General features: G+C 64.6%; 51 protein-coding genes, 1 tRNA gene and 1 riboswitch (2 of these 53 only partly in view). Of the genes, 24 read left to right on the forward strand and 28 right to left on the reverse strand.

Annotated features, from left to right (window positions below):
• On the reverse strand, nt 1–368 hold the start of the coding sequence (tcuC, locus tag CUJ90_RS13745; RefSeq protein ID WP_114163035.1) for an MFS transporter. It extends 934 nt beyond the left edge of the window; 368 of the gene's 1,302 nt are visible here — the first part of the coding sequence; its start codon is at nt 366–368; the stop codon falls past the left edge of the window.
• A 304-nt stretch (nt 369–672) separates the two neighbouring features.
• Between tcuC and CUJ90_RS13750 the strand changes: the two genes are divergently transcribed.
• The gene (locus CUJ90_RS13750; RefSeq protein WP_073427144.1) at nt 673–1,197 is read left to right on the forward strand and encodes a GNAT family N-acetyltransferase; all 525 of its coding nucleotides are present in this window, start codon (nt 673–675) and stop codon (nt 1,195–1,197) included.
• 298 nt (nt 1,198–1,495) lie between these two features.
• Nucleotides 1,496–2,686, forward strand: a complete 1,191-nt coding sequence (locus CUJ90_RS32370) for a hypothetical protein (RefSeq protein ID WP_152035351.1) — start codon at nt 1,496–1,498, stop codon at nt 2,684–2,686.
• A 75-nt stretch (nt 2,687–2,761) separates the two neighbouring features.
• Here the strand turns inward: CUJ90_RS32370 and CUJ90_RS13755 are convergent, their stop codons facing one another.
• From CUJ90_RS13755 to CUJ90_RS13765, 3 genes are all read right to left on the reverse strand, one after another.
• On the reverse strand, nt 2,762–3,475 hold the full coding sequence (locus CUJ90_RS13755; RefSeq protein ID WP_114163036.1) for a DUF2968 domain-containing protein: 714 nt from the start codon (nt 3,473–3,475) through the stop codon (nt 2,762–2,764).
• Between the two features lie 530 nt (nt 3,476–4,005).
• Nucleotides 4,006–5,439 (reverse strand): gamma-glutamyl-gamma-aminobutyrate hydrolase family protein, encoded by a 1,434-nt coding sequence (locus CUJ90_RS13760; RefSeq protein WP_374710276.1) that lies wholly within the window; start codon nt 5,437–5,439, stop codon nt 4,006–4,008.
• A 307-nt stretch (nt 5,440–5,746) separates the two neighbouring features.
• Nucleotides 5,747–7,504 (reverse strand): cation:proton antiporter, encoded by a 1,758-nt coding sequence (locus tag CUJ90_RS13765; RefSeq protein WP_114163038.1) that lies wholly within the window; start codon nt 7,502–7,504, stop codon nt 5,747–5,749.
• Nucleotides 7,505–7,711: 207 nt separating this feature from the next.
• Here CUJ90_RS13765 and CUJ90_RS13770 point away from each other — a divergent pair, with 207 nt between their 5' ends.
• The 10 genes from CUJ90_RS13770 to guaD all read left to right on the forward strand — a co-directional run bounded on the left by CUJ90_RS13770 (nt 7,712) and on the right by guaD (nt 20,715).
• Nucleotides 7,712–8,398 carry a DUF2848 domain-containing protein gene (locus tag CUJ90_RS13770; RefSeq protein ID WP_114163563.1) on the forward strand — a complete coding sequence of 229 codons (687 nt, stop codon included), beginning with the start codon at nt 7,712–7,714 and terminating at the stop codon, nt 8,396–8,398.
• 11 nt (nt 8,399–8,409) lie between these two features.
• Nucleotides 8,410–9,762: an MFS transporter gene (locus tag CUJ90_RS13775; protein ID WP_114163564.1), complete on the forward strand. Its 1,353-nt coding sequence runs from the start codon at nt 8,410–8,412 to the stop codon at nt 9,760–9,762.
• Nucleotides 9,763–9,917: 155 nt separating this feature from the next.
• Nucleotides 9,918–10,598, forward strand: coding sequence for a GntR family transcriptional regulator (locus CUJ90_RS13780; RefSeq protein WP_114163039.1), 681 nt, complete (start codon nt 9,918–9,920; stop codon nt 10,596–10,598).
• A gap of 64 nt (nt 10,599–10,662) precedes the next feature.
• Complete coding sequence (locus CUJ90_RS13785; protein ID WP_114163040.1) at nt 10,663–12,042, forward strand: amidase; 1,380 nt, start codon at nt 10,663–10,665, stop codon at nt 12,040–12,042.
• Nucleotides 12,043–12,165: 123 nt separating this feature from the next.
• Complete coding sequence (locus tag CUJ90_RS13790; RefSeq protein WP_114163041.1) at nt 12,166–12,675, forward strand: disulfide bond formation protein B; 510 nt, start codon at nt 12,166–12,168, stop codon at nt 12,673–12,675.
• A gap of 336 nt (nt 12,676–13,011) precedes the next feature.
• A complete protein-coding gene (gene xdhA / locus CUJ90_RS13795) occupies nt 13,012–14,568 on the forward strand; it encodes a xanthine dehydrogenase small subunit (protein WP_208645221.1) in 1,557 nt (518 codons plus the stop codon).
• Entirely contained in the window at nt 14,568–17,024 is a 2,457-nt protein-coding gene (xdhB, locus tag CUJ90_RS13800) for a xanthine dehydrogenase molybdopterin binding subunit (RefSeq protein ID WP_114163043.1), read from the forward strand. Before xdhA ends, xdhB begins: the two co-directional genes overlap by 1 nt.
• Before the next feature lie 97 nt (nt 17,025–17,121).
• Nucleotides 17,122–18,138 carry a xanthine dehydrogenase accessory protein XdhC gene (gene xdhC, locus CUJ90_RS13805; protein ID WP_114163044.1) on the forward strand — a complete coding sequence of 339 codons (1,017 nt, stop codon included), beginning with the start codon at nt 17,122–17,124 and terminating at the stop codon, nt 18,136–18,138.
• Between the two features lie 23 nt (nt 18,139–18,161).
• Complete coding sequence (locus tag CUJ90_RS13810; protein WP_073427132.1) at nt 18,162–19,214, forward strand: adenosine deaminase; 1,053 nt, start codon at nt 18,162–18,164, stop codon at nt 19,212–19,214.
• 103 nt (nt 19,215–19,317) lie between these two features.
• A complete protein-coding gene (gene guaD / locus CUJ90_RS13815; protein ID WP_114163045.1) occupies nt 19,318–20,715 on the forward strand; it encodes a guanine deaminase in 1,398 nt (465 codons plus the stop codon).
• A gap of 80 nt (nt 20,716–20,795) precedes the next feature.
• Here the strand turns inward: guaD and CUJ90_RS13820 are convergent, their stop codons facing one another.
• On the reverse strand, nt 20,796–22,055 hold the full coding sequence (locus CUJ90_RS13820) for an NAD(P)/FAD-dependent oxidoreductase (RefSeq protein ID WP_208645222.1): 1,260 nt from the start codon (nt 22,053–22,055) through the stop codon (nt 20,796–20,798).
• 91 nt (nt 22,056–22,146) lie between these two features.
• Here CUJ90_RS13820 and CUJ90_RS13825 point away from each other — a divergent pair, with 91 nt between their 5' ends.
• Nucleotides 22,147–22,875, forward strand: a complete 729-nt coding sequence (locus CUJ90_RS13825; protein WP_114163046.1) for a class I SAM-dependent methyltransferase — start codon at nt 22,147–22,149, stop codon at nt 22,873–22,875.
• 69 nt (nt 22,876–22,944) lie between these two features.
• Here the strand turns inward: CUJ90_RS13825 and CUJ90_RS13830 are convergent, their stop codons facing one another.
• From CUJ90_RS13830 to CUJ90_RS13915, 18 genes are read right to left on the reverse strand one after another with little or no spacing between them, the layout of a single operon-like run.
• The gene (locus CUJ90_RS13830; RefSeq protein WP_114163047.1) at nt 22,945–23,388 is read right to left on the reverse strand and encodes an excinuclease ABC subunit A; all 444 of its coding nucleotides are present in this window, start codon (nt 23,386–23,388) and stop codon (nt 22,945–22,947) included.
• A 51-nt stretch (nt 23,389–23,439) separates the two neighbouring features.
• Nucleotides 23,440–23,919, reverse strand: a complete 480-nt coding sequence (locus tag CUJ90_RS13835; RefSeq protein ID WP_114163048.1) for a signal peptidase — start codon at nt 23,917–23,919, stop codon at nt 23,440–23,442.
• A 34-nt stretch (nt 23,920–23,953) separates the two neighbouring features.
• Nucleotides 23,954–25,207: a beta-ketoacyl-[acyl-carrier-protein] synthase family protein gene (locus CUJ90_RS13840; protein ID WP_114163049.1), complete on the reverse strand. Its 1,254-nt coding sequence runs from the start codon at nt 25,205–25,207 to the stop codon at nt 23,954–23,956.
• A complete protein-coding gene (locus CUJ90_RS13845) occupies nt 25,204–26,430 on the reverse strand; it encodes a beta-ketoacyl-ACP synthase (RefSeq protein ID WP_114163050.1) in 1,227 nt (408 codons plus the stop codon). The genes CUJ90_RS13840 and CUJ90_RS13845 overlap by 4 nt, the downstream gene beginning before the upstream one ends.
• Nucleotides 26,430–27,155 carry a 3-ketoacyl-ACP reductase FabG2 gene (locus tag CUJ90_RS13850; RefSeq protein WP_073427125.1) on the reverse strand — a complete coding sequence of 242 codons (726 nt, stop codon included), beginning with the start codon at nt 27,153–27,155 and terminating at the stop codon, nt 26,430–26,432. The genes CUJ90_RS13845 and CUJ90_RS13850 overlap by 1 nt, the downstream gene beginning before the upstream one ends.
• Nucleotides 27,152–27,637 (reverse strand): hotdog family protein, encoded by a 486-nt coding sequence (locus tag CUJ90_RS13855; RefSeq protein ID WP_114163566.1) that lies wholly within the window; start codon nt 27,635–27,637, stop codon nt 27,152–27,154. The genes CUJ90_RS13850 and CUJ90_RS13855 overlap by 4 nt, the downstream gene beginning before the upstream one ends.
• Before the next feature lie 22 nt (nt 27,638–27,659).
• On the reverse strand, nt 27,660–28,844 hold the full coding sequence (locus CUJ90_RS13860; protein ID WP_114163051.1) for a beta-ketoacyl-[acyl-carrier-protein] synthase family protein: 1,185 nt from the start codon (nt 28,842–28,844) through the stop codon (nt 27,660–27,662).
• Nucleotides 28,841–31,333, reverse strand: a complete 2,493-nt coding sequence (locus CUJ90_RS13865; protein WP_114163052.1) for an MMPL family transporter — start codon at nt 31,331–31,333, stop codon at nt 28,841–28,843. The genes CUJ90_RS13860 and CUJ90_RS13865 overlap by 4 nt, the downstream gene beginning before the upstream one ends.
• The gene (locus CUJ90_RS13870; RefSeq protein ID WP_114163053.1) at nt 31,333–32,040 is read right to left on the reverse strand and encodes a LolA family protein; all 708 of its coding nucleotides are present in this window, start codon (nt 32,038–32,040) and stop codon (nt 31,333–31,335) included. The genes CUJ90_RS13865 and CUJ90_RS13870 overlap by 1 nt, the downstream gene beginning before the upstream one ends.
• Nucleotides 32,028–32,459 carry an acyl-CoA thioesterase gene (locus tag CUJ90_RS13875; RefSeq protein ID WP_114163054.1) on the reverse strand — a complete coding sequence of 144 codons (432 nt, stop codon included), beginning with the start codon at nt 32,457–32,459 and terminating at the stop codon, nt 32,028–32,030. Before CUJ90_RS13875 ends, CUJ90_RS13870 begins: the two co-directional genes overlap by 13 nt.
• Complete coding sequence (locus tag CUJ90_RS13880) at nt 32,456–34,057, reverse strand: HAL/PAL/TAL family ammonia-lyase (protein ID WP_114163055.1); 1,602 nt, start codon at nt 34,055–34,057, stop codon at nt 32,456–32,458. The genes CUJ90_RS13875 and CUJ90_RS13880 overlap by 4 nt, the downstream gene beginning before the upstream one ends.
• Nucleotides 34,044–35,825 carry a glycosyltransferase family 2 protein gene (locus CUJ90_RS13885; protein WP_114163056.1) on the reverse strand — a complete coding sequence of 594 codons (1,782 nt, stop codon included), beginning with the start codon at nt 35,823–35,825 and terminating at the stop codon, nt 34,044–34,046. Before CUJ90_RS13885 ends, CUJ90_RS13880 begins: the two co-directional genes overlap by 14 nt.
• A complete protein-coding gene (locus tag CUJ90_RS13890) occupies nt 35,825–37,690 on the reverse strand; it encodes an ApeI family dehydratase (RefSeq protein ID WP_114163057.1) in 1,866 nt (621 codons plus the stop codon). The genes CUJ90_RS13885 and CUJ90_RS13890 overlap by 1 nt, the downstream gene beginning before the upstream one ends.
• A complete protein-coding gene (locus tag CUJ90_RS13895; RefSeq protein ID WP_073427117.1) occupies nt 37,687–38,349 on the reverse strand; it encodes a COG4648 family protein in 663 nt (220 codons plus the stop codon). Before CUJ90_RS13895 ends, CUJ90_RS13890 begins: the two co-directional genes overlap by 4 nt.
• Nucleotides 38,349–38,600: an acyl carrier protein gene (locus CUJ90_RS13900; RefSeq protein WP_073427116.1), complete on the reverse strand. Its 252-nt coding sequence runs from the start codon at nt 38,598–38,600 to the stop codon at nt 38,349–38,351. Before CUJ90_RS13900 ends, CUJ90_RS13895 begins: the two co-directional genes overlap by 1 nt.
• 3 nt (nt 38,601–38,603) lie before the next feature.
• Nucleotides 38,604–38,903 (reverse strand): phosphopantetheine-binding protein, encoded by a 300-nt coding sequence (locus CUJ90_RS13905; protein ID WP_073427236.1) that lies wholly within the window; start codon nt 38,901–38,903, stop codon nt 38,604–38,606.
• Complete coding sequence (locus CUJ90_RS13910; protein ID WP_114163058.1) at nt 38,878–39,672, reverse strand: lysophospholipid acyltransferase family protein; 795 nt, start codon at nt 39,670–39,672, stop codon at nt 38,878–38,880. Before CUJ90_RS13910 ends, CUJ90_RS13905 begins: the two co-directional genes overlap by 26 nt.
• Nucleotides 39,656–40,414: a beta-ketoacyl synthase chain length factor gene (locus CUJ90_RS13915; RefSeq protein WP_114163059.1), complete on the reverse strand. Its 759-nt coding sequence runs from the start codon at nt 40,412–40,414 to the stop codon at nt 39,656–39,658. The genes CUJ90_RS13910 and CUJ90_RS13915 overlap by 17 nt, the downstream gene beginning before the upstream one ends.
• Before the next feature lie 590 nt (nt 40,415–41,004).
• A riboswitch (yybP-ykoY riboswitch) is annotated at nt 41,005–41,170 on the forward strand.
• Nucleotides 41,171–41,228: 58 nt separating this feature from the next.
• Here CUJ90_RS13915 and CUJ90_RS13920 point away from each other — a divergent pair.
• Nucleotides 41,229–41,801 (forward strand): TMEM165/GDT1 family protein, encoded by a 573-nt coding sequence (locus CUJ90_RS13920; RefSeq protein WP_114163567.1) that lies wholly within the window; start codon nt 41,229–41,231, stop codon nt 41,799–41,801.
• A 170-nt stretch (nt 41,802–41,971) separates the two neighbouring features.
• Here the strand turns inward: CUJ90_RS13920 and CUJ90_RS13925 are convergent, their stop codons facing one another.
• Nucleotides 41,972–42,670, reverse strand: a complete 699-nt coding sequence (locus tag CUJ90_RS13925) for a DUF4136 domain-containing protein (RefSeq protein WP_114163060.1) — start codon at nt 42,668–42,670, stop codon at nt 41,972–41,974.
• Between the two features lie 246 nt (nt 42,671–42,916).
• On the opposite strand from CUJ90_RS13925, the gene pepN reads away from it, so the two are divergent.
• The 5 genes from pepN (at nt 42,917) to CUJ90_RS13955 (ending at nt 47,904) form a co-directional block, all read left to right on the forward strand.
• Entirely contained in the window at nt 42,917–45,622 is a 2,706-nt protein-coding gene (gene pepN / locus CUJ90_RS13930; RefSeq protein ID WP_114163061.1) for an aminopeptidase N, read from the forward strand.
• 258 nt (nt 45,623–45,880) lie between these two features.
• A complete protein-coding gene (locus CUJ90_RS13940) occupies nt 45,881–46,162 on the forward strand; it encodes a type II toxin-antitoxin system RelE/ParE family toxin (RefSeq protein WP_114163062.1) in 282 nt (93 codons plus the stop codon).
• Nucleotides 46,163–46,178: 16 nt separating this feature from the next.
• The gene (locus CUJ90_RS13945; protein WP_114163063.1) at nt 46,179–46,634 is read left to right on the forward strand and encodes a HigA family addiction module antitoxin; all 456 of its coding nucleotides are present in this window, start codon (nt 46,179–46,181) and stop codon (nt 46,632–46,634) included.
• A gap of 122 nt (nt 46,635–46,756) precedes the next feature.
• The gene (locus tag CUJ90_RS13950) at nt 46,757–47,773 is read left to right on the forward strand and encodes a class 1 fructose-bisphosphatase (protein ID WP_073427108.1); all 1,017 of its coding nucleotides are present in this window, start codon (nt 46,757–46,759) and stop codon (nt 47,771–47,773) included.
• 55 nt (nt 47,774–47,828) lie between these two features.
• Nucleotides 47,829–47,904, forward strand: a tRNA-Thr gene (locus CUJ90_RS13955).
• Between the two features lie 166 nt (nt 47,905–48,070).
• Here CUJ90_RS13955 and CUJ90_RS13960 read toward each other — a convergent pair.
• Nucleotides 48,071–49,246 carry an acyltransferase family protein gene (locus tag CUJ90_RS13960; RefSeq protein WP_114163064.1) on the reverse strand — a complete coding sequence of 392 codons (1,176 nt, stop codon included), beginning with the start codon at nt 49,244–49,246 and terminating at the stop codon, nt 48,071–48,073.
• A 270-nt stretch (nt 49,247–49,516) separates the two neighbouring features.
• Nucleotides 49,517–49,717: a hypothetical protein gene (locus CUJ90_RS13965; protein WP_114163065.1), complete on the reverse strand. Its 201-nt coding sequence runs from the start codon at nt 49,715–49,717 to the stop codon at nt 49,517–49,519.
• A 339-nt stretch (nt 49,718–50,056) separates the two neighbouring features.
• Here CUJ90_RS13965 and CUJ90_RS13970 point away from each other — a divergent pair, with 339 nt between their 5' ends.
• The 3 genes from CUJ90_RS13970 (at nt 50,057) to CUJ90_RS13975 (ending at nt 52,545) form a co-directional block, all read left to right on the forward strand.
• Nucleotides 50,057–51,172: an aldo/keto reductase gene (locus CUJ90_RS13970; protein ID WP_073427095.1), complete on the forward strand. Its 1,116-nt coding sequence runs from the start codon at nt 50,057–50,059 to the stop codon at nt 51,170–51,172.
• 359 nt (nt 51,173–51,531) lie between these two features.
• Entirely contained in the window at nt 51,532–51,681 is a 150-nt protein-coding gene (locus tag CUJ90_RS32845) for a hypothetical protein (RefSeq protein ID WP_028200145.1), read from the forward strand.
• Between the two features lie 267 nt (nt 51,682–51,948).
• Complete coding sequence (locus CUJ90_RS13975; RefSeq protein ID WP_114163066.1) at nt 51,949–52,545, forward strand: chorismate mutase; 597 nt, start codon at nt 51,949–51,951, stop codon at nt 52,543–52,545.
• A gap of 103 nt (nt 52,546–52,648) precedes the next feature.
• Here CUJ90_RS13975 and CUJ90_RS13980 read toward each other — a convergent pair whose 3' ends face one another.
• The gene (locus CUJ90_RS13980) at nt 52,649–53,800 is read right to left on the reverse strand and encodes an exonuclease domain-containing protein (RefSeq protein WP_114163067.1); all 1,152 of its coding nucleotides are present in this window, start codon (nt 53,798–53,800) and stop codon (nt 52,649–52,651) included.
• Nucleotides 53,801–54,145: 345 nt separating this feature from the next.
• Complete coding sequence (locus CUJ90_RS13985; protein ID WP_064268598.1) at nt 54,146–54,349, reverse strand: cold-shock protein; 204 nt, start codon at nt 54,347–54,349, stop codon at nt 54,146–54,148.
• A 428-nt stretch (nt 54,350–54,777) separates the two neighbouring features.
• Here CUJ90_RS13985 and CUJ90_RS13990 point away from each other — a divergent pair, with 428 nt between their 5' ends.
• The gene (locus tag CUJ90_RS13990; RefSeq protein WP_114163068.1) at nt 54,778–55,002 is read left to right on the forward strand and encodes a hypothetical protein; all 225 of its coding nucleotides are present in this window, start codon (nt 54,778–54,780) and stop codon (nt 55,000–55,002) included.
• Nucleotides 55,003–55,531: 529 nt separating this feature from the next.
• Nucleotides 55,532–56,432: the 5' portion of a porin gene (locus CUJ90_RS13995; protein WP_114163069.1), read on the forward strand. It continues 245 nt past the right edge of the window; the window shows 901 of its 1,146 coding nt (coding positions 1–901); its start codon is at nt 55,532–55,534; the stop codon falls past the right edge of the window.

Raw genomic sequence — 56,432 nt, forward strand, 5'->3', positions numbered from 1 at the left:
AGCACGAGCACCGGCGCGAGCACGCCGATCGTCGCGTAGCCTGGGATCGCCGCGACCGTGAGCGTGCCGAGCGCCATCAGGGCGAGCGTGAGGATCAGGCCCTTGCGCCGGCCGTGATGGTCGATGTAGGCGCCGAGGACGATCGCGCCGAGCGGCCGCATCAGGAAGCCCGCGCCGAACACCGACAGCGACAGCATCAGCGAGGCGAATTCGTTGCCGCTCGGAAAGTAGGTCTTGGCGATCGCGGAGGCGTAATAGCCATAGACCATGAAATCGTACATCTCAAGAAAGTTGCCGCTGACGACGCGGAACACTGTCTTGAACTTGGATTCTTGCGATGAGGAAGCGGCGTGTGACGCAGTAGACATGACACTCTCTAATGGGCCCTTCGCCATGCGTGCGCGCGGCGATCAGGCAGTTGGTACGATCCATGGGATTCGGCAAGCGGATGCCACGCGCGGATAGAAGAGCGGACGCGCCGGGGGCGCTGCATTTTCTTATTCAAATCATTTGCGTGGTATCAGGGTAAACGTTGTGAATCACGCGAAACCCTGTCCGCATAATGTTAGCGTTGATTGCGCTGTGGCGTAATGCATACAGTTTCATTACCGAACAGCGCCGTCGTAACCTCGCGGTAAACTTTGCAGCCAGCACTTTCGTCGAGCACTACCGATGCAAACCACCCGCGCTCTTTCGCTGCGCCCCGCGACCCTCGCGGACTGCGCGCTCATTGCATCGATCCACAGCACCAGTTGGCAGGCCACCTATCGCGGCCTGCTGCCGGACGCCTTCCTCGACGGCGAAGTCACGCGGGAGCGCGCCGCCTATTGGGAAGCCCGACTGAGCGCACCGGGCGGCGAGCGCCGCGCCGTACTGATCGCCGAGTTGGCGGGCGAGCCGATCGGCTTCGTCTGCGTCGAACGACAACCGGACTCCGCGTGGGGCGTGCTGCTGGACAACCTGCATGCGTTGCCCGCGTACCAGGGCATCGGTGCGGGCAAGCTGTTGATGCGCGCCGCCGAGGATTGGGCTCGCGCGCAAGGCGAGGCGCAGTTATATCTGTATGTGCTGGAAGGCAATACGTCGGCGATCGGCTTCTACGAGCGGCAAGGCTGGCAGTTCGTCGGCGCGGAGCCGGATCATATGGGCGGCGTGGATATTACCGCCTTGCGCTATGTGTACCGGCTGGATCGATAAAACAGGCGCGCGCGTCGTTTGATCGTCGGCCAGACGATCGCGGGCGAAGGTCGATCCGCATTGCTTTTCGGAACAGTCCGATCGTTTGTTCGGCGGCCTCTTGGCATCATCTTCGCCACTCCGATGGCTTCACAGTAAAACGCCCACGCGCCCACGTGCTCCCCGGAGCGCGGCATTTCCCTGCAACGTCGACCCGCCCGCACACGCCAGGCGTTTCGCTCGCATCGTCCTGAAGCCTGAGTCCCTAGACCTGCGTCCGCTGATCGGCGGGCTACTTTAAAGGCGCTGGAACAGACCGATGCTCACCATTCCGCTCACCCCAATCGTAGGCGCCATGGCGCTGCCGTGCCTGCGCCCGCTTGGCCACTTGCCGGCGTCTTTCGGTCACGACTGGACGCTGCTGCCGCCGGTCCGCAGTTTGCGTGCGGAACTCAAGGCACTCTACGCAGCGATGCTGCGTACCTTCTGCATGAGCGAAGAGACCATCCGCTCGCTATGCAAATGGGTGCCGCTGGAACGGCGTGCGGCTGCCGCGACAGTATTCGATGCGCCGTCCAACCACTTCCCGCCCATTACCGCTGAAGGGCAGCCCTTCGAGCGAATCAGGATGCCTGCATTCGAGCCGGAATCGCATGGATCGTCGGTACATTGGAGCGCAATAGCGGGTGGTGCCTGCGCACTCGGCGGCGCTGCGATGCTTGCATGGATTACTGTCGGTCAGTTGGACCCTCGTCCGACACTTGGGGACAGTATTTTCGGCAGTTCGTTGACGGTCGATCGCGGCTCACCGTCGGCTGTTGATCGCAGGGCTGACGCAGCAGCGACTCAGCAGGCGGCCGCGAACGGCGAAGCAAATCGGCGAGCGCCGGGTGGACAATCGGCGCATGTGAGCGCAGGTGCCTCACCAACGGTTGCAACTGCGAACGCAACCGGATCTTTCAAGGAATCCGCAGTCGCGACCGCGTCGGAGGCCGACACACCTCGTCCAACGGGTCCGGTTCCGTCGCGTCATGCCGAAAAGACTTCTCCCGATGCAATCACGGCTCGTGTCGCAACCGCCGCCACCGTCTCATCCGTGCAGGCCCCAGAGGGCAGGGCCGTCTCACAGCGCCGCGGCAAGCTTCGCGAGAAGGCTGCCGGCCTGCACGGCAAGAGCTACCGTCAAAACAGCCATAACGGCACGGTAAAGCGGCTTCCGTATCAGCCGGCACTGAACGATGACATCCCGCCTATCGCGGCTCCCTCGACTACGCAATACACGTTCGCGAAACCATCGGCGGCGGGATCTTATTCGCCACTGGAGCCATCGCGGCTTGGCGTCGACGAATACACGTCCGTGGCGATGTCCGCCGGCACGCACCTTCACGACATCGCGCGGTCGCCGCGCGCAGCTTCCACAAGTCATCCGTCTGGAACGAATGGAACGGAATGGATGAATCACATGTCGCAGCGCCGTGTAACCGAAGTCCCGGATCAATTCGCCAGGTAAGCGCAACGCCGTTTCGAACACGCGGCGCAAAAAAAAGCCCGGCCATGCATGGCCGGGCTTTTTACCTTCATACCCTTACTTCTGGCCTGGCAGGCCAAGTTCCGTTTGCCGCTGCAGTTGCATCACTTCGTTCTGCACTTGACGCAGTTGCGCCTGCGCCCTTTCCTTTTCCGCGTGCAATGCGGCCGCTTCGCCTTGAGTCTGCCGCTGGTAGTCGTTGACCTTGGCCTGCTGCGTGCGCGCGACGTCGAGATCCGCTTGCAAGCGCTTCGCGCGCTCCGCCGACAACGCGATGATGTCCTCGATGTAAGCCTTTTGGGCCTGCAACTGTGTGCGACGAATCTCGACCTCCGCGAGTTGCGCCGTCTGCTGGACGAAGCCCGTATAGATCGCCTCCGCTCGGCCCGCGTTCTCCGACTTGATCACGCGCCAGAAATGTTTGTCCTGAAATAATGCGACGTAGTACGCCATCTCCCGCGGATAGAAGAACAGGCTCGCGCCGTAACTACCGTTATATGTGGTGCGCAGTTCGCTCAGCTTCGCGTCGTGAATCATCTGCATCAGTTCGGCGACGTTGCCTTGCGCGTCCGCGGCGGCAGGCGTGCCGGAGGCCGCGCTGCGCAGCGCGGCGGCCACCGGCTCCGGTGTCAACGTGTTCATGGCCGGTCGCGTGCCGACCAGAGGGGCGGACTCGTCGCTTTGCGCTGCCAGCACAAAACCGCCATGCTGCAACAGCGCACACGAGGTCGCGAGCAGCATGGCGCGCCGTACAATCAAGGGGTACTTCATACGTGCATGCTCCATGCAAATCCAAATCAGCCTAGGATTATCGCGCGGATTAGTCGTTAAGCGAAGCGTTCAGATGTTGCGCGCACAGACTTTAAATCGAGATAAATCGCCGGCGAATGGATTGGCCAAATAACTCGGGTAATCGCGGAATAAAAAATTTCAGATAGGACCGAAACGCAACGATCCGCCTTTTGTGGGCTGCGGTCGGATCACGTTAATTTGACGTAAATCCAACGATATGCGGGTTTGCAATAGGGAGATAGATTGCTTGTCGTTAAATTCGCGTGCCGTCGATCTTGGTTCATCAACAACTCGCATTCCTCGCCGCCTTAAAAGCGACCGGTAATCAAGCGGCGGACAAAAGCATTGCTGCATCGACAAGCCAAGACTCGGTGAGACTGCGGAGCGTGGACCGAAAGACAACGACCGGGAAACCAACGCGAGGCGCGCCGCCAAATCCAACAGCAACGCGCCCCCGACAACTCCACCTCGCGGGACGCGCTTTTGACCACGCGCGAATCTCAACAGCGTCAAAACCGCGTTTCGCGCGCCACCCGCAGAAAGGTATCGAGCAATGGCGTGCAGTCGAGCAGTTCCTCGCCACCCGCGCGATGGAACTCCGGGTGCCACTGCACGCCCATCACGAACGGCGCCCGCCGATAGCGCACGGCCTCGATGATGCCGTCCGAAGCCGACACCGCTTCAATGTTGAGATCGCGGCCCAGCGTCTTGACCGCCTGATGGTGAATCGAGTTGACGATCGCATCGCGCCGGCCCGGAAACATATTCACCAGCGTGGAGCCGTCCGGGAAGTGAATCCCGTGCCGATGCTGATCATAGTTCTCGTTGACGTGCGCACCCGCGGTCGGCACATCGGTAGCGATGTCCTGATACAAGGTCCCGCCAAACGCCACGTTGATCAGTTGACAGCCGCGGCATACACCCAACACCGGCTTACCCGACTCGATGAACTCGTGCAGCAGTTCCAGCTCGTACATGTCGCGCACACGGTCGCCCGGCCATTCGTGACTGGTTGCCGCTTCCGCGTAGGACTGCGGCGAGACGTCCGCGCCGCCTTGCAGCAACAGGCCGTCGAGATGCTTTGCGTAATCGCGCAAACGGATATTGCTCGGGTGCAGCATGCCCTGATGACCGACCGTCGGAATCATGAACACCAGCACGTCGCGCGACATCACCCAATGCGCGATCGATTCCTCCAGGTACTGCAGCGTCTTGCCGCGCAAGCCCCTCGCCCCCGGCTCCGGATGAAAGATGCGCGCCGACACGCCGATGCGCAGCGTGCGCTGCGTGATCCGCTGACCGGCGCGATCGAACAACTGCCGCGCGCGCGCCGCGATGATGCGGCCGAACACCGTCCACGCCGAATCGTTCTGCTTCAGATAGCGCGGAGGCGACGGCGGCAATGCGTTCGGCGGCGGCGGGTTGGACGCGCTGAAGTCGGGCGCGGCGCCGAAACCGGGCGGCGGCGAGCCGGCCGGGCGCCCGCTGGATGCCGCTGCCTGACCTGAAGCGGCGGTATCGCCGGCGGAGGTAACCAGTTCGCCGTCGATCGCTTCGCTGCTCGCGGGCGGCATGGGTGGCGGCGTCACGGGACGGGTGCCGACACGCTGCGCGTCACGCTCGTGAGCCGCCGCTTCCTGCTTCGCGGTGGATGCCGCCGCTGAACTGCGTGCCTCTTCGGCGTCGCGTTGCCGCGCCGTTTGCGAATCGGTGGGTGTGACGGCCGACGCGCTTTCAGGGTCGTCGGTGGATGACCGGACGGCGGCTCCCTCAGTTGCCGCAGATGTGGTGGAAGCACCGCTAGCGCTCGCCGGCGAACCTTCCGGCAACACGCTGGAGCGCGGCGCGCCGGCGCTGGAGTCCGCACCCGCGGCTGACGCCGCGGCGCGTGAAACCCCGCCCGCTGAAGGACTCGCGCCCTTGCCCGCCGTCCCCGAATACACCTGCGGCGTCACCGCATCCTTGATCGGAGATTGCGTGGAATCTTCATGCGAGGGAGGCAGCGAGGCTGCCGGCTCATTCGGCGCGATGTCGGATTTCTGTGCGCCCGGCGTGGCCGGCGACGCCGAAGGCGACGGTGGGCTGCCAGGCTCGCCGGCATTTTCAGGTTTGTTTTCGCTCATGACAGTCAGACAGGCGCCTTGCACGCGAACGAATGAATATGCCCTGATTATCCGCCAGCGGACCAAGCCCCGCAAACCCACACACAATTGGTCACATTGTTGCGGCGGGCAATGCACGCCATCCGACTCAAGGATCGGGCTGTTCGTCGAACGTTTCGCGCAGCGCGATCTGCATCGCCGCGTGGATTTTCACGCACCAGCGCCACACGAGCGCAAGCAGCAGCGCGGCGCAACCGAGCACCGCGATGAGCAGGCCGGTCGGCGGCAGGATGCCGCTCGAGAGCGCCGCGACCAGCAGGAACACGCCGACCATCGAGACCACCGGCACCAGGTCGGAGATCGCGTAACGGATCGCACGCGTGAAGCGCCCCGCGATCGCCGGCTGCACGCTGACCTCGGCGAGCAGCAGCGCGAGCGACTTGGTCTTGCGATAGACGGCCACCAGAAACGGCATCGATATGACCAGCGCAATGCTCCACAAGACCACGCGCTGCATGGGCTCGGCCGTCAGCCAGCGCGCGAGCAAGCCGCCGGTGTAAGGCGCGCTATACGACACGATCAGAAAAATCGCGGCGACCAAAGCCAGGTTCACGGCGATCTGCAAAATGATTCGCCGCGTCATGCTGAACAACGTCGGTTCACCGGTTCCAGTGCTCAGGCTGCGCACCCACTGGCCGTACATGCCGAATACGTTGGCGAGCGTGCGCGGCATCGCGTGACCCAGCCGCTGCGTCAGCGGGTCCGCAGCCCGGATCAGATACGGCGTAAACAGCGTGGTCAACGCCGATACCGCGACCGCGATCGGATAGAGAAACGCGCTCGTCACTTTCAGCGTCAAGCCGAGCGACGCGATGATGAACGAGAACTCGCCGATCTGCGAGACGGTCATGCCGACCCGCATCGCCGTGCGTCCGTCCTTGCCGGCGAGAAAGGTGCCGAGCCCGCACGAGACGATCTTGCCGGCGATCACCGCCACCGTGATCACCGCGATCGGCCACGCGTAGTCGACCAGCACCGCCGGGTCCAGCATCAAGCCGATCGTCACGAAGAAAATCGCGGAAAACGCGTCGCGCAGCGGCGCAATCAGATGCTCGATGCGGTGCAGATGGCGCGACTCCGCCATGATCGCGCCGATCAGAAAAGCGCCGAGCGCGATGCTGTAGTCGAGCTTCACCACCAGCAGACAGAAGCCAAAGCAGAAGCCGAGCACCGACACCAGCAGCATCTCGTCGCTCCTCGCGCGCGCCACATAGTTCAGCGCGCGCGGCACGACCAGAATGCCGACCACCAGCGACACCGTCATGAAGAGCAGCAGCTTGCCGAGCGTGACCACTGCGATACCCGCGCTCAGTTGACCGGTCTGCGCGATGCCGGACAGCAGCACGAGCATCGCGATGGCGAGAATGTCCTCGACGATGAGAATCCCGAACACCAGTTGCGCGAAGCTCTCGCGCTTCAGACCCAGTTCGGAAAGCGCCTTGACGATGATCGTGGTCGACGAGATCGCGAGGATCGCGCCGAGGAACAGCGAATCCATCGGACTCCAGCCGAACGCGCTGCCGATCTCGTAGCCGAGCCACAGCATCAGCACGATTTCGGAGAGCGCCGCGACGATCGCCGTCGCGCCGACCTTGAACAGCTTGCGCAGGCTGAATTCCAGCCCCAGCGAAAACATCAGGAACACCACGCCGAGTTCGCCGAGGGTCTGAATGGTCTGCTCGTCGTGGATCAACTGGAACGGCGGCGTGTACGGCCCGATGATCACGCCCGCGGCGATGTAACCCAGCACCACCGGCTGCTTCAGGCGATGGAACAGCACGGTGACGACGCCGGCCAGCGCCATCACGACCGCCAGATCCTGAATGAAGCCGATGCCGTGGTGCATGAATGCGTTCCTTACAGAAAGTAATCTTGAAAACGCAGTGTAGCAAACGCCCGCCTGGCGCCGAATCGCGGAAAGCGCCGAAGGGCGCGGGATTGCCGCCTGCTCTTGAACTCCCGACGATGCCGCGCAGCAGAATGTTTTTGACACGCTGGACGCCTGTGAAATATCACCATAATATTTGGCGAATATTTTTAGGGGAGTCGAATGATGCGGCAGGTGTCCTTCAATGTTGTGGAGCGTTCCGGCGACAGTCGCGCCGAAACGGTGGAAGTGAATCGCTTGACCATCGCCGGTTGGGCCGGGCGCGACCAGGCCGCGATCGAGCATCACATCGCGGAACTGGCCGCGCTTGGCGTAAAGCGTCCCTCCACTACGCCGTGCTTCTACCGCCTCGGCGCGGAGCTGCTGACGCAGGCCGAACTCGTCGACGTGGTCGGCGTGAAGTCCAGCGGCGAAGCGGAATGCGTGCTGGTGCAATCGAAGGCGGGCTTGCTCGTCACCGTCGGCTCCGACCACACCGACCGCGAAGTCGAAGCCTATGGCGTGACCGTCTCCAAGCAGGTGTGTCCGAAACCGGTCGCGCGCGACGCCTGGCGTTTCGACGACCTCGCCGGCCACTGGGATCGACTGGAATTGCGCGCCTACGCGGTGACGAACGGCGAGCGGCGCGTCTATCAGCAAGGCAGCATCGCCACGCTGCTGCCCGCCGCCGACTTGCTCGAGCGCGCGCCGCTCGCACCCGGCGCCGCGATGTTCTGCGGCACGCTGGCCGTGCAAGGCGGCATCGTCGGCATGGCCGACGGCGACGCGCTCGAACTCGAATTGCACGATCCCGTCCTGAACCGCACACTGCGCCACGCCTATCGCGTGCGAGCGCTTCCTATCGTCGAATGAGGCATCCGTTCATGACTCAACCTTCGCTCTCCGCCACCGCCGACGCGTCGTCAGACGCATTGCTCGAAGCCGCCGCCCTGCGCAAGATCACCTGGCGCATCATACCGTTCCTGTTTCTCGTCTACGTGCTGTCGTATCTGGACCGCGTCAACATCGGTTACGCGAAGCTGCAGTTCACCGGCGACCTCGGCCTTTCCAACGCGGCCTACGGACTCGGCGCGGGGATCTTTTTCTTCGGCTATTTCGTGTTCGAAGTGCCGAGCAATCTGCTGTTGAAGAAGTTCGGCGCGCGCGCCACCATCGCCCGCATCACGATGCTATGGGGACTGCTGTCCTGCCTGATGATGTTCGTGCGCTCGGAAACGATGTTCTACGTACTGCGCTTTTTTCTCGGCGTCGCCGAAGCCGGCCTGGTGCCGGGCGTGGTGCTCTATCTGACCTTCTGGTTTCCGTCGGACCGCCGCGCGCGGATGGTCGCCGTATTCATGGCGGCGATTCCGGTGGCGGGCATCATCGGCGCGCCGTTGTCGGGCTTTCTGATGTCGGCGCTGCACGACGCGCACGGCTTGCGCGGCTGGCAGTGGATGTTCCTGATCGAAGGCATTCCGTCGATCCTCACCGGCTTCTGGGCGTTGGCCGTGCTGCGCAACACGCCCGCCGAAGCCGCCTGGCTCAGCGCCGACGAAAAGCGCGTGATCCTGAGCCGGCTCTCGCGTGACAACAGTTCGGCCGCGGCGGCCGGCGCGGAGCACAGTCTCGCGGTGGCGTTGCGCTCGGGCCGCTTCTGGCTGCTCACGCTGATCTACTTTTGCCTCGTCACCGGCAACGCGGGCTTTTCGTTCTGGCTGCCGCAGATCGTCAAGGACCTCGGCGTGACCAACCTCGTCACCAATGGCTTCGTCACCGCGATTCCCTATCTGGCCGCGGGCATCGGCATGATCCTGATCGGCCGCTCGTCGGACGTGACCGGCGAACGGCGCTGGCATTACGCGGTGTGCTGCTTCATCGGCGCGGCGGGCTTGCTCGGCAGCGCCTCGGTGACGAACTCGATCCCGCTCGCCGTGACCGGCTTGTCGATCGCGTATATCGGCATTCTCGCGGGCTTCGGCATCTTCTGGTCGATGTCGACCACCTTCCTGCAAGGCACCGCGGCAGTGGCCGGCATCGCCGTGATCAATTCGATCGCGAATCTCGCGGGTTACGTGAGCCCGTATGTGCTCGGCATCGTCAAGGACGCGACGCATAGCGTGACGTTCGGTCTGGTGCTGATCGCGGGCGCGCTGATCGTCGGCGGGCTGGTCACGCTGATGATGCCGCGCGTGAAGGTGCGGCACGCCGCCGGAATCGCGCCGAGCGGCGCCTGAGTGGCCGCGCTGCGCGTGATCCGGGTGATCCTTGCGACATCCGCGCTGCGCGGACCGCGCGGCGCGCCGGTCGCCCAAGCCGACCGGCGTTGTCCACCCCGCACCCGCAAAACCTTGCTCTACAATGCGGACGACCCCGCCCGCTCTCTTTCGACATGACGCTTTTGCAGACTGCCCGCCCTCCCCGGCCCACCCGCGCGACCGCCGCCGCGAGCCTCGCCGAACAGGCGTATGCGTTCGTCAAGCGCGAGATCATCACGATGCGCCTGCGGCCGAGCGAGGTGCTCAACGAGGCCGAATTGATGACGCTGACCGGCATCGGCAGAACGCCGGTGCACCAGGCGCTGCACCGGCTCGTGCACGAAGGCATGCTGACCATCATGCCGCGCAAGGGCATCATGGTCCGCCCGGTTTCACTCGACGACGTGCTCGCGATCATCGACGTGCGGCTCGTCAACGAAAGCCACTGCGTGGAACTGGCCGCGCGCCACGCGCAGCAGCACGACTACGATGCGATGCAGGCGCTGCTGGAGCGCTCGGCCGTGTGCGTCGCGGCGCACGACATCGAAGGCATGATGGACATCGACCGCGAATTTCATCTGGCGATCTCCGCGGCCTCGCGCAACCCGGTGCTCGCCGACATCCTGCGCGGGCTGCATGAACGCTCGCTGCGCTTCTGGTTCATCTCGCTGTCCGAGCCGCATCATCTCGAAGACGTGCACGAAGAACATCTCGAACTGTTTCGCCTGCTGCGCGAACGCGATGCCGAAGGCGCCCGTCGATCGGTGCAAAAGCACATCGAGGCGTTCCGCGCGACGCTCTTCAATCGCATCTGAACGAAGCTGAACGAACCTGAAACCCGACCGGCTTCACGCGGTTCAACCGGACTCCACCGACATCATGGCCACCGAATTCACGCCCTTCCCGCCGCTTGCCCAGCTTGCCGCCGACCTCGCCGCCGGGCGCACCACCAGCCGCGCGCTCGTCGAAACCGCGCTCGAACGGATCGCCGATCCGGCGGGCCAGGGCGCGGTCGCCTTCATGCACGTCGACGCCGACAGCGCCCGCGCCGCCGCCGACGCGCACGACCGGCTGCGCGCGGCCGGCACGGTGCTCTCGCCGCTCGCCGGGATTCCGGTATCGGTGAAGGACCTGTTCGATATCGAGGGCCAGCCGACCCGCGCCGGCTCCATCGTGCTGGCGGGCGCGCCCGCCGCCAAGGCCGACGCCGTCACGGTCGCGCGCCTGAAGCGCGCCGGCGCGGTGATCGTCGGGCGCACCAACATGAGCGAGTTCGCGTTTTCCGGGCTCGGCTTGAACCCGCATTACGGCCATCCGTTGTCGCCGTACCGGCGCGGCGTGAAGGGCGACGAGCGGATTTCCGGCGGCTCCTCGTCGGGCGCGGCGGCGTCCGTCGCGGACGGCATGGCGGCGGTCGCGCTCGGCACCGACACGGGCGGCTCGCTGCGCATTCCGGCGGCGCTGTGCGGGCTGACCGGCTTCAAGCCGACCGCCGCGCGCATCCCGAAACAAGGCGGCGTGCCGCTGTCGTCGACGCTCGATTCGTTCGGCCCGATCGGCGTCTCGGTTGCGTGCTGCGCGCTGGTCGACCGGATGCTGGCCGGCCTCGAACCGCGCATTCCGGCGGCCCGTCCGCTCGAAGGTGTGCGCCTCGGCGTACTCACTCACTACGTCACCGACGGCGTCGAGCCGGAAGTCGCGGCGGCGATCGATACCGCGCTCAAGCATCTGGAAGCGGCCGGCGCGATCGTCAGCGAAGTGCGTTTCGCGCCGCTCGACCGTTTGCCCGAGATCAACCGCTTCGGCTTTGCGCCGATCGAAGCGTATGCGTGGCATCGCCCGCTGCTGGAAAAGCACCGCGACCAATACGACCCGCGCGTGCTGGTGCGCATCCTCAAAGGCCAGCCTGCCAGCGCCGCCGACTATCTGGATCTGCTCGCCGAACGCCAGGCCATGCTCGACGAGGCCGCCCGCACGCTGTGGCAGCGTTTCGACGCGGTGGTCGCGCCGACCGTGCCGGTGGTCGCGCCGCGCGTCGCCGATCTGGTCGACGACGACGAAACCTTTGGCCGCGTCAACGCGCTGATGCTGCGCAATCCGGGCGTGTTCAACTTCCTCGATGCGTGCGCGCTGTCGCTGCCCTGCCACTTGCGCGGCGAAGCGCCGGTCGGCCTGATGCTGGCAGGCGCGCCGCATGCCGACGACGCCTTGCTCGCCATCGGCCGCGGCGCCGAAGCGGTGCTCAACGCGATTCGTTGAGCGTCGGCATGGACTCGACGGCGCTCAGTGACGGCGCAGTGCAGTGACGGCGCAGTGACCGGGCGGACGTTCGCGCTAGAATCGCGGGCACCGCCCTTTAGTCTAGAGAGAGCCACACGATCCATGAATAACGACGAAGCGATACTGCGCCGCGAGCGCACCCTGCTGGTCCTGCTTGGCCTGATCTGCGTCGGCCTGGTGGCCGGCGCGCTGTACCTGCAATACTTCAAGCGCGAAGACCCGTGTCCGCTGTGCATCATCCAACGGTATTTCTTCCTGCTGGTCGCGATTTTCGCGTTCCTCGGCGCGTTCTTTAACAGTTGGCGCGGCGTGCGTCTGCTGGAAGTGCTGGCGGGCTTGTCGGCGCTGGCCGGCATCGTGACCGCCGCCCGGCATGTGTATGTTCAGGCCCGGCCCGGTTTTAGCTGCGGGTTCGACGCGCTGCAGCCGCTGGTCGACGGCTTGCCGCCCGCTCAGTGGCTGCCGGGCGTGTTCAAGGTGGCCGGGCTGTGCGAAACGCCGTATCCGCCGATTCTGGGTCTGTCGCTGCCGCAGTGGTCGCTGATCGCGTTCGTGGTGGTGTTCATCGCGCTCGCGCTGAGCCTGTATCGCAATCGCGGCCGGGTGGTCTGAACGGGCTTGCCGCGTTGCAATAACGCCGGACCGCGCCGCCCGCCGTGGCGGCCGCGGTCCGGCGTTTTTTTGCCCCCCAATTCCCCCGGCGTTGCCGCATCGCGCCAAATAGCGCGACCGGCGCACCCCGCCCAATCTCCCGCAACTTCGCGGCTTGCCGCGAATCGTACCGATCACATGACCGCTTCCGAATAAGCTTCATGCGAGAAGGGAAATATTTTCGGGGCAAGCTAGTGCTATCTTCGGACATGGATGGCGATCTACGTGCGCGAGGCCGGCTTCGGCCCGACCCCATGCGTAACGCGCGCCCGGTCCGCACTGTCTTTCGGATTCGCCATGACAACGCAAACCATCCGCTTCTATCACCAGGGGTCCGTCCGTGAGGTCGCGGGCGTGCCCGCATCGCGCACCGTGCTCCAGCATCTGCGCGAGGACCTGCATTGCACCGGCACCAAGGAAGGGTGCGCGGAAGGCGACTGCGGCGCGTGCACGGTCGTCGTCGGCGAACTGGACGCGCAAGGCGGCCTCGCGCTGAAGGCGGTCAATGCCTGCATCCAGTTCCTGCCGACGCTCGACGGCCGCGCCCTCTTCACCATCGAAGACCTGCACGGCGCCGACGGCGCGCTGCATCCGGTGCAACAGGCAATGGTCGATTGCCACGGTTCGCAATGCGGCTTTTGCACACCCGGCTTCGTGATGTCGATGTGGGCGCTATACGAGAATCAGCCGGCCGCCGCGGGCCTGCCCACGCGCGATGAAGTCAACACCGCGCTGTCCGGCAATCTGTGCCGCTGCACCGGCTACCGGCCGATCGTCGACGCGGCGCAGAAGATGTTCGACTACCCGCACTATCCACGCGTCACGCTGGACCGCAAGGCCGTCGCCGAGACGCTGCGCCAACTGCAACGCCATGACACCTTCGAATACCGCGCGCCCGACGCACGCGGCGCCGCGTTCGGCTCGCCCGCCTTCCACGCGCCGCTCACGCTCGACGCGTTCGCCAGGCTGCGCGTTGAGCATCCGCAGGCGCGGCTGCTGGCGGGCAGCACCGACGTCGGCCTGTGGGTCACCAAGCAGTTCCGCGATCTCGGCGACATGCTGTATATCGGCAACGTCGCCGAACTGAAGACGGTCGAGCGCGATGCGCAAACGCTGACGATCGGCGCCGCCGTCACGCTCGAAGACGCCTACGCGGCGCTCGCCGTCGATTACCCCGAACTGGCCGAAATGTGGACGCGCTTCGCCTCGCTGCCGATCCGCAATGCGGGCACGCTCGGCGGCAACATCGCGAACGGCTCGCCGATCGGCGATTCGATGCCGGCGCTGCTCGCGCTCGACGCCGAAGTGGTGCTGCGCCACGGCGCGAAAACGCGCACGCTGCCGCTCGACGCGTTCTATGTCGGTTACCAGAAAACCGCGCTCGCCGTGGGCGAATTCGTCGCGGCGCTGCGCGTGCCGCGGCCGGCGGGCGATCTGCGTTTTCGCACCTACAAGGTCTCGAAGCGCTACGACCAGGACATCTCCGCGGTATGCGCGGCGTTCGCGCTGCGCCTCGGCAAGAACGGCGACAGCGGCACGATCAGCGAAGCGCGCGTCGCGTTCGGCGGCATGGCGGCGACGCCCAAGCGCGCCGCGCAAACCGAAGCCGTGCTGACTGGCGCGACATGGAACGAAAGCACCGCGCGGCAAGCGATGACTGCACTCGCCGCCGATTACCAGCCGCTCACCGACATGCGCGCTTCGAGCGCCTATCGACTGAAGGTGGCGCGCAACCTGCTGTGGCGCTTCCACCTGGAAACGCGCGATGACGCGCCGCTCGCCCTCCTCGACGTGAATGCGTTCGCGTTCGAAGCCGGCGCGCCGGACGCGGCCGTTGCGAAGGAGCCGTCGTGATGAACCGGACCGATGCGTTTGTCGACCCCGCCGCGAAGCATGAAGGAACGCAGGAAGGAAAGCACGCCGCGCCTCAGAACAAGGAAACGGCGATCGGCGCCTCGCTGCCGCATGAATCCGCCGCGCTGCACGTGAGCGGCGAAGCGACCTACACCGACGACATTCCCGAACTGCAAGGCACGCTGCACGCGGCGCTCGGACTCTCGCGGCATGCGCACGCGCGCATCGTCTCGCTCGATCTGGACGCGGTCAGAAAAGCGCCGGGCGTGATCGCCGTGCTGAGCGCCGAGGACATCCCCGGCGAAAACAATTGCGGCCCCGTGCTGCACGACGATCCGATTCTCGCCGCCGATGAAGTGCTGTATCTCGGCCAGCCCGTATTCGCCGTGATCGCCGAGAGCCATGACCTTGCCCGCCGTGCCGCCGCGCTCGCCAAAAGCGACGACGTGATCCGCTACGAACCGCTCGAAGCCATTCTCACGCCCGCCGACGCGAAGGCGGCGAAGCAGTTCGTGCTGCCGCCGCTGCATCTGAAGCGCGGCGACCCCGAGGCGAAAATCGCCGCCGCGCCCAACAGGATCACCGGCAGGTTCGAAGTCGGCGGCCAGGAGCAGTTTTATCTCGAAGGCCAGATCGCCTACGCGGTGCCGAAGGAAATGGACGGCATGCTCGTCCATAGTTCGACGCAGCATCCGAGCGAAATGCAGCAGGTGGTCGCGCACATGCTCGGCTGGCCCGCGCACAACGTGGTGTGCGAATGCCGGCGCATGGGCGGCGGCTTCGGCGGCAAGGAATCGCAATCGGCGCTGTTCGCGTGCGTGGCGGCGCTCGCGGCGAAACTGCTGCGCCGCCCGGTCAAACTGCGCGCCGATCGCGACGACGATTTCATGATCACCGGCAAGCGGCACGACGCGGTCTACGAATACGAAGCGGGCTTCGACGATCAAGGCCGCATTCTCGGCGCGCGCGTCGAAATCGCGTTGCGAGCCGGCTATTCGGCGGACCTGTCCGGCGCGGTCGCCACGCGTGCGGTTTGTCACTTCGACAACGCGTACTACCTGTCCGACGTCGACATCGTCGCGCTGTGCTGCAAGACCAACACGCAGTCGAATACCGCGTTTCGCGGCTTCGGCGGACCGCAAGGCGCGCTGGTGATCGAAGTGATGCTCGACAGCATCGCGCGTCAATTGAATCGCGATCCGCTCGACGTGCGCATGGCCAACTACTACGGCATCGGCGAACGCGACACGACGCCGTACGGTCAGCGCGTGGAGGACAACATCATCGCGCCGCTCACCGACGAACTGCTCGCCACCAGCGACTATCGCGCGCGCCGCGCGGCGATCGCCGCGTTCAACGCGAACAGTCCGGTGCTCAAGCGCGGCCTCGCGTTCTCGCCGGTCAAGTTCGGCATCTCGTTCAACGTGCCGTTTCTGAATCAGGCCGGCGCGCTGGTGCATGTGTATAAAGACGGCTCCGTGCTCGTCAATCACGGCGGCACCGAGATGGGCCAGGGGCTCAACACCAAGGTCGCGCAAGTCGTGGCGAACGAATTCGGCGTGCCGCTTTCGCGCGTGCGCGTGACGGCGACCGATACGTCGAAGGTCGCGAATACCTCCGCCACCGCGGCCTCCACCGGCAGCGATCTGAACGGCAAAGCCGCCGAAGCCGCGGCTCGCGCGATTCGCGCACGGCTCGCGGATCTCGCGGCCAAACAACTCGGCGGCACCGCGGAAGCGGTGCAATTCGCCCACGGCGAGGTGTCGGTGAATGGCGGTGCGATGCCGTTCGAGCAACTGGTCGGCGCCGCGTATCTGGCGCGCGTGCAATTGTGGTCCGACGGTTTCTACGCCACGCCGAAAGTGCATTGGGATGCGAAAACGCTGACCGGTCACCCGTTTTATTATTTCGCGTATGGCGCGGCGGTGTCGGAGGTCGTGATCGACACGCTGACCGGCGAATGGAAACTGCTGCGCGCGGACCTGCTGCACGACGCCGGTCAATCGATCAATCCGGCGATCGACATCGGTCAGGTGGAAGGCGGTTTCATTCAGGGCATGGGCTGGCTCACCACCGAAGAGTTGTGGTGGAACCGCGATGGCCGTCTAATGACCCACGCGCCGTCCACCTACAAGATTCCCGCCGTGAGCGACACGCCGGCCGCTTTCCATGTGCGGCTCTATCAGAACCGCAACGCCGAGCCGACCGTGTTCCGTTCGAAGGCGGTCGGCGAGCCGCCCTTGCTGCTGCCGTTCTCGGTGTTCCTCGCGATTCGCGACGCGATCGCGGCTGCGGCGCCTGGTATCACGGCCGGTGCCCAACCCGCGCCGCCGCTGCGCGCGCCGGCCACGCCTGAAGCGATTCTGGATGCCCTGGAAGCACTGCAAGCGCCCGCTGCGAACGAACTCGCAACGCAGCCCGCAACCCAGCCAGCAACAACCGACACGACAGCTTGATAAACGATACCAAGGCCCGACGCGACACGAACGCGTCACGCCGCACTCAACCGGCCGCACGGACACCCCCGCACGGCCACGCACGGAGAACCGCCGGATGCAAGCCTGGCTGCCTGACCTGCAACAACTGCTCGCGCACGGCGACGCCGCCGTGCTGGTGACGGTCGCGCGCGTCGAAGGTTCGGCGCCTCGCGGTGCCGGCACCAAGATGATCGTCACGCGCGACTCGGCGAAACATACGATCGGCGGCGGGCACCTCGAATGGAAGGCCATCGAGACCGCGCGCCAGGTGTTGCGCGACGGCATGCGCTCGCCGCACATGCGCCGGCTCGAACGTTTCGCGCTCGGCCCCAGTCTCGGCCAATGCTGCGGCGGCGCCGTGATCCTCGCGTTCGAGCGGCTCGACATCGGCGACCTCGGCTGGATCACGTCGCTTGCGAAGCGCGTGGCCGCCGGTCTTTCGACGGTGCGCAGCGTATCATTCGGCCCCGCCCCGGATGCGGTGATGCTGTCCGATCCCGAGCCGGGTGTGGATGCCGCCGACTGCCTGCTGTGGGACGGCGCCGGTTTCGACGGCAGCGGCGCGCTGCTCACCGAAACCATCGCGCCGCGCGACTTTCCGGTCGTGCTGTTCGGCGCCGGGCACGTGGGCGCCGCGCTGGTTCGCGTGCTCGCCACGCTGCCGTGCAACGTGCGCTGGGTCGACGAACGCGATGCGCAGTTTCCCTCCGCGGCATCGCTGCACGCGCCGAACGTGAAGCTCGATCCGAACGACGCCCCCGACGAAGCCATCGATCAGGCCGCGCCGAACACCTACTTCATCGTGATGACGCACAACCATGCGCGCGATCTCGAACTGGCCGAGCGCATCTTGCGGCGCGGCGACTTCGCGTTCTTCGGCATGATCGGCTCGTACAGCAAGCGCAAGCAGTTCGAGCATCGGCTCGCCGCGCGCGGCATCGACCCGTCGCGGATCGCGCGAATGAAGTGCCCGCTCGGCGTCGACGGCATTCTCGACAAGTCGCCGGAAATCATCGCGATCTCGGCGGCCGCGCAATTGTTGCAGGCCGTCGAGGCGAACGCGAACCCGCGTCACGCCACGCAAACGGTCTAACGCTAACGAACTTTTGAACCACCATGAAAACAACGACCGCCACCCCGACATCGCTCGCCGAGAAAACCGCTCGCGCACCGAAGGCCGAACTGCATATCCATATCGAAGGCTCGCTCGAACCCGAACTGATCTTCGCGCTAGCCGAACGCAACGGCGTGAAGCTCGCCTACGATTCGATCGAAGCGTTGCGCGCCGCGTATGCGTTCACCGACCTGCAATCGTTCCTCGACATCTATTACGCCGGCGCGAGCGTGCTGCTGCACGAGCAGGACTTCTACGACATGACCACCGCGTACGTGGAACGCTGCCTCGCCGACAACGTGGTTCACAGCGAAATTTTCTTCGACCCGCAGACCCACACCGAACGCGGCGTGCCGATCGCGACTGTCGTGGCCGGCATCGAACGCGCGCTCGCGGACGCGGAAAAGCGCGGCATGACGAGCAAGCTGATTTTGTGCTTCCTGCGCCATCTGTCCGAGGAAGACGCGCTCGCCACCTTCGACGAGGCGCGGCCTTTGTTCGAGCAGTACAGGCATCGTCTGATCGGCGTCGGCCTCGATTCGTCGGAGCGCGGCCATCCGCCTTCCAAGTTCGAGCGCGTCTTTGCCAGGGCGCGCGCGCTCGGCCTGAAGCTCGTCGCGCATGCGGGCGAGGAAGGACCGCCTTCGTATATCTACGAAGCGCTCGATCTGTTGAAGGTGGACCGCGTCGATCACGGCGTGCGCAGCATCGAGGACCCGGCGCTGGTCACGCGCCTCGCGGATACGCGCGTGGCGTTGACCGTGTGCCCGCTGTCGAACCTCAAGCTGTGCGTGTTCGACGACCTCACCAAGCACACGCTGAAGGACCTGCTCGATAGCGGCGTCGCGGTGACGGTGAACTCCGACGATCCGGCTTACTTCGGCGGCTACGTGAACGCCAACTACTTCGCCACCATCGACGCGTTGAAGCTCAACGATGCCGAGGTCTACACGATCATCCGCAATGGCTTCGAAGCGTCGTTCGTCACGCCCGAGGAACGCCGCGACCTGATCGCGAAGCTCGACGCGTACTGGCATCGGAACGGCTCGCACTGACGGGCCAGCGCACGGCAGCCGGCGGCGGCTGGGGTTCCTTGCGAGCCGGGATAAAGCCGCCGTCCGCGCTGTTCGGCTTTTCACATTCGGAGACGGTTTTTCCATGACTCAATCGCCTAAAGCGGCTAAAGCGACCAACGCGGCCAACGCGGCGCCTGAAGCAGCGGCCCAATCAGCATTCCGCGCGCAACTGCTGACCTTCAACGGCGATCCCGCGCACTCGTCCAATGCCGTGGTCTTCAACGAGGACGGCTTGCTGATCGTCGAGAACGGCCACGTCGTCGCGGCGGGCGCGTATGCGGCGCTCGCGTCGCGGCTCGCGCCCGGCACGCAAGTACGGGAGATGCGCGACAAGCTGATCGTGCCGGGCTTCATCGACACGCACATCCACTTTCCGCAGACCGACATGATCGCGTCGCCGGCGCCGGGGCTGTTGCCGTGGCTCGACACCTACACGTTCCCCACCGAGCGCCGCTTCAGCGATCCGGCTCATGCGCGCGAGACGGCGAGTTTTTTCGTCGACGAACTGCTGGCTTGCGGCACGACCACCGCGCTCGTGTATTGCACCGTTCATAAGGAATCGGCGGATGCGCTCTTCACTGAGAGCGAAGCGCGCAATCTGCGCATGGTGGCGGGCAAGGTGCTGATGGATCGCAACTGCCCCGAGTTTCTGCGCGACACCGCGCAATCGGGCTACGACGACAGCGCCGAACTGATCGGCCGCTGGCACGACCGGGGCCGTCAGATGTACGCGCTCACGCCGCGTTTCGCGCCTACCTCGACCGAAGCGCAACTCGAAGCATGCGGCACGCTCGCCCGCCTGCATCCCGATGTCTTTATCCAGAGCCACGTCGCGGAAAACACCGACGAAGTGAAATGGGTCGCCGATCTGTTCCCCGGCCACCGCAGCTATCTGGACATTTACGATCACTACGGCCTGTTGCGCCGCCGCGCGGTGTACGGCCATTGCATCCATTTCGACGACGAAGACCGCAAGCGCATGGCGCAGACCGGCGCCGTCGCGTCGCACTGCCCGACCTCGAACCTGTTCCTCGGCAGCGGCCTGTTCGACTTCGACAAGGCCGACAAAGCCGGCATGCCGATCGCGCTCGCCACCGACGTGGGCGGCGGCACGTCGTTCTCGATGCTGCAAACGATGAACGAAGCGCATAAGGTCGCGCGTTTGGGCGGTCATCATCTGACGGCCACACGCATGTTCTATCTCGCCACCGCGGGCGCGGCCGAAGCGCTCGATCTAGCGGATAAAGTCGGCACGTTGAAGCCGAAGTCCGAAGCCGACTTCGTGGTGCTCGATCCGCAAGCGACGCCGCTGCTCGCGCGCCGCACGGCGCGCACGGAGTCGTTGGAAGAACTGCTGTTCGCGTTCGCGCTGCTCGGCGACGATCGCGCCGTCTATGAAACCTATGCGGCCGGCAGGCGCGTGCATCGCCGCGACGATGTGCGCCAGCTTGCGCCGCGTGCGGCGAGAATCGCGGCCTGAAGCAAAATCGCTTGCAGGTAAAAAAACGGCGCTTCGTTTCTCCGAAGCGCCGTTTGCATTTTCCCCGCCGTAGAGCGCGGTCAACGCTGGGTGCACACCTCATGCAGCGCATTCAATCGACGCACCGGATCGGCCACATACGGATTCGATTCGTCCCATGCATAACCCGCCAGCACCGCGCTGATCATGCGCCGGATCGACGGCGTCTGGTCCGGGTAGTAGATGATGTCCTGCAACTCGCCGGTGTACCAGCGCTCGACGAATGCGCGGAACGTATCGATCCCCTTGCGCAAGGGCACATCGTAATCGGCGGACCAGTCGACCGGCTCACCGTTCAATTGCCGGTTCAAGGTCTGCACCGCGAGATGCGCGGAGCGCAGCGCGATCGTCACGCCGGATGAGAACACCGGGTCCAGAAACTCGCCCGCATTGCCGAGCAGCGCATAACCCGGCCCATGCAAACGCTCGACGTTCGCCGCATAGCCGCCGATCTGCCGCACCGGCATCAGGAACGGCGCGTTGCCGATCAAACGGTTGAGCGTCGGCTCCTGCTGGATCAACCCGCGCAGTTTGGCTTCGCGCTCCGCCTCCGGCACATCCAGGAAACTCGACTCCGCCACGCAGCCCACCGACGAGCGGCCGCCGGCCAACGGAATCATCCAGAACCACACGTCGCGGCGCTCGGGATGCGTCGCGACGCAAATCTTGTCGCGGTCGGTCGCGCCGGCCGGAATGCCGTCGCGCACATGCGTGAAGATCGCGGCGCGCGTCGGCATGCGCGTGGGCGCTTCGAGACTCAGCAAGCGCGGCAGCACGCGGCCAAAGCCGCTCGCGTCCAGCACGAAACGCGCTTCGACCTGATACGCATGATCGGCTTCATCGACCACATCGACGAGCGGCGTCGCGCCGGTGTGCATCGCGCGCACCGTGTGACCGAAGCGCACGTCGGCGCCTTGCCGCGCCGCGCAGCGGATCAGGATGTCGTCGAACACCGCACGCTCGACCTGATACGTGGTGCCCCACCCCGGCGAATGCTTGTCGCGGAAGTCGAACGACGACGACTGATCGCGGTAGACGAAATGCGCGCCGTTCTTGTACTGGAAGCCGGCCTCGACCACCGCCTGCAGCATGCCCGCTTCCTCGAGGTAGGTCATGCTTTGCGGCAGCAGGCTCTCGCCGATCGAGAAGCGCGGAAAGTGCTGGCGCTCCAGCACCAGCACCGAGCGGCCCGCCTTGCGCAGCAGCGCCGCCGCGACAGCGCCCGCCGGACCTGCGCCGATGATCGCGACGTCGACCGCCGTGCGCCGTGACGAATGTGTATCCAAATTAACCTCAATCATGTACTTGCCGCGAACAGCGTTACGCTGCATCCTTACTTCTCGTTACAATTCGCGTCGACCGTAAAAACAAATATTTCGCCGGGAGCCCAGCGTGTCGCCATCCGAAACATCCAGCGTGCCTTTCGTGCCGGAAACGGCCTTCGGGATCTGGTTCCTGCGTACCCATACGTGGGAACATCATGTGCTGCGCGTCGCGATCAACGACCTCAAGCGCCTGATCGATGCGCCCTTGCCCACCGCGCCGGTGATCGTCGACGTCGGCTGCGGGCAAGGCATATCGTTTCGCCTGCTCGCCAACGCGTTCAAACCGCAACGCATCATCGGCATCGACTTTCACGAGCCGTCGCTGGCGCTCGCCGCCAATGCGGCCAACGCGTGCCGCGACAAGCTCGCCGATATCGAACTGCTGCACGGCGACTGCGCCCAATTGCCGTTGCCCGATGCAAGCGCCGATATCGTGTTTTGCCATCAAACCTTCCATCATCTCGTCGAGCAGGAGCGCGCGCTCGCCGAGTTCCGCCGCGTGCTGAAACCGGGCGGCCTTCTGCTGTTCGCCGAATCCACCGACGCGTACATCAAATCGTGGGTGATCCGGCTGCTGTTCCGTCATCCGATGCAGGTGCAAAAGAGCGCCGACGGCTACCTCGATATGATTCGCCGCGGCGGTTTTGCGTTCGGGCAACGCAACGTTTCACTGCCTTATCTCTGGTGGAGCCGCGCGAAAGACTTCGGCCTGCTCGAACGTCTCGGCCTGTACCGTCCGCAGCCCGGCAAGCGTCGCGAGACGCTCGTCAATGTGGCGGCCGTCACGGCGGATTGACGGCCTGGAACATCTCACGAGGCGGTGGCCGCGCCACCGCCTCGCCTCCGCACCTGCGCTTACTTGCGCTTACTTGCGCAACGTCACCACATCGCCCTTCAGCGCGACGCCCGCGATCACCGCACCCGCGCCGCACGTGAACTCGGTCGCGCTCTCGCGCACTTCGTTCTTGTAGTTGCTCTTGATGTTGATCACCGCGTTGCCGCCTTCCTTGCGCGCGCGGTCCTGCAATTCGATCACCGCCGACAGAAACACGTGCTGGCAAGCCGCCACGTCGCTCTTGCCGAACGCGTTGGTCTTCTTGTTGGTGGCGAACTCGCCGATCGTCTTGATGACGGCCGGATGCCGCTGGCCCGCGAAATACAGCGGGATGTCGTCGCCGACCTTGCCCGGCTCGCTTTTCAGCGCCTCTTCGACCGGATAGTTGCCGACCGTGTCGCGGGCAAAAACCGGCGCGCTGCCCAGCACGGCGAACGAAGCGAACAGCGCGGCACACATCAGATGGCGTTTCATTGAGGTTCCTCGTTGGTTTTTGTTGGTCAAGTGTTCTGTTTTTTATTCGGCTCAGTTCGCTTCGAGCACGACGAGCCGGCCGCTCACCGCGATCGCGGCGGCGCTCGGACTGACACCGCAAGTGAACTCGGTCGCCGAGTTGCTTTCGCTGCTGTGAAAGCGCGTCGACACGTCGATCACGGCATTGGCGTTGCGCTCGCGTGCCGCCGCGCGCAGCTTCTGCACCGCCTCGGCGAGCGCTTCATGGCAGGCGTCGTCCGGGCTCGATACCTTGCGGGCGATCCGCACGGAATACGACACGTCGCCGAGTTCGCTTTTCACCGCCGGATGATCCTGCTTGCCGAAATACACCGGCACGCCGCCGACCTGGCTCTTCACCGCCGGGCGATCCTGCTTGCCGGCATTCACCGCCACGCCGCCGGGCGATTCGCCGCCCGCCGCCGCGAGCGGCAGCGACTTCACCTGCGTCGCGCAGCCCGCTTGCGTGAGCACCACGGCCGCCACTGCGCCCCATACCAAAGCTTTTTTCATTTTTGTCACCCTCGATTTTTCGAATGCGGCCGTGTCAGCCGCCCTGCCATGCTTCAAACATCAGGCTCGCGCAACTGCCGCCGAACCCGAACGACACCGACATCGCCGTGTCGATACGCGCAGCGCGCGTCGTTCGCACGAGCGGCATGCGTTCGACATCGGGCTCCGGCGTTTCGATGCCCGCCGTGCCCGCGATGAAACCGTCGCCCATCATCAGCAGCGTGTAGATCGCCTCGTGCGCGCCGCACGCGCCGAGCGGATGCCCGGTCATGCCCTTGGTCGACGAGAACGCCGGAACCTCGCCACCGGACGCCACGTCGAATACCGCGTTCAACGCACGCAGTTCCTCGATGTCGCCGAGCGGCGTCGACGGCGCGTGCGTGTTGACGTAGTCGGGCCGCTTGCCCGCTTCGTCGAGCGCGCCGCGCATCGCGCGCGCGATCCCCGCCGCACGCGGCGCGACCATGCCCGCCGAGTCCGTGCACTCGCCGAAGCCCGTCAGCTCCGCGTGGATGCGCGCGCCGCGCGCCAGCGCATGCTCCAGCGCTTCGAGCACCAGCACGCCGCCGCCCGAGGCGATCACGAAGCCGTCGCGCGCGGTGTCATAAGGACGCGACGCCGCTTGCGGCGTGTCGTTGAAGTGCCGCGACAACGCGCCCATCGCATCGAACATCAGCGTCATGTTGTCGTGCAGCGCTTCGCTGCCGCCCGCCAGCACGATCTGCTGACGGCCGCTCTGAATCAGTTGCATCGCCTGGCCGAGCGCGAGCGCCGAGGTCGTGCACGCCGACGACGGCGAATAGCCGACGCCTTCGAGCCCGAACACCTGCGCGACATTCGCCGACGCGGTGCTGCTCATCGCCTGCGGCACCGTGTACGGCGGCACTTTCTCGACGCCGCGCGCATGCGCGATCGCCATCGCCGCGTCGTAACTCGCCATCGCGCCGACACCCGAGCCGATCACCACGCCGGCGCGCGGCGAATGCAGCGCGGCGGCGTCGAGCCCGGCGTCGGCGATCGCCTGGCGCGCGGCATGACACGCGAAACGCGCGGTGTCGCCCATGAAGCGTTCGAGCTTGCGCTCGAACGGCGCCTCGTGCGCGACCGAGGCGACGCCCGCCACCTGCGAGGCGAAGCCGCGCTCGCGCCACGCGTCGATCCGCTGGATGCGCGAGCGGCCCGCGCGCAAGGCGGCGGACACTTCGTCGAGCGTATTGCCGAGGCACGACACGATGCCCATGCCGGTCACGACCACGCGTTGCAGTTTGCGTTGTGCCGCCACGCTCATCGAACGCGCCTGAAAATCAGCGACGTATTGATGCCGCCGAACGCGAAGTTGTTGCTCATCACATGCTCGGCGTCGATCTCGCGCCCCGCGCCGACGATGTAATCGAGCGGCGCGCAAGCCGGGTCCACGTTCGCGAGATTCAAGGTCGGCGCATACCAGTTGCGCTTCATCATCTCGATGGTCCACCACGCTTCGAGCGCGCCGCACGCGCCGAGCGTGTGGCCGACGTAGCTCTTGAGCGAACTGATCGGCATGCGCTCGCCGAAGGTCTGCGCGGTCGCATGGCTTTCGGCGATGTCGCCGCGATCCGTCGAAGTGCCGTGCGCGTTCACATAGGCGATCGCTTGCGGCGGCAGTTGCGCGTCGGCGAGCGCGAGCCGCATCGCGAGCGCCATCGTTTCGGCGGTCGGCTGGGTCATGTGCGCGCCGTCCGAATTGCAGCCGAAGCCGACGATCTCCGCGTGAATCCGCGCGCCGCGCGCCACCGCGTGTTCGTACTCCTCCAGCACCAGCGTGGCCGCGCCTTCACCGACCACGAGGCCGTCGCGCGCGGCGTCGAAAGGACGCGGCGTGAGATGCGGCGCGTCGTTGCGCGTGCTGGTGGCGTACAGCGTGTCGAACACGGCGACCGCCGGGCCCGACAGTTCTTCCGCGCCGCCCGCCAGCATCAGCGTCTGCTTGCCGGCCTGGATCGCTTCATACGCGTAGCCGATCGCCTGGCTGCCCGACGCGCACGCGCACGAGGTCGGAATGATCCGCCCTTTCAGGTCCCAGAACAGGCTCACGTTGACCGCCGCCGTGTGCGGCATCATCTGCACGTAGCTGTTCGACGTGACGTCGCTCATCGAGCCGGTTTCGAGCATCGTGCCGAACGCGCGAATCGGCTGCACCGAGCCCGACGACGAACCGTAGGCGACGCCCATGCGGCCGTCCTTGATGCTCGCGTCTTCGGCGAGGCCGGCGTCCATCAACGCCAGTTCGCTCGCGCGCACCGAGTACAGGGAGACCGGCCCCATCGAGCGCGTTTTCTTGCGCGGATAGTGCGCGGGCGCGTTGAACGCCGGCAGCGGACACGCAAGCCGCGTATGCAGCGATTCGAAGTAATCCCATTCGGGCATGCGCCGCACCGCGTTCACGCCGCTCTTCAGGCGCGTTTCGATGACGTCCCAGCTATCGCCGAACGCGGTCACGCCGCCCATGCCGGTAATGACGACGCGCTTCATCACACCATCCCGCCGTTGACGCCGATCACCTGGCGCGTGACATAGGAGGCCGCATCCGACATCAGGAAGCTGACCACGGACGCCACCTCGGCAGGCTGGCCGACGCGGTTCATCGGCACCGTTTTCAATGCGTGTTCGAGCGGCATGTCGTCGAGCATGCCGGTTTCGATCAGTCCCGGGGCCACGCAATTGACGGTGATATTGCGCGTCGCCAGTTCGACGGCAAGCGCCTTGGTCGCGCCGATCAAACCGGCCTTGGCCGCGCTGTAGTTGACCTGGCCGCGATTGCCCATCACGCCCGACACCGACGCGATCGTGACGATGCGCCCGCCCTTGCGCGCGCGCACCATCGGCATGGTCAGCGGATGGACGACGTTGTAGAACGAGTCGAGACCGGTTTCGATCACGATGTCCCAGTCTTCCTCGGTGAGCGCGGGGAACGCGGCGTCACGCGTCACGCCCGCGCTGCACACGATGCCGTAATACGGGCCGTGCGCCGCCACGTCCGCTTCGAGCACCTCGCGGCACACGGCGCGCTCGCGCACGTCGAATTGCAGCACGCGCGCCGTGCCGCCTTGCGCGGCGATGCCCGTCGCGACCGCCTCGGCTTCGGCGCGTCCCGTGCGGCAATGCACGGAGACGGCGAAGCCGTCGGCGGCCAACTGATACGCAATCGCGCGGCCAATGCCGCGGCTTGCGCCGGTAACGAGAACACGCCGGCTCATGAACTGAAACTCCCTTCGATGAATGACTGAAAATCGGCCGGTTGAAACACCTTGATCACCGCCTCGGCGCAGCACACGTCGCCATCGTGGATCGTGCATTCGTACGCGCCGTGGCCTTCCTCGCTGCGCAGCAGTTCGGTGGCGTGGATCAGCAATTGTGCGCCGCCCGCGAACGACGCCTGCAACGCCTTGTAGCTGCGCGAACCGAGCAGCACGCCGGGACGCGCGCGGCCGCCGCCGCGCATGGCCAGCAACGCGACGTGCGCGGCGATCGCCTGCGCCATCAGCTCGATGCCGATCCATGCGGGCATCGCGCCCTCGGCGTTCGCATACCACGCGTCGGCGCGCACGGTGGCGCGCGCGCTCAGCGTCTCTTCGCTGAAACTGCTCACCGCGTCGAGCAGCAGCATGGTGCCGCGATGCGGGATGATCGCTTCGATCGGTTGATCGATCAGTTCCTGGGGAGTTGGCGTCGGGTTCATCGCGCGCATTATCGGGCAAGAATCATCGGGCGAGAATCAGGCTGACATTGCTGCCGCCGAACGCAAACGAATTGCTCATCACGTACTGCTCGCCGACGCCGCGCGGCAAGAAGCGTTCGCTCTCGACGAGATCGAGCGCGGGCAGCGCGGGGTCGGCCTCGCCGTCCCAGAGATGACGCGGCAGCGCGACATCGTCGCGCGCGAGCGTGAGCCATGCGAAGCCGAGCTCGGTCGCGCCGGCCGCGCCGAGTTGATGGCCGGTCAACGGCTTGGTGCCGCTGGCCGCCACGCCGCCGGGGAACACGCGCGCCATCAGATGCGCTTCCATCTCGTCGTTCTTGCGCGTGGCGGTGGCGTGCAGATTCACGTAGCCGATCGCCGACGGCGCGATGCCCGCATCGGCCAGCGCCCCGCGCAACGCGAGTTCGCCGCCTGCGCCAGTGGGATCGGGCGACGAAATATGATGCGCGTCGCTCGATTCGCCGACGCCCGCGAGCCGCACCGCCGCTTCGTCGCGACTCATCAGAAACACGGCCGCGCCCTCGCCCACGTTGATCCCGCAACGGTTGCGGCTCATCGGATTGGTGCGCACGCCGCTGGTCGATTCCAGCGACGCGAAACCCTGCACCGTCAACTCGCACAATGAATCGACGCCGCCCACCACCACCGCATCGCACAGTTGCAGTTGCAGCAGCCGGCGCGCCGACGCGAACGCCTTCGCGCTCGACGTGCAAGCGGTCGAAATCGTGAACGCCGGGCCATGCAGGTCGAGCACGGCGGCGGCGAACGGCGCGGCCGTGCCGATTTCCATTTGCCGGTAATTGAAGTTGGCTGGCAAATCGCCCGCCTGGGCCTGATAGACGAACGCGGCCTCGGCCGCTTCGATGCCCGACGTGCTGGTGCCGAGCACCACGCCGATCCGATCCGCGCCGAAGCGCTCGCGCGCGGCGTCGACCGCGGGCGCGATCTGCGCGAGCGCGGCCAGCAGCAAGCGGTTATTGCGGCAGTCGTAACGGGCGAGCGCGGCGGGCGGCGCCAGATCGAGCGGCGCGAGCACGCTGCCCACGAACGCCTCGCCGATGCCCGTGTGCGCGTTCGCCATGCCGGGCGCGCGAGCGGCGGCGAGCGCGGGAACGATCCGGTCGAGGTCGCCGCCGAGCGCATTGATCATGCCGAGCGCGTGCAAATAAACCGATGGCGCATTCATGCGAGCCTCCTTGATTCCGATGGCATGCCGATCGGCGCGAGCAGCACCGATACCGCGATGCCGAGCGCGAGCGTCGCGCCGAAGCTCTTCAACGCCGGCATCGCGCTCATGCCGAGCATGCCGAACGACAGCAGCGTGGTGGCCGCCGAGAGCAGCACGCCCGTCCACACCGCGCCGAGATCCGCGTCCGCGCGCAAACAGCCTTCGCGCAGAAACACCGCATAGTTTGCGCCGACGCCAAGCACCAGCATCAAGGCGAGCCAGTTGAACAGATTGAGCGGGACGCGCGCGTAGCCGAACACCGCGAGTGTGACGCCCACCGCGAGCAGGACCGGCAAGGTGACGGCGATGCCGCCGCGCGGGCCGTAGCGCAGCATCAGCAGCACGAGCACCAGCGCCAGCGCGCCGCCGAGCCACCAGCCGCTGTCCACGCGGTATGCGCCGAACAGCTTCGACACGCTCGCCGCCTTGTCGACGAAAGCGACGCCCGGCACCGCCTGGGCGGTGGCGATCAGCGCGGCTTCGTTGCGCGGTGTGACGCCTTGCGGAATCACCACGGCCGCATAGGCTTGCGTGTTCGAATCGACTTCGCCCAGCCAGAGATGCCTGTACGGTTGCGACCAGGGCGCGGCGAGCCATTTATCCACCGTCAGCAAGGGCTGCGGTTGCGCGAACGCGGCGAGCCACGCATCGGCGACTTCGTCCTTGAAGCCCGCTTGCAGCAGCGTGGCGCGCAACGCGGCGGGATCGTCGAATACGTGCCGTGCGAGCAACGCGCGGTCTTCGGTCTGCTGTTTCGCGGACGGCACGAACTGCGCCACCGATTGATAGCCGCCGACCTGGTTCGCGGTGCCGCTCAACGCATCGAGCTTCGCGCCCAACGCTTCGGCGCGTTGCAGCACGCGTTCCGGCGTCTCGCCGCGCACGACGAAAAACTGTGCGCTGTTATCCACGCCGACCGCCGCGCGCACTTTGTCCTCCTGCGCGACGAGCGATGGATCGCGCTCGATCAGCAGATGGATGTCGTCGTCGCTAGTGAGCCGCAGCCAGCCGGGAATCGCGACGATCAGCAACAGCGCCGCCACGAACCACGCGCGCTTGCCGCCAATCGCGCGATGCCATACCGTCAGCCCGCGCGCCGCGCCGGCAAAGAGGCGCTGCGGACTGCGCTTCGGCGCGTGCGTGAGCAGCGCGGGCAGTAGCCACAGCACGGACGCGAACGCCGTCACGATGCCCGCGATCGCGAAACACGCGATCTGCTTGAGCGCGGGAAACGGCACCCACATGAGGATCGCGTAACCGAGCAGGCTCGTCGTCAACGCGACCGTCAATGCCGGGCGCACCGTGCGCGCGCCGCGGCGCGAATCCCAATCGCGCTGCGCGCCGAGATACACGACGAAGTACTGGATCGAGTAATCGACCGCTTCGCCGATCAGGCTCGCACCGAACACGAGCGTCAACAGATGCAGCTTGCCGAACACCAGCATCGTCACGGCGAGCGCGCAGACGATGCCGAGCGCCGTCGACACGAAACCGAGCAGCAATAGACGCGGCGAGCGGAACACCCACATCATCAGCAACGCGATGCCGCACAGCGACGCCACGCCGATCAGATGCACCTCGTGTTCGGAGGCGCTGCGCGCCGATTCGGCGTAGAACACGGCGCCGGTTCGCGCGACCGAGACGTCGGGGAACGCCTGCTTCAACGCGTTTTCGCCTTGGGCGAGCGCGGCGAGCACGGCGTGTTGAGTTTTCGATTCGTAGGCGGAGCCCGGCAACGTGGCGACGATCAGCACGCTGGTCTCGGCGCCGCGATGCGCGACCAGCATGTTGTCTTCGAGTTCGAGATTCGACGTGGCGAGCGGCAGGCCGCCGAGCCAATGTTCGAGCCAGCCGAACGGATCGTCGGCGAGCGGCGTGGTCAGGCCGCCGCGCAAGGGGCTGTAGATGCGTTGGGCGAGCATGCCCGCCAGCGCCTTGGGAGCATTTTCTTCGGAGTGTCCCGCAAGGGGACTTCCAGCGGAACGCGGGGCTGCTTTCGGAGCGTCGCCCGCCGTGGCGCTCGACGCATTGCTCGTCGCCAGGGCCGCGCGGTCGGACGGCGTCAGCAAACCGAAGCGGTACGGCATGTACAAGGCGGCGATCCGCGACAAATCGAACGGCGGCAACTCCGCCGTGACCGAGCCGAACGCCCCGCTCTTTTGCAGCGACGCGCCGAACTGCTTCGCCGCCGCTTTCGCGTGCGCGTCATCGTTGCTGCTGACGAGAAAAACCGTGCGGTCGCCGAGCGCGCTCGCGAGCGTATCGACCGCTTTTTCGGCGACGGGGTCCGCTTCGGTCGCGGGAAGCAAGGCGAGCAGATTGGTCTGCAATGGCGACGGTCCCGCGAAACGCCAGCCGCTATACAGCGACGCGACGAGCGCGAGCAACAGCCATGCGGCACGTATGCCCCACACCTGTTTCGCGGATCGCTGTTGCAGCATGTCCATCACGGCGCTCCGAGCAGCGTGCGCTCAGCCGGCGCGAGTTCGGTCACCGCCGCGCTCTTCGCGAAGTCGAGCTTCGTGATGTCGCCGTTCGCGAGCGTGATGCGCAAGCTTTGCAGATAGTCGCCGCCATTCATCTGCAAGCCCTTGATCGATTGCGCGATTTGCGGCTGGTTCGGCGTGAGCTGCATGCGCCATTGCGCGGCGCTGCCCTCGGCCTGCACGTCGAATTGCGAATACAGCGCCGACAGATCGCCGCCGAGCATCGCGCGCATCATCTTCGAAACTTGCGCGACGCCGCGCGTGCCTTGCGCGCCGCGGGCCGTCACGCGCCGGCCGTTGGCGTCGACTTCGGCCACGCCGGTATCGGTGATCACATAGGTGGCCTGGTACGGTGTGTCGATCCGCCAGATCACGCCACGCTCGCGGAAAAACAGCAGCGAGCCGGTGCTGACGAGCGGCTGCTTCATCGCGGCAAGCGTCTGGGTTTGCGTGAATTGCGCACGCACGCCTTTGGCTTGCGCGAGGTGTGAAGCGATTTGGGAGACCAGGGCGGGGTTGCCGGCGGGCGTTGTTTCCGCGGCGCGGGCCGCGGCCGGCCAGGTCACGATGGCCGATACGCTCAGCAAGCATGCCGCGCTTGCCATGCTTGCCACGCTCAATGCGATCAGGCGGCCCGCTGCCGTACGGCGCAACTTCATCGTCCCCATACGCGCTCCAGCTTGGCGAACACGACCGGCGGCGACACGAACTGCAACTCCTGCGTCGCGGCGTCGACGGCGACCTGGATCGTGTAGCCCTTCGTCAGCCGCGTGCCGGACCCGCAATCGACGATTTCATAGCCTATTTTCAGGCGGTTTTCGTGTTCGAGCAGTTCGGTGCGGACTTCGATCCGCTGACCGTAAGTCGCGGGCCGCACATACTTCAGATGCGCCTCGACGATCGGCCATAGATAACCCGAGGCCTGCATCTCGCGATAGTCGTAATCGAACGCGCGCAACAAAGCCGCGCGGCCAATCTCGAAGTACTTCAGATAGTGGCCGTGCCAGCACACGTTCATCGCGTCGACATCGTGAAACGGCACTTCGACCATCGCGCTTGCCGTGAGCGTTTTGCGAGAGCGGGTCATGCGTTCGCGCCTCCGCGATAGTCGTGCAGCAATTCGCATGCGGCGATGCGCGCGGTCAGCGCGCGCAGTTCGTTTTCCAACGCGCGGTCTTCGTCGACGAATGGCGACTGCGCGCTCACGCTGTCGATAAACGCTTGCAGCGGCGCGGGAATCGGCGTGGCGCTATCGATCTTCAAACGCAGACGCGCGGCTTGCACCGTTGCGAGCGTATGCGCGGCGGCGACCTGCTCGGTCAATTCGAGCACGCGCAAGCAGTCGCGCGCGGCGATCGTGCCCATGCTGACCTTGTCCTGGTTGTGCGCCTCGGTCGAACGCGAAAAGACGCTCGCGGGCATCGTGTTCTTCAGCGCCTCGGCCGTCCACGCGGACGACGAAATCTGCACGGCCTTGAAGCCATGATTGATCGCGGCGCGCGCGGGCGCGGCGCCCGACAGATTGCGCGGCAAGCCGTTGTTGAAATTCACGTCGACCAGCAGCGCAAGCTGACGGTCCATCAGATCGGCGAGATTGGCGACCGCGACCTTCAGCGAGTCCATTGCGAACGCGATATGACCGCCGTAGAAGTTGCCGCCGTGCAGCACGCGTTCGTTGTCGGGATCGATCAGCGGATTGTCGTTCGCGCTGTTCAGCTCGTTCTCGACGTCGCGGCGCACCCATGACAGTGCGTCGCGCGCCACGCCGATCACATGCGGCGCGCAACGAATCGAATAGCGGTCTTGCAGACGATGCCCCGGCGTATCGTCGCGTCCGCTCAGATCGTCGCGAATCCACGCAGCGGCTTCGGCCTGGCCGGCGTGCGGCTTCACTTCGAACAGCATGGCGTCGAAGTGCGCGGCGCGGCCGTCCAGCGCCACCGTGGAGAGCGCGGTCAGGCGCGCGGTGAGCCGCGTCAGATGATCGGCGCGGGCAAACGCGAGACAGGCGAGGCCCGTCATCACCGCAGTGCCGTTCATCAACGCGAGACCTTCCTTCGGCGCGAGCGTGAGCGGCGCGTGGCCGAGTTCGCTCCACACGTCGCGCACATCGCGCAAGCGGCCTTCGAACATCACCTCGCGCTCGCCCGCGAGCGCCGCGGCCACATACGAGAGCGGCGTCAGATCGCCGCTCGCGCCCACCGAGCCTTCCGACGGAATGCGCGGCAGCACGCGATGATTGATCAGGTCGGCAAGGCGTTCGAGCAATACGGGGCGCACGCCGGAAAACCCATAGGCGAGCGAGTTGAGCCGCGCGGCGATCACGGCCAGCGTTTGCGCGTCGTCGAGATGCCGGCCCATGCCGCAACCGTGATAACGCGTCAGTTGCAGCGGCAAGGCTTCGACCAGTTCCATCGGCACGTCGACCACGCATGCGTCGCCGTAACCGGTGTTCACGCCGTAGACGGTCGCGCTCGCCGCCAGATGACGGCGCAGGAAATCCGCGCCGCGCTGAATGCGCGCGCGCCACGCCGGATCGGCGCTCAACGCAACCGGCGCGCGATGATGCGCGATCGCGACGACCTCTTCGATCGTCAGCTTGCGCGCGCCGATCACCACCGGGTCTGCATTTGCGTTTTCGTTTGCGCTCGCGCTCGGCGTTTCGATCAGATCACGTTCGGCCATTCGCGCCTCGCTTGGGGCTGGCCCAGAAATCGAAGAAATTGAACCATTGATAAGGAGCCTTGCGGCAATAGTGTTCGAGCCGCGCCGCGTAGCGCTGCGCCCACGCGGCGAGATGCTGCGCGCGTTCGCGGCGCGGCAACTCGATGCGTTCGGCGAACGGCTCGAAATACAGCCGATAACCGCCGCGCTCTTTCAGGCAGAAGAACAGATAGACCGGACAGCCCAGCGCATGCGCGAGCACGTAGGGGCCTTGCGCGAAGGGCGCGGCCGAGCCGAGAAATTGCGCTTCGGTGGTGCGGCCCGCCTCGTGCGCGGGAACGCGGTCGCCGACGATCACCAGCAGCTCGCCCGCATCGACACGCTCCTGCATCATCATCGCGGTCTCCGGTCCGAAGTCGCTGACTTCGAGCAGATGCCGGGCGAACTCGCTGTTGGCCGACGCCAGCACGCTATTGAAACGCCGCGCGTGCTCCGTATAGACGACCGCCGTGACCTTCGCGTATGCGCCGCGCGCGGCGAGCGCGCGAGTCATTTCCAGGTTGCCGAGATGCGCGCCGATCACGAGCGCGCCCTTGCCGCTTGCGACCAATGCCTCGAACGCGGAAGGATCCTCGAACGTGACGTCGGCGGTATTCACGCGGCCCGACCATGCGGCGAGCTTGTCGAAGCCCGATTGCGCGAAGGCCAGCATGTGCCGGTAGGCGGACAGCCAGCCGGGGCGCGGCGTATCGTCTTGCGGCGCGGCCTCGCCGAGACGTCTGAAGTAGTTGCGCGACGCCTCGCGCGCGGCGCGGCCCGTCAGCAGGAAATACGCGACGATCGGATGCAGCCAGAGCGAGGTGAAGCGTCGGCCGAACAGCTTGCAACTGAGCGCGAGCAAGGACATGCCGAGGTGAGAGCCGCGTTCGGCGATACGCCACCAGTCTTGCGGGCTTTCCGCGGTTGCGGTTGCGGTTGCGGTTGCGGTTGCGGTTGCGGTTGCGGTTGCGGTTGCGGTTGCGGTTGCGGTTGCGGTTGCAGAGCGGCGCGGCATCAGCTTGTGCGCGAGCAGCATCGGCAGACGCCACAGCATGCCGAACACGAGCCGCGTATGACTGCGGCTGATGCGCACGTTGTCCCACAGCACGTCGAAATGCGAGACGCCGTCGGCGGCATACGTGACGCGCGTCGGAATCGAACGGAACGCCGCGCGCCGCCAGTAGAGGCGCACGAGAATCTCGATGTCGAAGTCCATGCGCGTCGGCAACCGCACGCGGTCGATCAGATCGCAGGCCAGCGCGAGCGGATAGAGGCGAAAGCCGCACATCGAATCGCGGATCGTCAGCGAGAGCGTTTCGATCCACACCCACACGTGCGTCAGATAGCGGCCGTAGAGGCGCGCTTTCGGCACGCTCTCGTCGTAGACCGGTCGGCCGAGGATCACCGCGCCTGGTTCGGCGCGCGCGGCGTCGATGAAACGGGGCACGTCGGTGGCGTCGTGCTGGCCGTCGGCGTCGATCTGCAACGCGTGCGTGTAGCCCGCCGCGCGCGCGGCGCGCAGCCCCGCCATCACCGCCGCGCCCTTGCCGCCGTTGACCGGCAAACGCAGCAGCGTGAGTTGCCCCGCGTATTGCCGCGCGAGCGCGGCGAGCACGTGTTGGGTCGGTTCATCGCTGCCGTCGTCGACGACGAAAACGGCCAAGCCGTGCACCGCGAGATGGGCGACGGTCGCGCCGATCGCGTCCTTGTGGTTGTAGATCGGAATGACGATGCACGGAGCGAAGTTCATCACGCGGGCTCCCGATACACGATCACACCGGATGCGCAGTCGCGGCCGCTCAGCCGATAACTGAACTGCACGCGCCGGCGCGCGGCGTCGTGAGCCAGCGTGAGATCGAGCACCGCGCCGGGCGGCACCGGCGCCATGAACTTCAGGCGGTCGATCGACGCAACCGCGCTGACGGCCGGCAGATGATCGGCGGCGAGACGCATTGCCCAATCCACCTGCACCACGCCCGGCAGAATCGGCAGCCCGGGGAAGTGGCCGGCGAAATGCGCGAGCGTCGGCGGCACGCGCAGCTCGTAATGCAGCGTATCGCCGCTGCGCGCTTCGGCGAGCACTTCCACGCCCTCGGCGCGCGGCTCGAAAGCCGCCGCCACCGCGGCGACCGGCAGCTTGCCGCGCGCGTCGAACGGCAAGGTCACGCGAAACCGCCAGTGGCGCGGCAGCACCACCACATCGAAATATTCAGCGAGATGACGGCGCAGCGTTTTCGCGAGCAGCACGCGGCCCTGGTCGCGCAACGCCGCGCTGCCCGCTTCGGTCAGCGCCACCACGGCGCCGACGCGCTCGCGCGAAGCGCCTTCGAGCGGCACGATCGCCGCTTGCACGACATACGGATGCAACGCGAGCCGCGCTTCGAGTTCCGGCAGCGAGACGCGCTTGCCGTCGAGCTTCAGCACGCGATCGAGCCGGCCTTGCAGACGGAAACGGCCGTCGGCGTCGAACGCGATCTTGTCGTCGGTGCGATGCCAGCCGTCGTGATCGAGATGCGGCGAGCGGACGTTCAGCGCGCCGTCTTCGTCGCGGCGCACTTCGATGCCGGTCACCGGTCGCCATGCGTCGCCCTGATCCTGGCGACGCCACGCAATGCCGCCGGTTTCGGTGCTGCCGTAGATTTCGAGCGGCGCGGCGCCGAAGGCCGCGGCATATTCCTGCGCGGCTTCCAGCGCGAGCGGCCCGCCCGACGAGAAGAACGCGCGCGGCGCGGGCGTCAACGCGGCGAAGCCGGGCAGCGCGGGCCAGCGCGACAGTTGCGCGGGCGTCGAGACCACCACGGTCGCGCCGCAGTGCCCGATCTGCGTTTGCAGATGCAAGGGTTCGATGCTGACCGCGCGGTCGAACGCGCGGCCCGCCGCCAGCGGCCACAGCACGCGAAACAGCAGGCCGTAGATGTGATGATGCGGGACGCTCGCGAGCATGGTCGCGTCGCCGACCAGCGCGCCCCACTGCTGTTCCAGCGTGTGCACTTCGGCGTTGAATTGCGCGAGCGTCTTGCGGATCGGTTTGGGACGGCCGCTGCTGCCCGAGGTGTAGAGCGTGAGCCGGGCTTGCGGATCGATCGTGTATGCGGTGGGTGCGGCGCGCGACGCATCGGCGGCGCTGGCGCTGGCGCTGGCGCTGGCGTTGGCGTTGGCGTTGGCGTTGGCGTTGGCGTTGGCGTTGGCGTTGGCGTTGGCGTTGGCGTTGGCGTTGGCGTTGGCGTTGGCGTTGGCGTTGGCGTTGGCGTTGGCGTTGGCGTTGGCGTTGGCGTTGGCGTTGGCAGCAGCATCCCACACGAAGGGCGGCAGGTCGGCGTCGCTCAACACCACATCGTAGGCGTCGGCGAGATCGGCCAGATAGCCCGGCGTCGCATTGGCCGGAATCACCGGCTCCTTGCCGCACGCGAACAGCGCGAACAGCGCGCACGAGAAATCGAACGGATCGTCGATGCACAACGCGTAGCGCTGCGCGGACCGCTCCCGCACCAACGCGGCCAATGCCGAGACGCGCGCGCGAAACGCCGTGCGATCGAGCACGGCACCGCCATCGCGGCATACCGGCGCATTCGCCGCCGAAGCCTCGGCCGTCAACAGATCATGCAGCGCGATCATGCGGCCTCCGAACGCGCGGCGCGCGGCAGCACCACGAGATAACGCCAGATCACTTCGGCTACCAGCAGCACGCCGATCAGCCCATAGGCGATCGCGCCGTTATAGAGCGACCAGCTCGCGCGGCTCCAGTACAGCGCCGTATAAGCGGAGAACGCGCCGTTCAGCGCGAAGAACACGCACCATACCTGGGTCACGCGCCGCGTATGGCGCACCGCGCGAGGCGGCAGATCCGGATTGCCCAGGCGCGCAAATTTTTCGATCATCGTCGGCCCGCGCACGAGCGTCGCGCCGAACGCGATCAGCAAACCGAGATTCACGAGCGACGGATAGAGGCGCAACAACAATTCGCTGTTGGTGAAGACGATCGCCGCGGACGCGCAACTCAGCAAGCCGACCACGGTCCAGTCGATCGTCGAAAGACGCCGCAGCGAAGTCGCGACCGGGCCGCTGCCGGCCCAGCGCTGCAGCCACAGGATCGCGAACAGCATGCAGCCGACATAGCGCGGCGTGTCCCAGCGCCACGCGCACAGGATCAGCGCGGGATACGCGAGTTTCAACAGCACCTGCAGGACGGTTTTGGCCCAATGGCGCCCCGCGCGAGGCGAGGCCTGCGCGACCCGGTCCGACGCCGCCTGCATTCGCGGACGCACGGAATGCATCAGCCCTGTGCCGCCAGCAGCGATTCGACGGCAACGATCACGTCGCCGACGGTACGCACCGATTTGAACTCCTCGGGCTTGATGCGGCGGCCGGTCATTTCCTGCAGCTTGATCGCGAGGTCGACGGCGTCGATGCTGTCGAGATCGAGGTCTTCGAACAGATGCGCCTCGGGCGTGACACGCTCGGGCTCGATCGCGAAGTTCTCTTTGAAAATGGCGCGGATGCGCTCAAGAATCTCAGCCTCGGACACGGTTTATTCCCCCTTCTTTGTAGTTTCGCCGACAACCTGCGCCGCTTCGCGCTGACTCGCCACCAGCGCGGCCAGCGTGCTGATGGAGCGAAAGTGCTCGCGCGTGCGCTCGTCGTTCGCCGCGATGGTCAGTTGGTATTGTTTGCGCAGCACGATGCCGATTTCCAGCGCGTCGATCGAATCGAGACCGATGCCGTCGGTATCGAACAACGGTGCGTCGTCGTCGATATCGGCGGGGCTCAGGTCTTCCAGATCGAGAGCTTCGATCAGAAGCTGTTTAATTTCCAGTTTTAAAGAATCCATAATCGAACAGGTGCCGGGTAATGTGTGCCTCGACGGCGCTCGTCACGCTGCGCGCGGCGAGAGCCGGTGTAGTGTCGTCGTCCGCGAACTGCTCGACGCCAAGCGGCTCGAGCACGTTCACACGTATGCGGAACGCGCGCGCCGGCACGTCGTACCAGCGCATCTGCTTGGTGAACGCGGGCGGGTCGCAATCCATCAGCACCGGCACGATCGGCGCGCCGGCCTTCAACGCCATGTGCGCGAAACCACGCGAAAACGCGTGCAGCCGGTTCGGCGCGGGGCTGCGCGTGCCTTCGGGAAAAATGATCATCGTATAGCCTGCCGCGAGCTGCCGCGCGCCGGCTTCGACGAGATCGGTGGGATCGGCATTGCTCACGTATTCCGCCGAGCGCACGATGCCCCAGAAACAGGGGTTGCCCCAATGCGCGTTTTTCACCACGCAACAGGCATGCGGGGTGAGCGACAGCAGCACCATCACGTCGAGGTAGGTCGGGTGATTGGCGACCACGATCGCCGGACCGCCGGCGCGCAACATCCGCGCGCCCGACACCTCGAGTTCCATCACGCCGATGCGCTGCAGCACCGCGACCAGCGCGCGGAAAAACCAGTGGATTACGGTCGTCACCGCGACCTGGCGCGACGCGCGATGCGGCCACAGCCATGCGAACGGAAACACCAGCACCGAAAACAGCAGTCCGCACACGCCGAACACCACGAAGGCCATGCCCGTCGCGCAGAACCGCCAGATGTAATCAAGCCGCGCGATCATGCCAACTCCAATGCCAGATAACCCCGGCGCCTTGCCAGGCGGTGGTCGCGCCGGTTTCCAGACAGTGCAGCAGCGCCTGGCTTTGGGTCGCGAAACGCTCGGCGGGGGGCGTGGGGCTTGCCTTGTTTGTTTCGCCTGCCTCGTTTGCCTCGATGGCCTCGACTGGCGGCGCTGCCTGGGCCTCGCCGGCCGCGGACCGCGTGCACGTCAGGCGCCCCGTCGCCGCCTCGTCATCCAGCAGGATCGCGATCGCGCCGCCCTGCACTTCGTCCTCGATCGTGCCGTAGGCTGTGTCGGCCGGTTCGTCAGCGTACACCAGCAGCACGGGCGCGCCCGGCTCGGTGGCGTGTTGCGCGTAGGCTTCCAGCAGCGCGTAGCCGAGCGTCTCGGCGCCGGCCGAGATCGCGCTGGCCGCCGAGCGGTCGCCGCGCGCGATGCCGAACACGCCCGTCATCGCATTCAACACCGACAGGCTGAACGCGGTCGGCGAGACCGGCTCGCCCGCGCTGATGGCGCGCAGAATGTCCGTGGTGCGCCGCAATTCGCCGTGGCGCGAGGCGAACACGACCCGAACCTCGTTCCGCGCGACACAATCGTGCGCAACTTTCAACGCGGCTTTGGACAGCGTGCTCAGGCGACGCCGCATGATCGGCTCGATAAAGCCGATATCGGGTGGTGCGGATGCGGCAGCAGGCCAGCAAGACCAGCGAGCGACCGGAATGGTCCAGTGCGGATCGGGCATATCGGTGTTCGCGCGTAGAAGCAGGGAGAGGCTGAAGCGCCTGACGGAATACACAGCCGTCACAGCGTGTAGGCGCCGCGCGGACCGGCAATCTCCAGCCGGGGTCAAACCAATCGTCTTTTATGTAGGTTCAGCGGATTAACGGCACTTTGGTCCGATTATTAAGTGCCTTTTGATATTTGTTGGTGGATGGTCTCGGGCTCCTTGGGTCGCCGGAATCATACTGAATATTCTGGATTAAATCAGCCGGAAAAGACGTATCCATCTGTAATCCGTCTCGCCAGTGCCACGGATCCGCGAAGGAGCCGTTTCGCGCCGGTCCGGCGGCCCCGCCGCCCTGATCGGATCGGGTGCGGGACGGTTTGCGACGCTCCCCGGCGGCGCGATGCCGGGATTAACGGACACATACTTTCATTTAACTTTCCAAGAACTGTTTCACCTGGGAACATCTCAATAACGTCGGCCGGCGCGTGAGCGAGCGGCTATCCATGCAGTCCAGGGCCCGCTTCGCCGTGCCAACCAATCGCGCCGTTCCCGTACTGGCCTGCGGCGTCCCCGTTGCGCATAAGGACAGTCACGCCTGCTATACTCCGTCCCTCATTGGGGAGTAGCCGCCCCGCGGCACGTCCGCACCGCTGTCCGGTGCATCGCACGTGCGGTTCGCGGGGGCGTCTGTCAACACACTTGGCCTGTACGGCCATGGCAGCCGCAGCCTCTGGCCTGGCGAGACCGATGATCCACACGCGCCGCAAGAGGGCCCGGCGTGTCGTGGGTCGTCGCTCGTTCACATCTCGGCCCGGGGAACCTATACAACGTGGATCACGCTTTCATCATTTCGACCGGAGCGGTCGCGCTCGCCGAGATCGGCGACAAAACACAACTGCTCTCGCTCGTGCTGGCCGCGCGCTATCGCAAGCCGCTGCCGATCATTCTCGGCGTGCTGACCGCCACCCTCATCAATCACGCCTGCGCCGGCGCGCTCGGCGCGTGGCTCGGCTCGCTGCTCACGCCGACCATCATGCGTTGGACGCTGGCGGTATCGTTCATCGGCATGGGCTTGTGGATTCTCGTGCCGGACAAACTCGACGCGGACGAAGCCGATACCAGCCGCACGCATTTCGGCGTGTTCGGCGCGACCGTGGTGACGTTCTTTCTTGCGGAGATGGGCGACAAGACGCAGATCGCGACGGTGGCGCTCGCCGCGCGCTTTCACGATTACGTCGGCGTGGTGGCGGGCACCACGGTCGGCATGATGATCGCCAATGTGCCGGCGATCCTGCTCGGCGACCGCTTCGCGCATCGCCTGCCGACGACGCTCGTGCACGGCATCGCGGCGGTGATATTCATCGTGCTGGGCGTGCTGGCGTTGTGCGGCGTGGGAGTTTAGCCGTGGTCCGCAAGCGCGGCCGGGCCTGAGGGCGGCGGTGCAACGCCCGCCCCACCGCGCGCGGCGCATCGCGGCGCGCAAAAGAAAACGGCCCGGCGAGGATGACCTGCCGGGCCGTTTGAGCCGTGCCACAGCCGACGCCTTTTGCGCGCCGGCTTCGCACCGCTTGCCTACTGCACCGCTTTCGCGCCCGACGCCGGCGCCGGTGCGGCCGCTGGCGCGGCGCCGGTCGCGGCCACTTCGTTCGAGGCGCCGCCGTTCTTGTCGAGCGGAATCTTCACCGTGCGCACTACGCCGTTGCCGATCGGGAAATCGGCCAGCGCGCTGCGCGCCAGATACGGCATGGCCCGCACCAGCGACGACTCGCCACCCGAGTTGCGCGCCGTCACGTTATAGACCTCCTTGCCGGTGGCGCGCTCGGTAATCCGCACGCCCAGCAGATGCGTGAAGATCGGGTAGCTCTGATTCACGTAGGCGGTCGGAAACGGACCCCAAGGCCCCCACGGATCGAACGGCCTTCCCCAATAAGGCGCCGGCCACGGGTTGTAATACACCGGCTCGGCGACCGTCACCATGTCGGAGCGAATGCCATACGAGAGCCCGACCAGATAGCGCGCCTGCGCGGTGTCGACCTGGCGGAACGCATGCGCGGCGAGTTCGTTGGCGACGATGCGCTCGTAAGTGCTGAGTTCCAGATTGTTCTGCTGATCCGCCGCCCGTGTGAACGCGTAGGTACGGGTAGCGTCGCTGCCGCTCCAGTCCGAGAACGCGGTGACCTGGGTCGTGACATAGGTGGTGCAGCCGGACAGCAGTACCGTCAGCGCCGCCAGTAGCAGCGTGGCGCGGCGGGTCCATCGATTGATTTTCATGGTCTACCTCGTGAAGCCTCAGTGTTGCCTCTGCCTTGGGTTCTCCCATTCACACGGCTTATCCGCATGGGCGCCCGATAATACGCTGACCTGGCGGTTCGGTAAAAAGTTCGGCCCGCACGATCCGCCGAGGCTTTGTACAATGGCCCGACAAGCCCGGCTGGTCTGCGCTTTCATTGCCCTTCATATGGCCTTCATATGAGCTTCAGGCAGCCGGCCGCTCAAGTCCCATCACCACAGAACGCCATGGCCGATACCGCAACGCCCAATGTGATCCGCCGCGCCGATTACGCGCCGCCTGCCTTCCTGATCGACACCGTCGCACTGGAGTTCGATCTGGTCCCCGAACGCACCGTCGTCAAAAACACGATGCGCGTGCGCCGCAATCCGGACGCGTCGCGCGCCGCGCACCTGGAGCTGATGGGCGAGCAACTGGAGTTCGTCGGCGCCGCGATCGACGGCAAGCCCTTCGCCAATGCGCATGCGCATGAGCACGGCTTGCTGCTCGACAACGTGCCGGACAGCTTCGAGCTCACGCTCACCAGCATCTGCAATCCGGCCGGGAACACCACGCTGTCGGGGCTCTATGTATCGAGCGGCAACTTCTTCACGCAGTGCGAGGCCGAGGGTTTTCGGCGCATTACTTACTTCCTCGACCGTCCGGACGTGATGGCGACCTTCACGGTCACCCTGCGGGCGAGCAAGGCGGATTATCCGGTGCTGCTGTCGAACGGCAATCTGCTCGAGGAAGGCGATTTGCCGGACGGCCGCCATTTCGCGCGCTGGGAAGATCCGTTCAGAAAGCCGAGCTATCTGTTCGCGCTGGTCGCGGGCAAGCTGGTCGCGCTGGAGGAACGCGTGAAAACCGGTTCGGGCAAGGAAAAGCTTTTGCAGGTGTGGGTCGAACCGCACGATCTCGACAAGACCCGTCACGCAATGGATTCGCTGATCCATTCGATCCGCTGGGACGAAAAACGCTTCGGGCTCGAACTCGATCTGGACCGCTTCATGATCGTCGCGGTGAGCGACTTCAACATGGGCGCGATGGAGAACAAGGGGCTCAACATCTTCAACACGAAGTACGTGCTGGCGAACCCCGAGACGGCAACCGATACCGACTTCGCGAACATCGAGGCGGTGGTCGGCCACGAGTACTTCCACAATTGGACCGGCAATCGCGTGACCTGCCGCGACTGGTTCCAGTTGAGCCTGAAGGAAGGCCTGACGGTGTTCCGCGATCAGGAGTTTTCGGCCGACATGGCCGGCGGCCAGAGCAACGGTAGCGACGAAGCCGCGCGCGCCACCAAGCGTATCGAGGACGTGCGCGTGCTGCGCCAGATGCAGTTCGCCGAGGACGCGGGTCCGATGGCGCATCCGGTGCGCCCGGAAAGCTACGTCGAGATCAACAACTTCTACACGATGACGGTCTACGAGAAAGGCTCGGAAGTCGTGCGGATGTATCAGACGCTGTTCGGCCGCGAGGGTTTTCGCAAGGGCATGGACCTGTACTTCGAGCGTCATGACGGGCAGGCCGTGACCTGCGACGATTTCCGCCATGCGCTGGCCGATGCGAACGGCCGCGATCTGGCGCAGTTCGAGCGCTGGTACAGCCAGGCCGGCACGCCGCGCGTGTCCGTGCGCACGAAGTACGACGCCGCGCAGCAGCGCTACAGCGTGACGCTCACGCAAGGCTATGGCGAGGCCGCGCCTGCCGCGCGCGAAACGCAAAAGGGTCCGCTGCTGATTCCGTTCGCGATCGGCCTGATCGGCAAGGACGGCCGCGACCTGCCGCTGCAACTCGAAGGCGATGCCGCGGCGTCGGCCTCCACCACGCGCGTGCTCGAGTTCACGCAGACCGAACAGACCTTCACGTTCGTCAATGTGGCGCAAGAACCGCTGCCCTCGCTGCTGCGCAATTTCTCGGCGCCGGTGATCGTCGAATACGACTACTCCGCGGAACAGTTGGCGTTCCTGCTCGCGCACGACAGCGATCCGTTCAACCGTTGGGAAGCCGGCCAACGGCTCGCCACGCGTGAACTGCTGGCGCTCGCCGGACGCGCGGCCACCGGCGTTGCGCTGGAACTCGACGACTCGGTGGTCGCCGCGTTCGCCCGCGTGCTCACCGACGAAACGCTCTCGCCTTCGTTCCGCGAACTGGCGTTGATGCTGCCGTCCGAAGCGTATCTCGCCGAGCAGATGGCGGAATCCAATCCGGCCGCCGTGCACGCCGCGCGACAGTTCGTGCGCAAGCGCCTGGCGAATGCGCTCAAGAACGAATGGCTCGCGGTGTATGAACAACATCGCACGCCCGGCGCATATGAAGCGACACCCGAGGCCGCCGGTCATCGCACGCTGAAGAATCTCGCGCTGTCGTATCTCGTGGAACTGGACGATCCGGCCGACGCCGTGCGCCTCGCGTCCGCGCAATACGATGCCGCGAACAACATGACCGACCGCTCGGCGGCGCTTGCGGCGCTGCTCAACGCGGCGGCTGCGCATGGCGGCGGCGCGCAGGCGCAGCAGGCGCTGGACGACTTCTACCGGCGCTTCGAGAAGGAGCCGCTCGTCATCGACAAGTGGTTCGCGCTGCAAGCCACGCAGCGTGGCAGCGCGCAGCGACCGGTGATCGAGATCGTGCGCAAGCTGATGACGCATCCGGCCTTCAACCTGAAGAACCCGAATCGCGCGCGCTCGCTGATCTTCAGCTTCTGCGCGGCCAACCCGGCGCAGTTCCACGCCGAAGACGGCTCGGGCTACGCGTTCTGGGCCGATCAGGTGATCGCGCTCGACGCCATCAATCCGCAAGTGGCCGCCCGCCTCGCCCGCTCGCTCGAACTGTGGCGCCGCTTCACGCCGACGCTGCGCGAGGGCATGCGTGCGGCGCTGGAGCACGTGGCGTCGCAGGTGAAATCGCGCGACGTGCGCGAGATCGTGGAGAAAGCGCTCGCGTGATGCACACCTGAAAGCTGTTCTTGCATCGGAAAGCCGGCACGTGTTGCCGGCTTTTTTTCGTCCCGCGCGTGTGCGTGTGCGTGTGCGTGTGCGTGTGCGTATGCGTGTGCGTATGCGTGTGCGTGTGCGTGTGCGAGTCGGCCGGCCCGCGGCGCTCAAGGTTAGCCATCCGGACGACTGTTCGTTTGACGCTGGCGGAGTGAAAGTAGACGCATCCATTTAACTCTTTACGTTTAACGCGATGAGTTATATCATCCCATGATCACGACATTCGGCGACAAGGCCACGGCGAGAATTTTTCAGGGCAAGTTCGTGCACTCACTGCCGCTTCACATGCAGGCGCTCGCGCACCGCAAGCTTTTGATGATCGACGCCGCCAGTTCCATCCACAGTCTGCACGCGCCGCCCGGCAACCGGCTCGAAGCCTTGCAAGGCCGGCGCAGCGGGCAATGGAGTATTCGGATCGATGCGCAATGGCGCATCTGTTTTCATTTTGTCGACGGAGAGGCGCTGAATGTCGAGATTGTCGACTATCACTGACTATTGGGAGACCGGCATGGTCATCAAACGCTCCGATCTGAACAGCATCGATTTCTCCGACATCGATGCCGGCGACAGCATCCCGGAGATTCATCCGGGCGAGATTCTGCGCAGCGAGTTTCTGGAGCCGCTCGGCATGTCCGTGAATGCGCTGGCGCTGGCGTTGCGCGTGCCGGCGCCGCGCATCAATGACATCGTGCGCGGCAAGCGCGCCATCTCCGCGGATACGGCGCTGCGCCTCGAGCGCTACTTCGGTGCGAGCGCGCAGTTCTGGCTCCATCTGCAAATCGCCTACGATCTGCGCGTCGCCACCGCGGCGGCCGGCGAGCAGATCGAACGCGAGATCGAACCCATGCCCAAGGCGGACCGCCCGAAAATGCCGAAAGTGTCGGCCGAGCATGGCCGCGCCGCTGCGCTTGCGGCCAGTCTCAGAGGCAACGCCGCGCTCGGCAAGGCGCGCGGCAAAGCCTGAAATTCGCCGCCTCGGCCGGTGTCACGCGCCACCGCCTCGCGCTCTTTGGTTTTTTAAAAGCACGGAGCCGGCACAGCGAGCGGGTAAAATCGAGACATTCCTCAAGCCTCCGGAGTACAGCAATGGCTTTGCAACGTCGTACCACTCTCACGAAGTACCTGATCGAGCAGCAGCGCGAGACCAACAACCTGCCTGCCGATCTGCGCCTTTTGATCGAAGTCGTCGCGCGCGCGTGCAAGGCGATCAGCTACCACGTCAGCAAGGGCGCGCTGGGGGATGCGCTCGGCACGGCGGGCAGCGAAAACGTCCAGGGCGAAGTGCAGAAGAAGCTCGACATTCTGTCGAACGAAATTCTGCTCGAAGCGAACGAATGGGGCGGCAACCTGGCCGGCATGGCGTCCGAGGAAATGGAGCAGTTCTTCCCGATTCCGGCCAATTACCCGAAAGGCGAATACCTGCTGGTGTTCGATCCGCTCGACGGTTCGTCGAACATCGACGTGAACGTGTCGATCGGCACGATCTTCTCGGTGCTGCGCTGCCCGGACGGCCAGCAGCCTACCGAACAATCGTTCCTGCAGCCGGGCACGCAACAGGTCGCCGCGGGTTATGCGGTGTACGGCCCGCAAACCGTGCTCGTGCTCACCACCGGCAACGGCGTGAACTGCTTTACGCTCGACCGCGAGCTAGGCTCGTGGGTGCTCACGCAAAGCGATATGCGCATTCCGGTCGAAACGCGCGAGTATGCGATCAATGCGTCCAATGAACGCCATTGGTATCCGCCGGTTCAGCAGTACATCGGCGAATTGAAGGCCGGCAAGGAAGGCTCGCGTCAGAGCGACTTCAACATGCGCTGGATCGCCTCGATGGTGTCCGACGTGCATCGTATTCTGAACCGCGGCGGAATCTTCATGTATCCGGCGGACAAGCGCACGCCCGACAAGCCGGGCAAGCTGCGTCTGATGTACGAGGCCAATCCGATGTCGTTCATCGTCGAACAGGCGGGCGGCGCGGCAACCAACGGCGAGAAACGCATTCTCGACATTCAACCCAAGAGCCTGCATGAGCGCGTGGCCGTGTTCCTCGGTTCGAAGAACGAAGTCGACCGGGTCACCCGCTACCATCTCGAAGCGAAAAAGTGAGTTCAGGGGCTTGCCAAGCTGATAAAGAAGTCCCTATAATCTCGATTCTCCTGATGCCGGAATAGCTCAGACGGTAGAGCAGCGCATTCGTAATGCGAAGGTCGGGGGTTCGATTCCTCTTTCCGGCACCAATAAGTTTCAAGCAAAAAGCCCAGTCCTCGCGACTGGGCTTTTTGCTTTCAGGTTCTCTGTATCCGCTACTGGCGACTCATTCATGCAAGCCGAACCACGCTCCTTCAACGACCGCCCCGCGAGGTCACGGCGACGAAATTATCGCGCGGCAACGGTGGCGTTTCATCACCGCGCGGGGCGCCATGATCGCCGAGGAATCGCCTTCCGAATTCCACCGATATAGGGGTATTCGATGAAACGGTATGTGAAGGCGGAACACATAACAGTCACCGTGGCGACCGCAGCAGCCAAGGCCCCATAGTATGCCGGCGACAGGTCCGCGACCGGCGTGTAGTGATTCACCAAACGCGAGGCGAGATACAGCACCCAGTTGTGAAGCAGATACAGGCTATAACTAAGAAGACCCAGAAGCCGTGCGGGACGACAGGTGAGCAAACCGAAAAGGGAATTACCCGCCGCGAAGATAACAAAGGGAGCGAAGAGCAAAGCGGCGCCGAGCGGCGTATACGTATTAGCCTGGTAAAGCGCTGTTGCAGCAATGCAGCCAAGCGCGACAACTGAGCCAGTCAACCCCGCAGCCAGTTCCCGTACCGCCCTGACGCGGACCAGATGAGCGGCGGCACAGCCACCGACGAAAAACCACTCGATCTGCGTCGGTGAAAATAGCGCGATGCAGAGTCCCGCACCCGTCGCCACAACCCAGGTTCGACCGCCGGCAGCAAGCGCTGCGGCGAACGGCAGGATCAAATAAAACTTCCACTCGTAGACGAGCGACCAGAAAACAGTGTTGATCAGGCCGGTCTGCTTAAGTCCATTGATATCCCGTGCGCCGGGAATAGTGAAAAACAACCAGGATGCGATTTGTCCGGCGAGGTCGGCGAGCGGCACCGAAAGGCGGAAATGTGTCAGCGCCGCGGCTGTAGCGATGACAAGTCCCGCGCTCGCAAGGTACATCGGCACCAGACGACGAACGCGGGACGCATAAAACTTCAACGTATCCATGCCGCCGCCGCTCTCGATAACTCGCCCCCAGAACAGGAAAGCGGTGATCATGAAGAAAAAGGCAACCGAGCCGCGCCCCAGAAAGGTGTTTAATCGCGACAGCGTCAAATCCCATGATCCCGTTCGATAAAACTGTTCGTTGATTACGACGTGATGCACCAGGACGCCCAATGCCAGATATCCGCGTAGACCGTCAATTGCATGGAATCGGCTGGAAGAGATTTCGCGCTGTAAAACGGACTTGAAGAAGCCGAAGCGGGCGAGACAAATTGAAATCGCCATTGCAATAGCGATGACAAGCGCAACGCCGGATACGAGGTCGGAGCCGCCAATCTGCATGGGAACACGCCGAAAAAGCGGCAATTATAGCCAGAGGAGGTGCGCTGTCCTCTGCCGTTGGCGCGACAACCGCGCGTCGGCGAGAGATCGTTTCCTTTTTACTCATCCGGCGGAGCCTGGCAGTTTCCAGCAGCGTCGAGAAATACCAAACTTCTTGCTTCGAGATTCAAGCAAAAAGCCCAGTCCTCGCGACTGAGCTTTTTGTCTTTCCGCACTTTCTGTAGCCGAGTCGCCATTGGCTGCCACGGCAACCCAGGCGCCGCATTGCACTTACTCGCCCACGCGCAGCCTGTCGTATTGACCGGTGATCGAAAGATTGCGGGCCACGACGGGATCTTCAACAATCGCCGTCTCGTTTTGCCGAGTCCCGTATGCAACGACCGCTTCCTGCGGTGCCGACGGGAACCACAAGATCCGGCCGGCACACTCGATTCCGACCTGGCGTCCATTCCAGTAGACAGCGTTTTCCATGACGAACTCTCTGAAGGGCGAACACAGCCATCTTCCGCGCCAGTCGCGGCGCTTCCGTTATCCACCGCACTCAGGGCCGCGGATAGCTGCTTCAATGATAGGCGGCGGTGAGGGCGCGAACCGGCCTGTCATTTGGCGGCGATGTTTTGGCGCGCGAGGATGGCTGCATGGGCCTGCGGAAAACCTCAGCGGACTTTGGCCGATGTGGGCCAACGCTCGTGTCAGGAAGAACGGCGCTCGTCACAACCCCGCGGACAACGCGCTTTTTCGATGCGAAAAACCAGTGCACGATAACGCCATCGATCTTCAAATTTCGGCGTCGCACTCAAGGAGACTGGCATGACGATGAACCGCTACAACCTGCTCGGCCGTTCGGGTCTACGCGTGAGCCCGATCGCACTCGGCACGATGACCTTCGGCACCGAATGGGGCTGGGGCGCCGACGAAAAATCGGCGCAGCGCCTGTTCGATCTCTATGTGGATGACGGCGGCAACTTCATCGACACCGCCAACCTGTACACGGAAGGCACCAGCGAAAAATGGCTGGGTAAATTCGTCGCGGCCCGCGGCCTGCGCGAGCGGCTCGTCATCGCGACCAAGTACGGCTACAACGCGGAACCCGGCAATCCCAACGCGGGCGGCAACCATCGCAAGAACCTGCTGCGCGCACTCGACGGTTCGCTCCAGCGGCTCGGCACCGATTACATCGACCTCTATTACCTGCATACGTGGGATCGCGTCACCCCGGTCGACGAAGTGATGCGCGCAATGGACGACGCGGTGCGCGCCGGCAAGATCCGCTACGTCGGCCTGTCGGATACGCCCGCGTGGTTCGCCGGCCGCGCGCAGACACTTGCGGAATGGCGCGGCTTCGAACCGGTCGCGGCCATGCAGCTCGAATACTCGATGATCGAACGCAATGCGGAAAACGAATTCGCCGATCTAGCCGCCAATCTGGGCATGGGGCTCGTGCCGTGGAGCCCGCTCGGCATGGGGGTGCTGTCGGGCAAATATCGGCCTTCGCAAAGCGGATCGGCAAGCGGTTTTTCCGGCGACGGGCGTCTTGCGGCGATGGCCAGCGCGCCGCCGCCCGGCTTCGACAAACTGACCGAGCGCAACTTCCGGATCGTCGCGGAACTGGAGACGGTCGCGAATCTGGCCGGGCGCCCCATGGCACAAGTCGCGCTGAACTGGTTGCACCAGAAGCGTGGCGTATCGAGCATCATCGTTGGCGCCACGCGGGCGGATCAGTTACAGGAGTCGCTCGGCTCGCTGGACTTCACGCTCGCGCCCGAACTGGTCGCGCGGCTCGACGCCATATCGGAACCCGCGCGCCCATTCCCGTATTACATGTTCGCGGACGGACATCAAGCGCGAATCCACGGAGAAGTGGAAGTCGCCGACAAGCCGGCGGCCTACGCCAAGCCCGTGAAGATTCCTGCGTCGAGCGCGTGAAAACGCAGCATGTTTGTTTACCGAAAAGCTCGAAAGCGTACTTACCCGTCAACGATATCGGGGTATCAATCGTTTACTGACTGAATGGGTTGAATGAAATGGCGGGCACGATCGGTAAATAACGGACGTGCGATTCGCAAGACGAAAATCGTGCCGATTCTGCATTGCACAAAATCGCGGATGACTTAAAGCTCACCCATCGACGGCCCGCCTACCGAATCAACCGAAAAATTTTATTCAAATACCATGTTGCATTGCCGCCATGTGCCGTTAAAGCAACAAAGAGCATGTCAGTCGCATCAGATACTGGTGCGAAACGGGGACCGAGGCAGATAATCGGTTTGTAAAGGAGAGAGACCATGGATGCCAAACCGCCGAAGATTCCGACCCCGGATAAAGTTTTTAGTCCGGATCCGGAGCCCGCTGGCGTCGAATTTTTGGGTGCGGAATTGCCTGAGCACGTTCGCGCTTTTTTCGACGAACAACGCAAGTCGTGCGACTCGAAATAATCGAGCAGTGGCGCAATGCAGCATCGGCGTCCGCGCGTGCCGCGGGCGGCGATGGGGTGCACGCGTCCCACGAGTCGTTTGACACTCATCCGGGTAAGCGGAACATGGCCGGTTGATTTCGGCGCCGCCCTCGCGACGCCGACGTGTCTCGTCCGCAATCCCGCGACGTTGCCGCGCTTGTTTTCCGCCGGTCGGCACATCCGTTCCCGCACATCGTCTATCCTTCTGTTTTTTCTTCGACGGCCGCTCGGCCCACGCCCGCCTTCCATGAATCGTTCGTATCGCTTCGGCGCATCATGCGCACTTATGTTCCTTGCGGCCCTCGCGTTCGCGCCCGTCCCAGCCATCGCGGACGGCGACGACACGGCCCTCACCAATCTGATCGCGCTGGCTTCGCAACGTCTCGCATTGGCGGAACCTGTCGCGCGCTGGAAGTGGGCGAACCATCGGGAGATCACCGACACGCCGCGGGAGAACGCGTTGCTTGCCGACGTCGAGAAGCGCGCCGTGGCGGCGAATGTGGACCCGGCGTTCGCTCGGGCCTTCTTCCAGGATCAGATCGACGCAAGCAAGGACGTGCAAAACGCGCTGTTCGCCTCGTGGCGCAGCAGCCGGCCGCCCGAAGGGCCGGCGCCGGATCTCGCCACGAGTACGAGACCGCAGTTGGACCGGCTGACACAGTCGCTCGTGGCCGGGCTCGCACGCGTGCAGCCGCTGCGCGCCGCACCGGATTGTCCGTCGCGTGTGGCGCAATCGCTGGCTAACTGGAAATCGCTGACGCGCTACGACTCGACCCGTTCGGGCGCGCTGACGCGCGCGCTGGGCCATGTCTGTGAAACCGGTGGAGTGGGCGCGACCGGTTGATCATGCAAGCTTGAGAGCCGCAGACCTGGAGCGGTTGCACGGGGGCGGCACGCGAATGCCGGGTGCAACTCGCTTTGAGCGGGAAGCGCTTAGACGAGCTCCTTCAAGCAGGACTCGGCACGGGGGTGTCACTCGATACACTCAGCGGCATCAAGCGCAAGCCGCGCGCGAGATGGCTCTGCAGGATGCGATACGTCGATGGTTCGAATGGTCCCGCGACGCTCGAAGCATGCAACTGCGCGGCCTGCGCAAGCGAAGACGCGTGGCCGACGTAATGCCACCGGTCGACAACGTGAAAGGCGCGCGACTGCGACGCCTCCTCCCGCTCCTCGAAAACAACCGGCCCCGGAAACGGCCACGGCGCATCCGCCGGATCGCTCTTCGTGACGCGCGGCACACGGTTATGACCGGGGCGCAGCGTGGCGATCCACTGCGCTTCGGCGAGCATCGCGCCCAATTCGCCGCCGGTCGCGTGCCATTCGACACGACGCACCTGCTGAGCAAGCCGAATATCCTTTGACGAACGCCGCTCGCCGGTCAAATGTGCGCGCAGCCGTTGCCGCACGCGCACACTTCGTCCGACGTACAGCGGCAGGTCTGCGTCTCCATAGAACACATACACGCCGCATCCGGCCGGCGCCGTATCGAGCAGGTCTTCCGTGATGTCGCCGGCAAGCTGGTAACGCCGCGTGGTGCGCTCGATTTGCGTCCGCAAGACGTCGAGCGGTACGAGGCCGTGCAGACGCTGCCAGAACTGCCAGATCAGATCGGCGTCGGCCAGCGCGCGGTGGCGATCGGACGGCACGAGTGCGTGCCGTTCCACCAATGCGTCCAGCCCGTGGCGCTTCTCCGCGGGGAAAAGCGCGCGCGACAGGCGCACCGTGCATAGCACGTCTGGGTCGAACGCGAGTCCAACCCGGCGAAACTCGCCGCGCAAAAAGCCGCGATCGAAACTGGCGTTGTGCGCCACGAACAGTTTGCCGTTCAGGCGCTCGAACAGTGCCGGCGCGATGGCGTCGAAGGTCGGCGCGCCGCGCACCATGGCGTTCGTGATGCCGGTGAGCTGCTGAATAAAGGATGGAATCGGCTGCTGCGGGTCGACCAGGCTGCTCCAACGCGACACGCCGGCAGGTCCCACTTCGACTACGCCGACTTCGGTGATGCGATGCTCGCTAGTCGAGCCTCCGGTGGTTTCAAGGTCGACGAAAGCGATGGGTACATTCAGGGCCGGTTCCGGCGGAAACTGTTCAGACATGAAAGAAGATACTTTGGACGCGTGGCTTTGCGGCAAGTATGCACCAGTTGGCTGCCGCGTACTCGAACAGCACGTGGTTTAGGGCTGGACTGCGTGCGGAGAGCGTGGATTTGAGATGTGCCCCAGCCGCCATTAGCGTCCCGGAAATTACTTAGCGCGAGTAAGGCGGATTCAAAAAATCGAGGAAGCCATTCGATTTTGGTCGCGACCGCTGCCGTTCTTTTAAACCTGGACATTGTTCATCGTAACGAAAAACCCGATACACATAAAAAAAGCCCTCGCATTAAACGAGGGCTCTCTTCAATCAATTGCCCGGCAGCATACGAGGAGCAGCGTTGCTGCGATTCACAGCGGCTGAATGTTCGCCGCTTGCTTGCCCTTCGGGCCGGCCTTGACGTCGAAAGAGACGCGCTGGTTTTCCTTTAGCGACTTGAAGCCTTCGGCGCGAATCTCCGAAAAGTGCGCGAACAAGTCCTCGCCACCCGAATCCGACGTGATAAAACCAAATCCCTTAGCATCGTTGAACCATTTGACGATACCCGTTTCCATTTCCTGTTTCCTTGATGAGTTTCAAATATCGCGCATTTGCGCTCGCGCCGACTTGCTTGCCATTTCATTCATCATTGAGGCCCTCACGGCTGTGCGCAAATCAGATTGAATGAAAGGGCACTGTCGTTATACGAGGAACGAAGAATTGGCGTCAAGCAAATTTTTCGTATGCATTTAGCCTGCATAGAGATAATGCGCGGTGCGTGCCAAGTTAAAAGAGAGTCACTAATCCCGCAGCGATCCAGCCGATTCGGGTCTTGTTACTGGATTAAAAACTGCTTATGCCGGATAGCGGGAAAATTTTCAGATTTCATCCTAAAATATGTAACAAAAGATGTTTTTCCGTAAGTGTTTGTCCGAGTTGTTGGTCCCGAGTCGGCGCATCATGATGGAAATCACCTAGTAGTAACGCGTATCAGGAGTTCACCATGCTGTTCAACCAATTGCGACGTTTTATCAGTTGGCTCATCCAATCGCCGTTTGAGGTTTTCTCCGACTCATCTACGCTGGAGTTCGATCCCATGTGGCATGGAGATCATTGGCAAAACCTGTTGTCATCGCCCATGGACGCGCGCCGTTACGTGATGGAAGACTGGAGCGTCTCCCGCCTGGTCGATTGGACCGACGTGGACGGGCCACTTCCGGCGCACTGAGTACGTCCCTCTCCGAGACCGGCGGGCGAAAAAAAAAGCGCGACTAGGAAGTCGCGCCGACAAAGGTTTGGAGATCTTTTTCGTCAACGAAAAAGTCTGCTTCGGAAAGCAGAAACCTGAGTATAGCTGCTCGGTCTCGCGTGATTGTTTACATAAATAACAATCATCTATTGCAATACCGACAACAATCATTTCGTGGTGATTTCCAACGTTGTTTTCTCGCATCGAACGCTGTAGTAAATGAGCAACGCTGTTTGGTTGACACGCGATCCCCATCGTTCCAATAACCGCGAAAGCCTTTGTTTATAAGGCTCGATCCGCACGGCGCATCGTTTCTTATCGCGTAATACTTTATTGCAAAAATCGGAACGCCCACGGCCCAAGCCCTCTCCCTACACTTTGCGTAATTGGAAACCGGCGCGTTTAGACTGCGACGCGCGCTTATGCGGACCACGCCTCTCGCAGCGCCCGCGTGAAGGTTTCCTGAAGCCAGGGTTCCATTACCCACTCTCGCTCTCGGAGTTACAACATGAAAAAGACTCTCATGGTCGCGGCCCTCACGGGCATGTTCGCAACGGCTGCACATGCTCAAAGCAGCGTCACGCTGTACGGCTTGATCGACGCCGGTATTACTTACACGAACAACCAGCATGGCCACAGCAACTGGCAAGAAACGAGCGGTTCGGTGAACGGCAGCCGCTGGGGCCTGCGCGGCGCTGAAGATCTAGGCGGCGGTCTGAAGGCCATCTTCACGTTGGAAAACGGCTTCGGCATCAACGACGGTTCGCTGAAGCAAGGCGGTCGCGAATTCGGCCGTCAGGCGTTCGTCGGCTTGTCGAGCAACCAGTTCGGCGCCGTCACCCTCGGCCGTCAATACGACAGCATGGTCGACTATGTCGGCCCGCTGGCATTGACCGGCACGCAGTACGGCGGTACTCAGTTCGCCCACCCGTTCGATAACGACAACCTGAACAACTCGTTCCGGGTCAACAACTCGGTCAAGTTTCAGAGCGTCAACTACGGCGGCTTCAAGTTCGGCGGCATGTACGGCTTCTCGAACCAGGCCGACGGCTTTGCGAACAATCGCGCTTACAGCGCGGGCGCATCGTATAACTGGGGCGGGTTGAACGTCGCTGCGGCTTACCTGCAATTGAACAGCAACGGCGCAACGGGCGCATCCGCAGCGTTCAATAGCGGTGGTGCGGTGTCGAGCGACAACACGTTCTTCGCCGGCCGTCAGCAAACGTGGGGCGCGGGCGCGAACTACTCGTTCGGCCCGGCAACCGTCGGCCTCGTGTACTCGCAAACGAACCTGTCGGGCCTCGCTGGCATCGGCCAAGGCGCATCGGGCCAAACCGGCGGTATCGGTTTCGCCAACAACAGCGCTCACTTCCAGAACTTCGAAGCGAACGCTCGTTACGCTCTGACGC

It is taken from the genome of Paraburkholderia terricola (genome assembly GCF_003330825.1).
In the GTDB taxonomy this organism is placed as follows: domain Bacteria; phylum Pseudomonadota; class Gammaproteobacteria; order Burkholderiales; family Burkholderiaceae; genus Paraburkholderia; species Paraburkholderia terricola.

What these genes read in the sequence shown, in the direction of transcription:
- CUJ90_RS13750 (WP_073427144.1), top strand. Translation starts at nt 673, where the DNA reads ATGCAAACCACCCGCGCTCTTTCGCTGCGCCCCGCGACCCTCGCGGAC.
- CUJ90_RS32370 (WP_152035351.1), top strand. Translation starts at nt 1,496, where the DNA reads ATGCTCACCATTCCGCTCACCCCAATCGTAGGCGCCATGGCGCTGCCG.
- CUJ90_RS13755 (WP_114163036.1), bottom strand. Translation starts at nt 3,475, where the DNA reads ATGAAGTACCCCTTGATTGTACGGCGCGCCATGCTGCTCGCGACCTCG.
- CUJ90_RS13765 (WP_114163038.1), bottom strand. Translation starts at nt 7,504, where the DNA reads ATGCACCACGGCATCGGCTTCATTCAGGATCTGGCGGTCGTGATGGCG.
- CUJ90_RS13770 (WP_114163563.1), top strand. Translation starts at nt 7,712, where the DNA reads ATGCGGCAGGTGTCCTTCAATGTTGTGGAGCGTTCCGGCGACAGTCGC.
- CUJ90_RS13775 (WP_114163564.1), top strand. Translation starts at nt 8,410, where the DNA reads ATGACTCAACCTTCGCTCTCCGCCACCGCCGACGCGTCGTCAGACGCA.
- CUJ90_RS13780 (WP_114163039.1), top strand. Translation starts at nt 9,918, where the DNA reads ATGACGCTTTTGCAGACTGCCCGCCCTCCCCGGCCCACCCGCGCGACC.
- CUJ90_RS13785 (WP_114163040.1), top strand. Translation starts at nt 10,663, where the DNA reads ATGGCCACCGAATTCACGCCCTTCCCGCCGCTTGCCCAGCTTGCCGCC.
- CUJ90_RS13790 (WP_114163041.1), top strand. Translation starts at nt 12,166, where the DNA reads ATGAATAACGACGAAGCGATACTGCGCCGCGAGCGCACCCTGCTGGTC.
- xdhA (WP_208645221.1), top strand. Translation starts at nt 13,012, where the DNA reads ATGACAACGCAAACCATCCGCTTCTATCACCAGGGGTCCGTCCGTGAG.
- xdhB (WP_114163043.1), top strand. Translation starts at nt 14,568, where the DNA reads ATGAACCGGACCGATGCGTTTGTCGACCCCGCCGCGAAGCATGAAGGA.
- xdhC (WP_114163044.1), top strand. Translation starts at nt 17,122, where the DNA reads ATGCAAGCCTGGCTGCCTGACCTGCAACAACTGCTCGCGCACGGCGAC.
- CUJ90_RS13810 (WP_073427132.1), top strand. Translation starts at nt 18,162, where the DNA reads ATGAAAACAACGACCGCCACCCCGACATCGCTCGCCGAGAAAACCGCT.
- guaD (WP_114163045.1), top strand. Translation starts at nt 19,318, where the DNA reads ATGACTCAATCGCCTAAAGCGGCTAAAGCGACCAACGCGGCCAACGCG.
- CUJ90_RS13820 (WP_208645222.1), bottom strand. Translation starts at nt 22,055, where the DNA reads ATGATTGAGGTTAATTTGGATACACATTCGTCACGGCGCACGGCGGTC.
- CUJ90_RS13830 (WP_114163047.1), bottom strand. Translation starts at nt 23,388, where the DNA reads ATGAAACGCCATCTGATGTGTGCCGCGCTGTTCGCTTCGTTCGCCGTG.
- CUJ90_RS13835 (WP_114163048.1), bottom strand. Translation starts at nt 23,919, where the DNA reads ATGAAAAAAGCTTTGGTATGGGGCGCAGTGGCGGCCGTGGTGCTCACG.
- CUJ90_RS13840 (WP_114163049.1), bottom strand. Translation starts at nt 25,207, where the DNA reads ATGAGCGTGGCGGCACAACGCAAACTGCAACGCGTGGTCGTGACCGGC.
- CUJ90_RS13845 (WP_114163050.1), bottom strand. Translation starts at nt 26,430, where the DNA reads ATGAAGCGCGTCGTCATTACCGGCATGGGCGGCGTGACCGCGTTCGGC.
- CUJ90_RS13850 (WP_073427125.1), bottom strand. Translation starts at nt 27,155, where the DNA reads ATGAGCCGGCGTGTTCTCGTTACCGGCGCAAGCCGCGGCATTGGCCGC.
- CUJ90_RS13855 (WP_114163566.1), bottom strand. Translation starts at nt 27,637, where the DNA reads ATGAACCCGACGCCAACTCCCCAGGAACTGATCGATCAACCGATCGAA.
- CUJ90_RS13860 (WP_114163051.1), bottom strand. Translation starts at nt 28,844, where the DNA reads ATGAATGCGCCATCGGTTTATTTGCACGCGCTCGGCATGATCAATGCG.
- CUJ90_RS13865 (WP_114163052.1), bottom strand. Translation starts at nt 31,333, where the DNA reads ATGGACATGCTGCAACAGCGATCCGCGAAACAGGTGTGGGGCATACGT.
- CUJ90_RS13870 (WP_114163053.1), bottom strand. Translation starts at nt 32,040, where the DNA reads ATGGGGACGATGAAGTTGCGCCGTACGGCAGCGGGCCGCCTGATCGCA.
- CUJ90_RS13875 (WP_114163054.1), bottom strand. Translation starts at nt 32,459, where the DNA reads ATGACCCGCTCTCGCAAAACGCTCACGGCAAGCGCGATGGTCGAAGTG.
- CUJ90_RS13880 (WP_114163055.1), bottom strand. Translation starts at nt 34,057, where the DNA reads ATGGCCGAACGTGATCTGATCGAAACGCCGAGCGCGAGCGCAAACGAA.
- CUJ90_RS13885 (WP_114163056.1), bottom strand. Translation starts at nt 35,825, where the DNA reads ATGAACTTCGCTCCGTGCATCGTCATTCCGATCTACAACCACAAGGAC.
- CUJ90_RS13890 (WP_114163057.1), bottom strand. Translation starts at nt 37,690, where the DNA reads ATGATCGCGCTGCATGATCTGTTGACGGCCGAGGCTTCGGCGGCGAAT.
- CUJ90_RS13895 (WP_073427117.1), bottom strand. Translation starts at nt 38,349, where the DNA reads ATGCATTCCGTGCGTCCGCGAATGCAGGCGGCGTCGGACCGGGTCGCG.
- CUJ90_RS13905 (WP_073427236.1), bottom strand. Translation starts at nt 38,903, where the DNA reads ATGGATTCTTTAAAACTGGAAATTAAACAGCTTCTGATCGAAGCTCTC.
- CUJ90_RS13910 (WP_114163058.1), bottom strand. Translation starts at nt 39,672, where the DNA reads ATGATCGCGCGGCTTGATTACATCTGGCGGTTCTGCGCGACGGGCATG.
- CUJ90_RS13915 (WP_114163059.1), bottom strand. Translation starts at nt 40,414, where the DNA reads ATGCCCGATCCGCACTGGACCATTCCGGTCGCTCGCTGGTCTTGCTGG.
- CUJ90_RS13925 (WP_114163060.1), bottom strand. Translation starts at nt 42,670, where the DNA reads ATGAAAATCAATCGATGGACCCGCCGCGCCACGCTGCTACTGGCGGCG.
- pepN (WP_114163061.1), top strand. Translation starts at nt 42,917, where the DNA reads ATGGCCGATACCGCAACGCCCAATGTGATCCGCCGCGCCGATTACGCG.
- CUJ90_RS13940 (WP_114163062.1), top strand. Translation starts at nt 45,881, where the DNA reads ATGATCACGACATTCGGCGACAAGGCCACGGCGAGAATTTTTCAGGGC.
- CUJ90_RS13945 (WP_114163063.1), top strand. Translation starts at nt 46,179, where the DNA reads ATGGTCATCAAACGCTCCGATCTGAACAGCATCGATTTCTCCGACATC.
- CUJ90_RS13950 (WP_073427108.1), top strand. Translation starts at nt 46,757, where the DNA reads ATGGCTTTGCAACGTCGTACCACTCTCACGAAGTACCTGATCGAGCAG.
- CUJ90_RS13960 (WP_114163064.1), bottom strand. Translation starts at nt 49,246, where the DNA reads ATGCAGATTGGCGGCTCCGACCTCGTATCCGGCGTTGCGCTTGTCATC.
- CUJ90_RS13965 (WP_114163065.1), bottom strand. Translation starts at nt 49,717, where the DNA reads ATGGAAAACGCTGTCTACTGGAATGGACGCCAGGTCGGAATCGAGTGT.
- CUJ90_RS13970 (WP_073427095.1), top strand. Translation starts at nt 50,057, where the DNA reads ATGACGATGAACCGCTACAACCTGCTCGGCCGTTCGGGTCTACGCGTG.
- CUJ90_RS32845 (WP_028200145.1), top strand. Translation starts at nt 51,532, where the DNA reads ATGGATGCCAAACCGCCGAAGATTCCGACCCCGGATAAAGTTTTTAGT.
- CUJ90_RS13975 (WP_114163066.1), top strand. Translation starts at nt 51,949, where the DNA reads ATGAATCGTTCGTATCGCTTCGGCGCATCATGCGCACTTATGTTCCTT.
- CUJ90_RS13980 (WP_114163067.1), bottom strand. Translation starts at nt 53,800, where the DNA reads ATGTCTGAACAGTTTCCGCCGGAACCGGCCCTGAATGTACCCATCGCT.
- CUJ90_RS13985 (WP_064268598.1), bottom strand. Translation starts at nt 54,349, where the DNA reads ATGGAAACGGGTATCGTCAAATGGTTCAACGATGCTAAGGGATTTGGT.
- CUJ90_RS13990 (WP_114163068.1), top strand. Translation starts at nt 54,778, where the DNA reads ATGCTGTTCAACCAATTGCGACGTTTTATCAGTTGGCTCATCCAATCG.